Origin of the sequence: Streptomyces sp. NPDC058872, from assembly GCF_042743065.1 — a bacterium.
In the GTDB taxonomy this organism is placed as follows: domain Bacteria; phylum Actinomycetota; class Actinomycetes; order Streptomycetales; family Streptomycetaceae; genus Streptomyces.
Genome location: NZ_JBHYMK010000051.1, coordinates 1 through 57,671, shown reverse-complemented (window position 1 = coordinate 57,671; position 57,671 = coordinate 1). Strand labels below are relative to the sequence as shown.

Genomic DNA, 57,671 nt, shown 5'->3' with positions numbered 1-57,671 from the left:
CCACCGAGGCGACGTTCACCACGGCGCCCCGACGCCGGTGCTTCATCGAAGCGGAAGCCGCCGAGGTCAGCCGCAGCACCGCCTCGCAGTGCACCGTGAGCATCTTCAACTCGTCGGCCATGGAGACTTCGAGGAAGCGACCCTTGTTGCCGAAGCCCGCGTTGTTCACCAACATGTCCACCGGTTGCCTCGGGTTCGACAGCCGGGCCTCGACCGCGGCGATGCCCTTCTCCTCGGAGAGGTCGGCCGCGAGCACCTCGGCTTCGACGCCGTGCCGGTCGTGCAGTTCGGTGGCCTGTTCCCGCAGCCGGTCCGCGTCCCTGGCCACGAGCACGACGTCGTGGCCGTCCGCGGCCAGTCTCCGTGCGAAGGCGGCCCCGATGCCCGCAGTGGCGCCCGTAATCAGTGCAGTCGTCATACGGGCACGTTAATGCCCCCTCCGAGCACTACGCCCGGGCGTAGTGCTCCGCGTACTGGCGGGCCAGTGCCAGGAGGCCGGACTCCATCCACTCGGCAGCGACCAACGTGCCCGGCAGCAGGGCGCGTTCGGTGGTCGCGGCCCGGTGCAGCAGTGCCACGGTGATGTCGTGGTCCGGTCGGTGCACCACGGAGATCGGGTCGCCCGCCCGTACCTCACCGGGCACGATCACCCGCAGCAGCGCCCCGGGACCGGCCTCCGACTGCGTGAACCGCTTCACCCACCCCTCCTCCTCGATGAAGCCCGCGAACGTGCGGCACGGGATGCGACCGCCGGTCACTTCCAGGACCAGTTCCGCCCCGATCCGCCACCGCTCGCCGATCAGCGCCCCGTTCACGTCGAGGCCGCGGGTGGTCAGGTTCTCGCCGAAGGAGCCGTTGGCCAGTTCGCGGCCGAGCTCGCGCTCCCACAGGTCGATGTCCTCCCGGGCGAAGGCGTAGGCCGCCCGGTCGTCGCCCCCGTGGAAGCGCAGGTCACAGACGGCGTCCCCGGCGACCCCGCTCCCCCCGACGCCGGGCGCCCCCGGCGCCTCGATCCGCACGGGCCCCTCCACGGGACGCTTGTCGATGCCCGTCACCCCCGAAGCGGCCTCGGTGTACTCCACGGCCCGGGGACGGCCCACATTCACACTCAGCAAGGTCATGGGGGCACCCTACGGGCGGTGATCTCAAAGGCGTGCGTCAGATCGGGCGACTTCACCCAAGCTGCTCTTATGATGGAACGCATGATCGAGGCACGCCACCTCCGCGTCCTGCGCGCCGTCGCCGCCACCGGCTCCTTCTCGGCCGCCGCGCGCGAACTCGGCTGCACCCAGCCCGCCGTCAGCCAGCAGATGAAGGCGCTCGAAGCCTCCGCCGGCACCCCGCTGCTCATCCGTACCGGACGCGAGATGCGCCTCACCCAGGCGGGCGAGGTCCTGGTCCGCCACGCCTCCGGCATCCTCGCCGGGCTCACCGCGGCCGAAGAGGAGGTCGCCGCCATCGCGGGGCTGCGGGCCGGTCGCGTCCGCCTGGTCTCCTTCCCGAGCGGCAGCTCCACCTTGGTGCCCACCGCGCTGGCCGCCCTGCGGGCCGCGCACCCGGGCACCCGGGTCTCCCTCGTCGAGGCCGAACCGCCGCGCTCGATCGAGATGCTCCGCGAGGGCGACTGCGACATCGCCCTCGCGTTCCGGTACGGGGTCGGCCAGGCGGAGTGGGACGACCTGGTGGTCCGTCCGCTCCTCGCCGACCGGCTCGTCGGCCTGGTGCCCGAGGGGCACCGGCTCGCCGGATCCGGCCCGGTCCGCATCGAGGAGCTGGCGGACGAGTCCTGGATCGCGGGTTGCCCGCGCTGCCGCCGTCAGCTCGTGGACGTCTGTCGGGAGTCGGGTTTCACCCCCCGCATCGACTTCGCCACCGACGACTACCCGGCCGTGGTCGGCTTGGTCGGTGCCGGTCTGGGGGTGGCCGTACTGCCGGAGCTGGCCATCGAGTCCGTACGGCCCAAGGGGGCCCGGACCGTGGTCGTGGAACCGGCCGTGGAGCGGGAGATCGTGGCCCTGACGCTGCCCGACCTCGCGCAGGTCCCGGCCGTCGCCGCCACGCTCGACGAGCTGGTCCGCGCCGCGGCGCGCGGATAGGGCGACACTGCGCCTCACCGCACGCGCGCGGCGGCGTCAGTTCTTGCCCGATCCTCCGAAAAAACGTTCCTTCACATACGGTCCCCGACGGATGTCATGGACGTCATGGATGTCATGGACGCGGTGGACGCGGCCGTCGGCGGCGTCGCGATCAGGCGATTGCGCGCGCGTCCCATGAGTTCTTCGCGTTCGTCCTCGGTGAGGCCGCCCCATACGCCGTAGGGCTCGCGTACGGCGAGTGCGTGTGCTGCGCACTCCGCGCGCACCGGGCACCGCATGCAGACCTCTTTCGCCGAGTTCTCGCGCGCACTCCGTGCCGCGCCGCGCTCTCCCTCGGGGTGGAAGAACAGGGAGCTGTCGACCCCGCGGCAGGCCGCGAGCAGTTGCCAGTCCCACAGATCGGCGTTGGGTCCGGGAAGGCGGGAGAAATCTGCCATTGCGCTTGTCCCCTTGAAACCGTGTCGAACGGATAGGTGGGCGGGTGGATGGCTGATGGTCGGGGCTCCTCCGGTCCCCGACGGGTCCGGTCGGTACACCTACTGTCGAAGCAGATGTAAATATGACTCATTGCGAATCTAGTCACAGACACCGCGAAAAGGGAAGAAAACCAGCTAAATGGGGCATAGCTTTGGATGTCGAGACATGTGATCCGCAATCGAGCTGCGACACTCTCCTCCGCGTACGGCTCCTCACGTAGAGTGCCGAAGGCCGCCGTCCGGCCCGTAACTCTTTCGGGTGACCGTCGTTGAGAGTGCGGAGGCGGTTGAAGGAATAAGCGATCGGGCAGGTGTCCGAGAGCGTCAACCGCACAGGTGACGATACGTACAGCCCTGGAGGCTCAAGGTGACGCGCAACAGCTGCGAGAGCCGCGGAGGTCAGGCATGACATCCGTTCTCGTCTGCGACGACTCCCCGCTTGCCCGAGAGGCGCTCCGCCGCGCGGTCGCGACCGTGCCCGGCGTCGAGCGCGTGACCACCGCGGCCAACGGCGAGGAAGTCCTCCGCCGCTGGGGCGCGGACCGCTCGGACCTGATTTTGATGGACGTGCGCATGCCCGGTCTGGGCGGCGTGGAGACCGTCCGCCGGCTGCTCTCCGCGGACCCCGGCGCCCGCATCATCATGCTCACGGTCGCCGAGGACCTCGACGGCGTTGCGCTCGCGGTCGCCGCGGGCGCCCGTGGCTACCTGCACAAGGACGCCTCCCGTGCCGAACTGAGGGCCACGGTCACCCAGGCGCTCGCCGACCCGACCTGGCGACTCGCCCCGCGCCGACTCCGTTCGGCCGAGATGGGTGCCGCCCCCACCCTCACCGCACGCGAGATCCAGGTGCTCGAAGGCATGAGCCACGGCCGGTCCAACGCGGAGATCGGGCGTGAGCTCTTCCTCTCCGAGGACACGGTCAAGACGCACGCCCGACGCCTCTTCAAGAAGCTCGGTGCGTCCGACCGGGCGCATGCCGTCGCGCTCGGATTCCGCTGGGGTCTGGTCCGCTGAACCGCAGGTCACCCGCCGTCTCCCCGTCCTCGCCCGCGTCCGTCGCGGGGTGGACGGGGCGGGCTTGTATCACTTCCCCGCGGAATGCCGCATCCTTGAGGGTGTGGAGTTCCTCGGGGACGAGTCGATCGAGCGGGAGGGGAGGGCGCGGGAGATGAGTGCCGGCGCACTTGCTCATAACGCTTCGGTGCACAACTACGGACGCGGTGCCGCGGACGCAGAGGCGTCGGGGCACCATGGAGCGATGCGCGACGACGAGACCGCGGGTCCCCCCATGCCCGCCGGGCAGGGGGAGATCGGTGCGCTCGTACACCGCGCGGTCGAGGGTGACGCCCAGGCCACTCACGACCTGCTCGCGCGCGTGCATCCGCTCGCACTGCGGTACTGCCGCACCCGCCTCAACCGGCTGCCCGGCGACGCCCGGCACTTCGTCGAGGACCTCGCCCAGGAGGTCTGTGTCGCCGTGTTGATGGCGCTGCCGCGCTACAAGGACACCGGCAGGCCCTTCGAGGCCTTCGTCTTCGCCATCGCCGGCCACAAGGTGGCCGACCTCCAGAGGGCCGCCATGCGGCATCCCGGTTCCACCGCCGTGCCCTCCGACGAGATGCCCGAGCGGCCCGACGATTCCCTCGGCCCCGAGGAGCGCGCCCTGCTCAGCGATGACGCCGAGTGGGCCAAGAAGCTGCTCGCCAACCTCCCGGAGAACCAGCGCGAGCTGCTCGTGCTGCGGGTCGCGGTCGGACTGACGGCCGAGGAGACCGGCCAGATGCTCGGCATGTCCCCGGGGGCCGTCAGGGTCGCCCAGCACCGGGCCCTCAGCAGGCTTCGCGCACTGGCCGAGCAGTAGACGTCGTCGGGGACCCAGGTCCCTTTCGTCCACGTGCGAACGTCCAAAGCTTCTCGCTGATCTTGGTCGTGGAATGAGACACCGCTCGGGCCCGTTAGCATGGACATCCCGCACCGATCAAGGCCATTTGGGAAGGTGTCATGACTGCCAACGTCGACGGAGTGCCCGACAAATTCGCGACACTCGGGCTGACCTACGACGACGTGCTGCTGCTGCCGGGTGCATCCGAGGTGCTCCCCAACGCGGTCGACACCTCGTCCCGCATTTCCCGGAACGTCCGGGTCAACATCCCGCTGCTCTCGGCGGCGATGGACAAGGTGACCGAGTCCCGCATGGCGATCGCCATGGCCCGCCTGGGCGGCGTCGGCGTGCTCCACCGCAACCTCTCCGTCGAGGACCAGGTCAACCAGGTCGACCTGGTGAAGCGCTCCGAGTCCGGCATGGTCACCGACCCCATCACGGTGCACCCCGAGGCCACGCTCGCCGAGGCGGACGCCCTGTGCGCCAAGTTCCGCATCAGCGGCGTCCCGGTCACCAGCCCGGACGGCAAGCTGCTCGGCATCGTGACCAACCGCGACATGGCCTTCGAGAGCGACCGCAACCGCCAGGTGCGCGAGGTCATGACGCCGATGCCGCTGGTCACCGGCAAGGTCGGCATCTCCGGCGTCGACGCCATGGAGCTGCTGCGCCGCCACAAGATCGAGAAGCTCCCGCTGGTCGATGACGCGGGCGTCCTCAAGGGCCTCATCACGGTCAAGGACTTCGTCAAGGCGGAGAAGTACCCGAACGCCGCCAAGGACGCCGAGGGCCGTCTGCTGGTCGGTGCCGCGGTCGGCGCCAGCCCCGAGGCGCTGGAGCGGGCCCAGGCGCTCGCCGCCGCCGGAGCGGACTTCCTGATCGTCGACACCTCGCACGGCCACAACAGCAACGCGCTGAGCTGGATGGCGAAGATCAAGTCCAGCGTGAACGTCGACGTGATCGGCGGAAACGTCGCCACCCGCGACGGCGCGCAGGCGATGATCGACGCCGGCGTCGACGGCATCAAGGTGGGCGTGGGCCCCGGCTCCATCTGCACCACCCGAGTGGTCGCCGGCATCGGCGTCCCGCAGGTCACCGCCATCTACGAGGCGTCCCTCGCGGCCCGTGCCGCCGGCGTCCCGCTGATCGGCGACGGCGGCCTGCAGTACTCCGGCGACATCGGCAAGGCGCTCGCCGCCGGCGCCGACACCGTGATGCTCGGCAGCCTCCTCGCGGGCTGCGAGGAGTCGCCCGGCGAGCTGCTCTTCATCAACGGCAAGCAGTTCAAGTCGTACCGCGGCATGGGCTCGCTCGGCGCCATGCAGTCCCGCGGCCAGGGCAAGTCGTACTCGAAGGACCGCTACTTCCAGGCGGAGGTCGCCTCCGACGACAAGCTCGTGCCCGAGGGCATCGAGGGCCAGGTGCCCTATCGCGGTCCGCTGGCGAACGTGCTGCACCAGCTCGTCGGCGGCCTCCGCCAGACCATGGGCTACGTGGGCGCCGCCACCGTCCAGGAGATGGAGTCCAAGGGCCGCTTCGTCCGGATCACCTCGGCGGGCCTCAAGGAGAGCCACCCGCACGACATCCAGATGACGGTCGAGGCGCCGAACTACAGCAGGAAGTAACACCGCGTGACCCCCGGGGGCGGTTCCGGCATGTGGCCGGAGCCGCCCCTTCGGTCTGTGTCGGGGATACTGGTAGGCGCAGACGTAGAGGGAAAGGCCACACATCGTGACTGAGATCGAGATCGGGCGCGGCAAGCGCGGCCGCAGGGCGTACGCGTTCGACGACATCGCCGTCGTGCCGAGCCGGCGCACCCGGGACCCGAAGGAGGTCTCGATCGCCTGGCAGATCGACGCCTACCGCTTCGACCTGCCGTTCCTGGCGGCTCCGATGGACTCGGTCGTCTCGCCGCAGACCGCCATCCGCATCGGCGAGCTGGGCGGCCTGGGCGTGCTGAACCTCGAGGGCCTGTGGACCCGGTACGAGGACCCGCAGCCGCTCCTCGACGAGATCGCCGAGCTGGACGAGGCGACCGCGACCCGCCGTCTGCAGGAGATCTACGCCGCCCCGATCAAGGAAGAGCTGATCGGGCAGCGCATCAAGGAGGTGCGCGACTCCGGCGTCGTGACCGCCGCCGCGCTCTCCCCGCAGCGCACCGCACAGTTCTCCAAGGCCGTCGTCGACGCCGGCGTGGACATCTTCGTCATCCGCGGCACGACGGTCTCCGCCGAGCACGTCTCGGGTGCGGCCGAGCCGCTGAACCTCAAGCAGTTCATCTACGAGTTGGACGTCCCGGTCATCGTCGGCGGCTGCGCCACGTACACCGCGGCCCTCCACCTGATGCGCACCGGTGCGGCGGGCGTGCTCGTCGGCTTCGGCGGCGGCGCCGCGCACACCACCCGGAACGTCCTGGGCATCCAGGTGCCGATGGCGACCGCGGTCGCCGACGTGGCCGCGGCCCGCCGCGACTACATGGACGAGTCCGGCGGTCGCTACGTGCACGTGATCGCCGACGGCGGCGTGGGCTGGTCCGGTGACCTGCCGAAGGCGATCGCCTGCGGCGCCGACGCCGTGATGATCGGCTCCCCGCTGGCGCGGGCCACGGACGCACCCGGCAAGGGCCACCACTGGGGCATGGAGGCCGTCCACGAGGACGTGCCGCGCGGCAAGCTGGTCGACCTGGGCATCGTCGGCACCACCGAGGAGATCCTCGCGGGTCCGTCGCACACCCCGGACGGTTCGATGAACTTCTTCGGCGCCCTGCGCCGCGCGATGGCCACCACGGGCTACAGCGAGCTCAAGGAGTTCCAGCGGGTCGAGGTGACGGTCGCGGACGCGGAGCACAAGCGCTGATCTCCGCTCCACGGACGCCCGGAGGGGCCGCGCACTGGTGCGCGGCCCCTCCGCCGTGTGCGGGCGGGGCCCGGAGGGGGTTCCGTCCGGCGGTGGCGGCCGGGCGCCCGTGTGGCGGAGCAGGGCTCAGAGGCGGTGGGCGGCTCCGGCGGGGGTGGCTCCACGGGTGTCCAGGAGCAGTTGCGCCTTCACGGCGAGGCCCTGGAGGTCGTACGTGCGGTGGTGCTGGAGGAGCACCGTCAGGTCGGCGTGGGCGGCGGCCTCGTACAAGGAGTCGGCGCGGGGCACGGGCAACTCGCGGACGCGCCAGTCCGATGCGTGCGGGTCGTGGTAGCTGACGGCCGCGCCCAGGTCCATGAGGCGGCGGGCGATCTCGTCGGCGGGGGAACCCTGGCGGTCGGGGAGGTCGGGCTTGTAGGTGATGCCGAGGAGCAGGACCCGGGCGCCGCGGGCGGACTTGCCGTGCTCGTTGAGGAGGGTGGCGGCGCGCTGGACGACGTACTGCGGCATCCGCTCGTTGACCTGTCCGGCGAGTTCGACGAGGCGGAGCGGTCGGTGGGCGCCGACGGTGTCGACCGGGACGCCGTGGCCGCCGACGCCTGGCCCGGGGCGGAAGGCCTGGAAGCCGAAGGGCTTCGTCTCGGCACAGCGGATGACGTCCCACAGGTCGACCCCGAGTTCGTGGCAGAGGACCGCCATCTCGTTGACGAGCGCGATGTTGACGTGCCGGAAGTTGGTCTCCAGCAGCTTGACCGTCTCCGCCTCGCGGGGGCCGCGGGCGCGTACCACCTTTTCGGTCAGGCGCCCGTAGAAGGCGGCGGCGGATTCGGTGCAGGCCGGGGTGAGGCCGCCGATGACCTTGGGGGTGCCGGCGTAACCGTGGGTGCGGCTGCCGGGGTCGATGCGGCCGGGGGAGTAGGCGAGGTGGAAGTCGCGTCCGGCCCGGAGGCCGGATCCCGCTTCGAGGGTCTCGCGGAGGAGGCCTTCGGTGGTTCCCGGGGGGACCGGGGACTCCAGGATGACGGTGGTGTGGGGGCGCAGCCGGGCGGCGAGCGTGCGGGCGGCTTCGGTGACGGCGCCGAGGTCGAGGGTCCGGTCGGGTCCCAGGGAGGTCGGGGCGCAGAGGACGGCGGTGCGGACCCGGCCGAGTTCGGTGGGGTTGCTGGTCGCGCGGAAGCCGCCCGCGAGCATCCGGCGGATCTCGGGGGTGGTGAGCGAGCCGTCCACGGGGGAGCGGCCGGCGGCGAGTTCGGCGACGGGGCGGGGGTCGGCGTCGTAGCCGATGGTCTTGATGCCGGCGGCGCCGGCGGCCTGGGCCAGGGGGAGGCCGTGATGGCCGAGGCCGATGACGGCGAGATCAGCGGGCATGGGGGTTTGGCCGTCCTTCCCGGTAGCCGGAGGGAACGCGGTGCGCACGCCCGGTGGACAGAACGGATCGAGCGCAATGTCAGACTAGGCGTAAATATGACCGATATCTGGCATTGCAGGGGTGAAGGTCGCCGCATGTTATCCACAGGTGGGCGGCGAGGCGGTGGCTGAAGTCGCGGGAGCGGGACAGAATCGAGCTGTGGGCCGGACCACACGGGGCCGGTTCACCGCTCGTGCGCGGACGGACCGGGCGCGCACGCCGGGTGCGGCGCGCACGGGACCGACGGGGGACGACGGGAGGCAGCAGCGTGAGGACAGCGACACTGGGGCCCGCCGAGCGCGCCGAGGCGCTCGTGGCCATGAGCGAGCGAGAGCTGGACGTGCTGGTCGTCGGCGCCGGAGTGGTCGGTGCCGGCACCGCCCTGGACGCCGTCACCAGAGGACTTTCCACCGGCATCGTGGAGGCCCGTGACTGGGCCTCGGGCACCTCCAGCAGGTCCAGCAAGCTCGTCCACGGGGGTCTGCGCTACTTGGAGATGCTGGACTTCGCCCTCGTGCGCGAGGCGCTCAAGGAGCGCGGACTCCTCCTGGAGCGGCTCGCACCCCACCTGGTGAAGCCGGTCCCCTTCCTCTATCCGCTCCAGCACAAGGGTTGGGAGCGTTTCTACGCCGGATCCGGGGTCGCGCTGTACGACGCGATGTCCCTCTCGTCCGGCCACGGCCGTGGCCTCCCCGTCCACCGTCACCTCTCCCGGCGCAATGCCCTGCGGGTCGCCCCCTGTTTGAAGAAGGACGCCCTCGTCGGTGCCCTGCAGTACTACGACGCCCAGATGGACGACGCCCGCTTCGTCACCACCCTGGTGCGCACGGCCGCGGCCTACGGCGCCAGGGCCGCCAGCCGGGCCCGTGTCGTCGGCTTCCTCCGCGAGGGCGAGCGGGTGGTCGGTGCGCGCGTCCAGGACGTCGAGGCGGGTGCCGAGTACGAGATCCGGGCCAAGCAGATCGTCAACGCCACCGGGGTGTGGACCGACGACACCCAGGCCCTCATCGGCGAGCGCGGCCAGTTCCACGTCCGCGCCTCCAAGGGCATCCACCTCGTCGTGCCCAAGGACCGCATCCACTCGACCACCGGACTGATCCTGCGCACCGAGAAGTCCGTGCTGTTCGTCATCCCCTGGGGACGCCATTGGATCGTCGGCACCACCGACACCGACTGGGACCTCGACAAGGCCCACCCCGCCGCCTCCAGCGCCGACATCGACTACCTGTTGGAACACGTCAACACGGTCCTCGCCACCCCGCTCACCCGGGACGACGTCCAGGGCGTCTATGCGGGTCTGCGGCCCCTCCTCGCCGGCGAGTCGGACGCCACCAGCAAGCTCTCCCGCGAGCACACCGTGGCCCACCCGGTGCCCGGCCTCGTGGTCGTGGCGGGCGGCAAGTACACGACCTACCGCGTGATGGCGAAGGACGCCGTCGACGAGGCGGTGCACGGCCTCGACCAGCGCGTCGCGCCCTGCGTCACCGAGGACACGCCGCTCCTCGGCGCCGAGGGCTACCGCGCCCTGTGGAACGCACGGGCCAGGATCGCCGCCAGGACCGGTCTGCACGTGGTGCGGGTCGAGCACCTCCTCAACCGGTACGGCTCCCTGACGGAGGAACTGCTCGACCTCGTGGTGCGCGACCCGGCGCTCGGCGAACCGCTCGCCGCCGCGGACGACTACCTGCGCGCCGAGATCGTCTACGCCGCCTCGCACGAAGGCGCGCGCCACCTCGACGACGTGCTCACCCGGCGGACCAGGATCTCCATCGAGACCTTCGACCGGGGCACCCTCAGCGCCCGCGAGTGTGCGGAGTTGATGGCACCGGTCCTCGGCTGGGACGACCACCAGGTCGAGAAGGAGGTCGAGCACTACGAGAAGCGGGTGGAAGCGGAGCGCGAGTCGCAGCGGCAGCCCGATGACCTGACGGCGGACGCCGCCCGGCTCGGGGCGCCGGACATCGTGCCCATCTGAGCGGGCGTCCGGCAGGGCGCGGCGGAAGGGGCGGGACCCGAGGGAACCTCGGGGCCGTGCGGAGGCGTCGTATCCCGGAGTACGGACCCGGGGGCGTCACCCGGCCCGAGGTGAGAGACAATGGCCTCTCTTCCAGGGCGGGTTACCGCATCGCGCGGGAAGCGGCAGACGCGGCGAAGATCAGGGATCGCAGAGGGGACGCATGTCGGAGGCGGAGCAGTCGCGGGACGCGGCGAGGGAGCCCGGGCGGGACGTCGCCCCGGGGGCCGTGACCGACGGCAAGCGGGGAACGGTCCCGGCCGCGCGCGAGCCGGAGCGGGACACGAAGGACGTGCAGGTCAGCGGGGCTTCACCCGAGTCCGAAGGCGCGCCCGAGCCGGAGCGGGGCGTCGAGGACGCGGAGCCCGCCCGGTCCGTCGTGCGGCACGAGGGGGACCCCCGGGACATGAGTGGACCTCAGGACGCGCGGGACCCGCATGAGGTGAAGGCTGCTCAGGACGTCCCGGTCGATCCGGTCACGGCCTCGGAAGGGGCCGGGCCCGGGGCGCCGGAGGCCGCCGAGCGCGGGCGGCTGCGCGGAACCGAGCCGTCGACCGGGCGGGCCGGATTCGGCGCCGGCGAGGGCGCCGGAGAGAAGGGCCACCGGACGTCCGCCGCCGCGCGGGGTGACGGGGCGAGCACGGGAACGGCCGGCGGGGGACGCCTGCTCGCGGGCCGCTACCGGCTCGGCGCGGTCCTCGGCCGGGGTGGCATGGGCACCGTCTGGCGCGCCGTCGACGAGACCCTCGGCCGCACGGTCGCCGTCAAGGAGCTCCGCTTCCCCAACAGCATCGACGAGGACGAGAAGCGACGCCTCATCACCCGGACCCTCCGCGAGGCGAAGGCCATCGCCCGGATCCGCAACAACGGCGCCGTGACCGTGTACGACGTCGTCGACGAGGACGACCGCCCGTGGATCGTCATGGAGCTCATCGAGGGCAAGTCCCTCGCGGACGCCGTGCGCGAGGACGGCACGCTCACGCCCCGGCGTGCCGCAGAGGTCGGCCTCGCGATCCTCGACGTGCTGCGCTCGGCGCACCGCGAGGGCATCCTGCACCGCGACGTGAAGCCGTCCAACGTGCTGATCGCCGACGACGGTCGGGTGGTCCTCACCGACTTCGGCATCGCCCAGGTGGAGGGCGACCCGTCGATCACCTCCACCGGCATGTTGGTCGGTGCCCCCTCGTACATCTCGCCGGAGCGCGCCCGTGGCCACAAGCCCGGCCCGGCCGCCGACATGTGGTCACTGGGCGGCCTGATCTACGCGGCGGTCGAAGGCAGCCCGCCCTACGACAAGGGCTCCGCCATCGCCACCCTCACCGCGGTGATGACCGAGCCGGTCGACCCGCCCAAGAATGCGGGACCGGAGCTGGAGCAGGTCATCTACGGCCTGCTGGCCAAGGATCCTGCCCAACGGCTCGACGACGCCCGCGCCCGGGTACTGCTGCGCGCCGTGCTCGACGCGCCCGAGGCGGCGCCCGCGACCTCGCCCGAGGTCACCACCGTCGTACCGCTGCCGCCCTCCCCCCAGCGACCGGGGCCGTCGTCCGGAAAGGCGCCCGAGGCCGCCGCCGAGCGGATGCGGGGAGCGCTGCAGTCCGTGCGGAACGCCGCCGTCTCCGCGCAGGCGGAACCGCGGCCGGGGCTGGCGACCGAGCCGCTGCGGGGCGGCGGGAAGCCGACCCCGGCACGCGCCTCGCTGACCGATGTCGTACCGCGACGCACGCTCGTGATCGTCGCCGCGGTCGTCGTCCTCGCCCTGCTCGGGACGATCCTCGTGGTCTCCCTCAACGGCGGTGACGACAAGGGCGACCAGGGCAAGGGCGACACCAGCGCCTCGGCCGGGGCCAACGGTTCCGGCGGTTCCGGCGGGGCCCAGGACCCGTCCGCGGGCGGGCCCGGCCAGCAGGGCGGCACCCGTCCCGGTGACACCGGTGCCACCGGGACGACGGACACCGAGGGCGCGACCGGTTCCACGGACGGACGGAACGGCACCGAGCCCTCCGGGAAGCCCGGCGGCGACACGGCGGAGAAGCTGCCCGCCGGCTACGTCCCGGTCACCAGCAGCCGGTTCCACTTCTCGATGGCGATGCCCTCGGGCTTCACGGTCCGCTCCATCCCGGGGTACGACCTCGGCGGGATATTCAGCGAGAGCGGCGGCTTCCCGCGCGTCCAGGTCGACTACAACGACAGCCCCAAGGAGAATGCGGCGAGCGCCTGGGAGCTGGCCAAGTTGGGTGTTGCCGCCACCAGCAAGAACTACAAGCACCTCGGCATAAAGCCGGTCTCGTACAACGGCTACCCGACCGTCGCCGACTGGGAGTTCGAACGCACCCAGCAGGGCATGCGGATCCGGGTGCTCAACCGCGGCTTCAAGGTGAACGCCTCGCGCGGCTACTCCATCATGGTCAGCTGCAAGGCGGACGAGTGGGACGGCGCGGAGTGCCGGACGCTGCGCGAGACGGCGTTCGCCACGTTCAGCCCCGAGGACTGACCACCGGCACGTATCGTGAGAGCCGGTGGACCGGGTGCGGCCGAACGGAGTCGTTAACCGCACGGTGTTGGACCGGAATTGACGGACTCGTGTGCTCCTGCCCGATCCCGGAGGATCCGCGGGACCACGGGGAGAGCGTGCGCGCGTGGGGGAGGCGTCGTGGACGACTACGCGGGAAGGGTGCTCGCAGACCGCTACCGCCTGCCGCTGCCGCCAGCGGACGCCGATGCGTACGCCCCGGTGGAGACGCGTGCCTTCGACACGTACAGCGGGCAGGAGGTCCTGGTCCGCCAGGTCCCCCTGCCCGAGTTCGTCGATGCAGAAGTGCTCGACGACCGGGCCGGCCCGCCCGACCCCCACGGCGCCCCGGGGCGGACCTCCCGCCGACCGGCCGAGCCCCTCGTCCGCCGCGCGATCGAGGCCGCCCAGGCCGCCGCGCAGATTCCCGACCACCCCTTGCTCGACCAGGTCTTCGACGTCTTCGCGGAGGCCGGCTCGCTGTGGATCGTGAGCGAACGGGTGGCGGCCAGACCGCTCGCCGCCCTCCTCGCCGAGCGTCCCCTCAACCCGTACCGCGCGGCCGAGATAGGTGCCGACGTCCTCACCGCGCTGCGCGCGCTCCACGCCCACGGCTGGGTGCACCGGAACATCACCTCCCGGACCGTGCTCGTCTGCGACGACGGCCGGGTGCTCCTCACCGGCCTCGCGGTGGGCGCCGCCGAGGAGGCCCTGTGCGGCTACGCGCCGGTTCCGGAGGGGAGCGACGCTCTCGACAGCGGGGCCTACGGCGACGGGGCCTACGGCGACGGGGCGTACGGCGACGGGGCGGGCGCGCCGGAGCCGGTGGGACCCGCCGTCGAGCAGTACGCACCGGAGGCCGGGGACCACGGAGGACGGGTCGAGGAGTACGGGGGAGGGGGCGCGGAGTACGGGGGCGCGGAGTACGGCGTTGCCGGTGGAGAGGACGGCGCCGGGCCCCACGCGCACGGGGCCCACGTGCCCGCCGGGCTACTGCCCGCTCCGGCGCACGGCCCCCCGGCGCACCACACCCCGGCATACGGCACCCCGGCATACGGGGCCGAGGTCCTCGACGCGGAGGCCGGGGGAGGGGCCGGCGACGGGGGGCCCGAGGAAGCGCCCCCCGAGCCGTACGCGGCGGAGTCCGGAACCGGTGGGTCCCCGGGGCCCGTCCCGGACGCCTACGGTTCCGACCCCTATGGGCGGGCCGCGCCGGCCGTCACCGAGACGCAGCCGGCGGTCACCCCGCCGACCGCCGACGTGCGGGCCGCACGGGCCGGGGCCATCGCTGCCTACCGGGCCGGTGCACGGGCCGCCGCCCGGCTGGGCGAGACCGGGGCGCTCCCCGTCCAGCGCCCTGCGCCGCAGGCGTCCTCCGAACCGCCCCCACCGCCGACCGCGCAGGCACCCGGCGCGCCCGAGCCGCAGTGGTGGGCGCAGGTGGCGGACGAGGAGGACGAGGAGGACGACGAGGAGCCCCGCGGCGACGGCCCCACGACCGGTCCGCCCCCGCGGATGATGCTGGCCGGCAGTTGGAGCGACGGTCCGCACGCCGCACGGGACGGCTCGGGGCCGATCCCGGCCGGTGGGGGGTCGGGTTCCGGCAACGGCCCCGTGCTTCCCGGTTCCGGACGCCCCGCCCTGCCCGCCGGGTACACGGCGGCGACCCCCGGCGCCACGCCCCTCCCGGTCGCCGCCGGCACCGGGGGGGAAGCGCCGCTTCGCGTCCCGGCGCGGGCGCGGGCCGAGGAGTACCGCGGCCCGACCACCCGACTCGCTGCCGAACGGGCCCGCCAGACGAGGATCGCCGTCGTCGGTGCCGTCACCGAACGCTGGGCGCCCGAGCAGGCCGGGCCGGTGCACGAGAACTGGCGTCTGGCCCCGCCGATCGGCCCCGCCACCGATCTGTGGGCGCTCGGTGCGCTCCTCTACCGGGCCGTCCAGGGGCACGCCCCCTACCCCGAGGACAGCGCGGCCGAACTCGTGCAACTGGTCTGCGCCGAGCCGCCCGCCTTCGCCGAGGACAGCGGTCCGCTGCGTCCGGTCGTGGAGTCCCTGCTGCGCCAGGACCCGACCGAGCGGCCCGACTTCGAGGAGCTGCGCGGCTGGCTGCGCTCCCTCGTCCGCTCGGCACCGGAGCCGGAGGTCGGGCTCGGCGCCGTACCGCCGTCGGCGGTCGACGGGGCCCGGCTTCCGATCGTGCGTCGACGCGGCGAGCTGGTGCGGCGTTGGCGCAAGGGGGCGGGCGCGGGGCGCCACCGGCACAAGCGGCGCGAGGGACCGCGCGCCAAGGGCGGGTACCAGGAGCCGCAGGGGCAGGGGCAGGGGCGCGTCGCGGAGTACGCGTACGCCCCGGAGTACGCCCAGGACGGCGGACGCACGCACCCCCTGCCGGACCCTCACGAGGGTTCCCCCGATGACCACGGCGGGGCCTTCCCCGACGACTTCGGCGGGGGGTTCCGGGAAGGGCCCGGGGAACCCCTCCGAGAGGGATTCCGGGAGGACTTCGACGACGAGATCCCCCAACGCGCCGCTCGTGCGCCCCGCTCCTCCGCGCGCCCGGCGTCCGCCCGCGCCGGGGGCTCTCCGCGCGCCCTGGGCCGCACCCTCTTGACCCTGGTGTTCCTGCTGCTCGTCGGAGCCCTTGCGTACGCCGTCCTGTTCATGCCGGGCGAGGACGGGGAACCCACCGCTCCGGCCGCCTCCGCGACCGCTCCCGCCACGTCCTCCTCCACCGCGTCCCCGAGCCGTCCTTCCGCGAGCACCGAGCCGTCCGTCGAACCGACCGCGAAGCCGGTCACCACCCCGCCCGCGACGGACCCTTCGGCCCCCGAGCTGCCCTCCGGGTACGTCGTGCGCCAGGACCCGGAGGGGTTCAGGATCGGGGTCCCGAAGGACTGGCGGCGCAGTCCGATCAACGATGCCGGTCAAGTGCGCTACAGCGGAGGCGACTTCACCTTGATCGTGGTGCCCGGGCGGGACAGCGTCCAGAACAACGGATCGGACCCGCTGGAGTACCAGAACTCCAAGGAGCGCGAGTTGGAGCCGTGGCGGTCGTCCAGCTGGTCGCGGGCGGAGAAGGCGCGTCGGGTCGACATCGGTCGGACGCCGACGGCCGAGGGGCACTACACCTGGCTGGACAGCACGGGGCGCGAGGTCTTCGTGCGCAATCTGGTCCTGATCGACGGCGGTCGCTACTACGTGGTCCAGGTCATTGGACCGGAGAGCGAGCGCGACAAGGTCTCGGACGTCTACGAGCAGGCCACGAAGGCGTTCCGCCCGGGACGGTGAAGCGGTCGGAGCGGAGCGGGACGGTGGCCGGAAGCGGGTCGGGGGCGAAGCGGACGGTGGGGAGGGCCGGTTCGGCGGCGCCGTCGACCGTCGCCACCCGCCCGGTCGGACCACGAAGGGCCGGGCCGGACCGGGAGGGGACCGGACCGGGAGGGGGCCGGGCCGGACGGTGAACGGGGTGCTGACCCGGTGGTGAACGGGGGGCCGGACCGTCCGATATACGGAAGGTCCGCGTTCCCATCGGTCCACGGTCACAGTGCTGTTCCTATGGCCGCCCCGAGGTTCCGTCGCCCGTCCCCCCCTCCGTAACCTGGCATCTGAAGGAAACGGGCGGGGGCAAGTGGAGCATTCTCAGAACACAGAGGCGGGACTGTTGCTCGCCGGTCGATACCGGTTGGGCGAGTCCATCGGGCGCGGCGGTATGGGCAAGGTGTGGCGTGCCCACGACGAAGTGTTGCACCGCGTGGTGGCGGTCAAGGAGTTGACGGCGGGCCGGTTCGTGGCCGAAGCCGATCGGCTGGTGCTGCACGCCCGGACGCAGAAGGAGGCTCGGGCCGCCGCCCGGATCACCCATCCGGGCGTGGTGACCGTCCACGACGTCCTGGAACACGACAACCGGCCGTGGATCGTGATGCAGTACGTCGACGGGCCCTCGCTCGCCGAGGCGGCCAAGGAGGCCGGCACGATCGAGCCCCGCGAGGCGGCGAGGATCGGCTTGCACGTCGTCGGCGCACTGCGGGCCGCGCACGCGGCCGGGGTGCTGCACCGCGACGTCAAGCCGGGCAACGTGCTGCTCGCCCGTGACGGCCGCGTGCTCATCACCGACTTCGGGATCGCCGCGATCGAGGGGGACTCGACGATCACCCGGACCGGCGAGATCGTGGGCTCCATCGACTATTTGGCGCCCGAGCGGGTGCAGGGCGGCGACCCCGGACCCGCCTCCGACCTCTGGTCCCTCGGTGCCACCCTCTACGCGGCGGTGGAGGGCACGTCGCCGTTCCGCCGGACCTCTCCGATCAGCACCATGCAGGCCGTGGTGACCGAGGAGCCGCCGCCGCCGGAGAAGGCGGGGCCGCTGGCCCCCGTCATCGTCGCCCTGCTGCGCAAGGACCCGGCCCAGCGACCGCACGCCGACGAGGCCGAGCGGATGTTGCTCGACGCGATGGAAGGGCGGGCGCCGACGGCTGCCCATGCCTTCGTGCCGACCCAGCGCATCGTCCTGGAGGAGCCGGTCGTCGGGGCCGGTGACGCCGGCCCCGAGGACGACTCCGGCACGGGGACGGAGGGGCGGACGGCGGGTGATCCGCCCAGGGCCACCGCAGAGTGGCCCCGGGCGTCGCAGTTCCAGCGGTCCGGGGAGGACCACCCGCTGCACGGGTTGCGGGGATCCGCCCCTGCTCCGGTGCCCTCCGGACGGGGCCGCTGGCGGTCGGTCGCCCTCGCCGCGGTGATCGCCGGAGCCGTCGCCGGTGGCGCCGTCTTCGCCGCCATGAACGGCGGGAGCGGGGACCGGGTCCGCGGCGACGGCGAGCGGACGACGGCGACCGCCTCCGTGACCAAGGCCGCGGTCGACGTGGTCCCGGCCGGCTGGCACCGGGTCGAGGACCCGGAGGGCTTCGGCCTCGTGGTGCCGGACGGCTGGAAGCGGCAGAAGGAGGGGGACCAGATCGACTACACCCCGGACAACGGCCGCCACCGCATCCGGATCAGCATCGACCGGCAGCCCGACTTCGAGAACCCGTACATGCACGCGCTCGATCTGGAGGGCACCGTGGAGAAGCGGTTGCCGGAGTACCTGCGGGTCAAACTCGTCCAGAACACCTATCGCGACCAGGTCCGCTCCTGTCTCTGGGAGTTCAGCTGGACCGAGAAGAAGACGTTTCCCGGTCCCCGGCACGCCATCGACCAGATGTACTACGCCGATGACGGCACCGAGTACGCCCTGTACATGTCCTCGCCGGAATCGAGCTGGGAAACGACCCGGGAGCAGTTCGACGTCGTCCTCCAGCACTGGCGGGCGCCGGTGTTCTAGGGGGCGAAATAAATCTCCGTGCCGACCTCCCGCGGCCATGAGCCCCTGATCAGGGCTTATGTGCCAGTGATCGCTGGCGTGATGCGGAGGGCGGGTGAAAACACGTTACCGACGGGTACCCAAAGGGGGGAACGCGCCCTACCCTCGGGCTCATGACGGACTCGCAGGCCACCGCCGCCCCCACGGTTCCCGCCCCCGCCGCCGAGGCCGGCGCTCCCGCCCCGGCGGCCGGGGTCGCCGCCCCCTCCGGCGCGACCAACCCGGTCGCGGTCGCGCCCGCCGGCGTGCGGACCGCCGCCGACGTCGTGACGCCCGAACTGGTCGCCCGGCTCACCCGCGGCGTCGCCGGCTCCGGGCGCACCGCCAACCACACCCCCTTCACCGGGGAGAAGCTGGCCGACCTGCCGGAGTCCACCCCCGAGGACGTCGCCGAGGCCTTCGCCCGCGCCCGCACCGCCCAGGCGGCCTGGGCCGCCACTCCGGTGAGGGCCCGTGCCTCGGTCCTCCTGCGCTTCCACGACCTCGTCCTCCAGCGGCAGACGGAGGTCCTCGACCTGGTCCAGCTGGAGACAGGCAAGGCCCGCCTGCACGCCCACGAGGAGGTCCAGGCGGTCGCCGTCGCCGCCCGGCACTACGGCCGCAAGGCCTCCTCCTATCTGCGCCCCAAGCGCCACACCGGCGTCGTACCGACCCTCACCAAGGTCACCGAACTGCGTCAGCCGCGCGGGGTCATCGGCCAGATCGCCCCCTGGAACTACCCGCTCGAGCTCTCCGTCGGCGATGCGCTCCCCGCCTTCGTCTCGGGCAACGCCGTCGTGATGAAGCCCGACACGGAGACCGCGCTCACCGCGCTGTGGGCCCGTGACCTGCTCATCGAGGCGGGCCTTCCCGCCGAGGTCTTCCAGATCGTGCTCGGTGACGGACCGGTCGTCGGCCCCGAGGTCGTCAAGCACGCCGACTACGTCTCCTTCACCGGCTCCACCCGCACGGGTCGCGAGGTCGCCCAGGGCGCAGCCGCCCGACTCGTCGGCGTCTCCCTCGAACTCGGCGGCAAGAACGCGATGCTCGTCCTCCGGGACGCCGACATCGAGAAGGCCGCGGCCGGCGCCGTGCGCGCCTGCTTCTCCTCCGCCGGACAGCTCTGCATCTCCATCGAGCGGCTGTACGTCCACGAGTCCGTCGCCGACGCCTTCCTCGACCGCTTCGCCGCCCGCACCAAGGCCATGCGGCTCGGCACCTCCCTCGCGTACGGCGCGGACATGGGATCGCTGGTCGGCGAGCGACAGTTGGAGGCCGTCAGCCGCCACGTCGAGGAAGCCGTGGCGAAGGGCGCCCGACTCGTCGCGGGCGGTGTCGCCCGTCCCGACATCGGCCCGCTCTTCTACGAGCCGACCGTCCTCGACGGCGTCGAGGCGTCCATGGCCGTCTGCGCCGAGGAGACCTTCGGCCCGGTCGTCTCCGTCTACCGCTTCACGGACGAGGACGAGGCGATCGGACTCGCCAATGCCACCCCCTACGGCCTCAACTCCTCCGTGTGGACGAAGGACTCGCGCCGCGGCCACGCCGTCGCGGCCCGGCTGCGCACCGGTACCGTCAACATCAACGAGGGGTACGCGCCCGCGTACGGCAGCGTGCAGTCCCCGATGGGCGGCATGAAGGACTCCGGGCTCGGCCGCCGGCACGGTTCCGAGGGCATCCTCAAGTACACCGAGGCGCAGACCGTCGCCCAGCAACGGCTGGTGCCGCTCGCCCCCTCCTTCGGAATGGACGACGAGAAGCACGCGGCGTTCATGAGCACGTCCCTGAAGGTGATGAAGGCCCTGCGCCTGCGCTGACGCCGCTTCCCCGCCCGCCCCTTCGTACGAGGAGAGCCATGACCGCGGTACCCCCTGCCCAGAATCGGGACGAGGACGCTCCCCACGACGACGACTACGACTATGACGTCCTCGTCGTCGGCTCCGGCTTCGGCGGTTCGGTCACCGCCCTCCGCCTCACCGAGAAGGGGTACCGGGTCGGCGTCCTGGAAGCCGGACGCCGCTTCACCCGTGAGACCCTGCCGAAGAACTCCTGGGACGTGAAGAACTTCCTGTGGGCGCCCGCCCTCGGGCTCTACGGCCTCCAGCGCATCCATCTGCTCGGCAACGTCATGGTGCTCGCGGGCGCCGGGGTGGGCGGCGGGTCCCTGAACTACGCCAACACCCTCTACGTGCCCCCCGAGGCGTTCTTCGACGACCCGCAGTGGAAGGGCATCACGGACTGGCAGGACGAACTGCGGCCCTACTACGAGCAGGCGAAGCGCATGCTCGGCGTCCGCCTCAACCCGACGATGACCCCCTCCGACGTGCACCTGAAGTCCGCCGCGCAGACCATGGGCATCGGCGACACCTTCCACATGGCCCCGGTCGGAGTCTTCTTCGGGGACGGCCGCGACGCCGTCGGAGAGGACGGGGCCGGCGCGACCAGGGCGAAGCCCGGCGAAGAGGTCGCCGACCCGTACTTCGGCGGAGCGGGGCCTGCCCGTCGCGCCTGCACCGAGTGCGGCGAGTGCATGACCGGCTGCCGGCACGGTGCCAAGAACACCCTCAACGAGAACTACCTCCACCTCGCCGAGAAGGCGGGGGCCACCGTCCACCCCATGACCACGGTCGTCACCGTCACCGAGGACTCCCGGGGCGGCTTCGCGGTCAAGACCCTGCCCACCGACGCCCGGAGGAAGGGCCGGGGGCGGACCTTCACCGCCCGCCGGGTGGTCGTCGCAGCCGGAACGTACGGGACCCAGAGCCTGCTGCACCGGATGAAGGACACCGGTCTGCTGCCGCGGATCTCCGCCCGGCTCGGCGAACTCACCCGCACCAACTCCGAGGGCCTCGTCGGGGCCCAGACCACCAACCGCCGTTACCGCAAGCGCCACGGCAAGGAGAAGGCCGACTTCACCCGCGGCGTCGCCATCACCTCGTCCGTCCATCCCGACGAGAACACCCACATCGAACCCGTGCGGTACGGCAGGGGCTCCAACTCGATGGGGAGCCTCACCGTCCTCCAGGTGCCCTACGGGGCCCACCGGGTGCGCAACTGGTGCCTCAACCTGCTCAAGCACCCCGCGCTCGCCTTCCGCTCGCTGTCCAACTGGCACTGGTCCGAGCGGACCATCATCGGCCTGGTCATGCAGTCCCTCGACAACTCCCTGACGACCTACCGCAAGCCCGGCGGCATCGGAAAGGGCCTGCTCACCGCCCGTCAGGGGCACGGTGCGCCGAACCCGGTCCAGATCCCCGAGGCCACCCGGGCCGCCACCCTCCTCGCCGAAGAGATCAACGGCTTCGCCGGCTCCAACGTCGGCGAGCTGATGGGCACCCCGCTCACCGCACACTTCCTGGGCGGCTGTCCGATCGGCGCCGATGCGGCGAGCGGTGTGATCGATCCGTACCACCGGCTCTTCGGGCACCCCGGGATCTCCGTCGTCGACGGGGCCGCCGTCTCCGCGAACCTCGGCGTCAACCCGTCCCTGACGATCACGGCCCAGGCGGAGCGTGCCATGTCCTTCTGGCCGAACAAGGGGGAGGAGGACCGGCGCCCGGAGCAGGGCGAGGCGTACGTGCGGCTCGCGGCCGTCGAACCGAAGTCCCCCGCGGTTCCCGCCGGGGCCTTCGGCGCGCTGCGGCTGCCGTTCCTGGGGATGCCGGCGGTCCCCCCGAAGAAGGACTGACGTCCGATCCGCGCACGGGTCCCCGGCCGCGGGAAAGGGCGCTGCACCCCCCTCCGAGTGCAGCGCCCTTTCCGCTTTGGTGTTGCTGCATAGATGACCCCCGGACCTCGTGTTTGGTTGTAGGAGTTGCCCGGGATCTTCGTGTGATGCGCGTCACTTTCCGGGGTGGGTCGGTGCGGGCCGGTGCGGGCCGAGGGGAGGGCCGTGGACACCCGGGCATCGGGAAGGGCGCACCCGAAGGGTCCTTGCCCGCGGGAGCGGGAAAGGGCCCCGTGCGCACGATTCCGGTCGCGGCACGGGGCCCTTCGGGGTCGGCACCGGTGTCAGGGCAGCGGCGGTGCCGAGCGGAGCGGCGCCGGGGGGTGCGCCGCGAGGGGGAGGGAACGGGGGAGGGGGACGGGGAGTGTCAGAGGGATCGGCCGGTTGCGGTCGGCCCCGGGCGTCCCCGGGACCGACCGCCCTTTCTGGGTGACCGGGCTGCTGTCCCCTGCTGTCCGGTCACACGCGCTGGTGCGAGGTCCCACGGCGTACCGGAGGGGTACGCCACACGCCCCAGCGAAGCCACGCGTGGTTTTTTCGGGCCCGCCCCTGGCTGGCACGGACACCCGGACCAACGAAGCCCGGCGGCGGGCGGTCACGCGCCGTACGGGTGAGAGGAGGGCCGAACGCAGATCCGGGGAGCCACCCGGATGCGCCCCCGTACGGCTCCGCCGCCTCGGATGCGTTCCGTCCGCGGCTCCGCCGCCGTCAGATGCGCCCCCGGCACAGCTCCAGCATCGTCATCGCCAGCGCCGTGCCCGGCTTGCCCAGCGCCTCCCTGTAGTGGCCCAGGACCTCCATCTCGCGGGCCAGGTTCACCCGACGACCGCCCGAGGAGATGCGGGCCTCCTGGATGACGGCCGAAACGGCCATCCGCTCCTGGATGAGGCCGATGATCCGGTCGTCGAGCGCGTCGATGCGCTCACGGGCGCCGCCGATCAGCTCCGCCGCCTCATCGGTACGGGCGCCGGTCTGCTCCGTGGTGGTCTTCGCGGCCAGGGTCTTCGCGGTCATGCTGGGCTCCTCGTGGTGTCGGACGCCCGGGAGACGCGGCCCGGAGGGAAACAGAACGCCCCGGGCCTTGTCGGCCCGGGGCGCCTGGGAAGTCGCTTGTCAGTTGCTCAAGCAGCACGACCATGGCAGCCGGTGGGCCGGTTGCCATAGGTAAAGAGGAAGGTCGAGTGCTTGCGCATGGGCCCAGTATGGACCCCTCTGCGAGTCCGGCGGCAAACCGGGTTCGGATGGTGAGACGAAAAGCGACACCGGCGCGCCGGTAGAATCGACAAATAGCCCCCCCTTCGGGGGAACCTCTCCTACCGCCGGAAGGCCGCCGTAGTGTCATCAGCGACTCCCGCTGCCGCGCCCGACGTCTCCAACCCGGACGTAGTCCTCGTTGTCGACTTCGGCGCCCAGTACGCCCAGCTCATCGCCCGTCGCGTCCGTGAGGCGCGGGTCTACAGCGAGATCGTCCCGTCCACCATGCCGGTGGCCGAGATGCTGGCCAAGGACCCGAAGGCGATCATCCTCTCCGGCGGCCCGTCCTCCGTCTACGCGGAAGGCGCCCCGCGCCTCGACCGCGCGATCTTCGAGGCGGGCGTGCCCGTCTTCGGCATGTGCTACGGCTTCCAGCTGATGGCGACGACCCTCGGCGGCACCGTCGACAACACCGGCGCCCGCGAGTACGGCCGGACCCCGCTGCACGTCTCCAAGGCCGGCTCCACCCTCTTCGAGGGCACCCCGGTCGAGCAGTCCGTGTGGATGTCGCACGGCGACGCCTGCTCCGCCGCGCCCGAGGGCTTCACCGTCACCGCGTCGACGGACGTCGTGCCGGTCGCCGCCTTCGAGAACGACGAGAAGAAGCTCTACGGCGTCCAGTACCACCCCGAGGTCCTGCACTCCACGCACGGCCAGCAGATCCTGGAACACTTCCTCTACCGCGGCGCCGGCATCGAGCCGAACTGGACCACGGGCAACGTGATCGAGGAGCAGGTCGCGGCCATCCGCGCCCAGGTCGGCACCAAGCGCGCCATCTGCGGCCTGTCCGGCGGCGTCGACTCCGCCGTGGCCGCCGCACTCGTGCAGAAGGCCATCGGCTCGCAGCTCACCTGCGTCTACGTCGACCACGGTCTGATGCGCAAGAACGAGACCGAGCAGGTCGAGAAGGACTTCGTGGCCGCCACCGGCGTCCAGCTGAAGGTCGTCGACGCACAGGAGCGCTTCCTCACCGCCCTCGCCGGCGTCTCCGACCCGGAGACCAAGCGCAAGATCATCGGCCGTGAGTTCATCCGCGTCTTCGAGCAGGCGCAGGCCGAGATCGTCGCCGAGGGCGCCGCCGACGGCGAAGAAGTCGCCTTCCTCGTCCAGGGCACGCTCTACCCGGACATCGTCGAGTCCGGCGGCGGCACCGGCACGGCGAACATCAAGTCCCACCACAACGTGGGAGGCCTCCCCGAGGACCTGGAGTTCGAGCTCGTCGAGCCGCTGCGCCAGCTCTTCAAGGACGAGGTGCGGATGGTCGGTCAGGAGCTCGGTCTGCCCGAGGAGATCGTCCAGCGTCAGCCGTTCCCCGGCCCCGGCCTCGGCATCCGCATCGTCGGAGAGGTCACCAAGGAGCGCCTCGACCTCCTGCGCGAGGCCGACGCCATCGCCCGCGAGGAGCTCACCGAGGCCGGCCTCGACCGCGAGATCTGGCAGTGCCCGGTCGTCCTGCTCGCCGACGTCCGTTCCGTGGGCGTCCAGGGCGACGGCCGCACCTACGGCCACCCGATCGTGCTGCGTCCCGTCTCCTCCGAGGACGCCATGACGGCCGACTGGTCGCGCTTGCCCTACGAGGTGCTCGCCAAGATCTCGACCCGCATCACCAACGAGGTCGCCGACGTCAACCGTGTCGTCCTCGACGTCACGAGCAAGCCGCCGGGCACCATCGAGTGGGAGTAGTCCCTCCCGTACGCGCACGAGGCCGTCGCCCGCACCCGCGGGCGGCGGCCTCGCCGCTTCCCGGCCCCGCGGCTCCGCCCGACGCCCGTTCGGGCAGCGTCCGCGGACGTGCGCCGAACGCCCGATCCGGCGGGGCGCCCGGAAGGCCGCAGCTTCTCCGACCGGATGTCCGTCCGGACCCTGGTGACTTGCCCGGCCGGGCATTACCTTCCGGCGCATGAGCGTGATACCGGAACCCGTCCCCGTCGAACGGCTCCACTTCGCCCTGCCGCCCGTCCATGCGACGCTCGCGGAAGAACGCACTCACCGCAAACAGCGCCTCGCGGGCGCACTCCGGATCTTCGGGCGGCTCGGGTACGAGGAGGGCGTCTCGGGCCACATCACCGCGCGCGACCCCGAGTTCCCCGACTGCTTCTGGGTGAACCCCTTCGGGGCGCCCTTCGAGGAGCTCACCGCCAGCGACCTCATCCTGGTGAACGGCGACGGCCAGGTCGTCCTCGGGAACCACCACGTCAACCAGGCGGCCTTCACCGTCCACGCCCAGGTCCACCGGGCCCGGCCCGATGTCGTCGCCGTCGCACACACCCACTCCGTGCACGGACGGGCCCTCGCGGCCCTCGGTGAACTCCTCGACCCGATCACCCAGGAGGCCTGTGCCTTCTACCAGGACCACGCCCTCTACGACGCCTACACCGGCGTCACCGTGGACATCGAGGAAGGCCGTCGAATCGCCGTCGCCCTCGGCACCTTCAAGGCGATCGTCCTCCGCAACCACGGATTGCTCGCCGTCGGCACCTCCGTCGACGCCGCCGCCTGGTGGTTCATCGCCCTGGAACGCTGCGCCCAGGTGCAACTGGCGGCGAGGGCCGCCGGCAAGCCGGTGCTCATCGACCACCGCGAAGCGGTCGCCACCCGGGAACAGCTCGGCAGCGACCTGGTCGCCTGGATCAACTACCAGCCGCTCTGGCGCAGGATCAGCCGAGCGGAGCCCGAACTCCTGTCGTAACACCATCGCTTCACCCTTCTGTACGTCAATGAGATGGCCCGGCAATCACCCTTGAGTGGGATGCGCGGGGCAGGTTCGGGCGCTGCCCGTGCGGCACAATTCCGTGAAATAAACGGCTGGTTGACCCTATGGGGGCGCACCGGAACGCATTGCGGCGAGCCGTGAAGTGAGCTCGGGAGTGAGCACCGTGGCGGTTCAAGAGGCGAGACAGTACGGCGAGCACGGAACGACCTGTGCCGGCTGTGCCCACTGCGGGCAGACCGGGCACCGGCGCGCCGTCGCCGCGTTCCTCGCGCGACGGGACGAGCTCGCCACCGGACACGGCGTTCCCGCAGCGGTCGCCCATTCGCCGGTCGCCGCCCGGCAGTGGGTTTCCGACGAGCTCGGCCAGTCCGCCCGTGCGGTGGGCCTCCGCGGTCGGGAGGCCGGGCTCGCCTGGCTCGACCGGGTGCGCCGTGGGGGGCTCGGCGCCGTCTGGGGCGCCGTCCTCGCGCTCCTCCTCGGCCAGGCACTCACCGCTGTCGACGGCGGCTGGACCGGAGCGCGCACCGCCGGGCTCTGCGCCGCGCTGTTCCTCGCCATCGTGCTCAGCGCCGCCGCCCAGGTCCACCGGACCCGCGGTGGGCTCCTCGCCCCACTGGTCGGTGAGGACAACCGGCTCTCCACCACCCGCACCGCCGCTGCCGGCTGGCTCCTGTTCCTCGGATACGTCCTCCTCTTCCTGGCCGTCCGCTCGCCGAGCACCAGCAGCGCCTTCGGTCTTGCACGGGGAGCGGGTCTGCTGACCGTCCTCGCCCTCGTCGCCTCCGTCTCCGTCACCGCCCGTCTCGTCGTGGTCCGCGGGATCGCCGCCGGCCGTCTCCAGAAGGTCCGCGCCGATCGTCCGCGCGCCGCGGATCTGATCTGCGACGACAGCGGTCGGGCCGCACTCGTCGACGTCCAGTACCTCGTGGTCTCCGGCGCCGTCCTCGCCCTCGCCGCCGTCGGTCTGGTCCGCGCCCCCGCACTGCTTCCCGAGGTGCCCTGGTCCCTGGTGCTGCTCGTCGGCGTTTCGGCCGTCTGGCACGTCGCCGCGAAGTGCACCGAGGGCGTCCGTCCCACGATCCACTCCGTGGTCCGGTCCCGGGAGGCCGGTGACCTCGATGCCCCGGTCCGAACCGGCGACGACATCGAGATCCGTGGCTGCGGGTTCGTCCCGCCCGGTGCCGGAGCCCCCGATCCGCTCACCCGTTTGGTCGTCCGCATCGGCCCCGTCCACGCCCACGTCCCCCTGGTCCCGGTCCCCGGGGGCTTCGCCAACCCGACCGACGCGGCTCTGACCGTCCCCCTCCCGGCGGACGTGGAACCGGGCCGGGTGGAGGTCTCGGTGATCACCGCTGCCGGCGTGGAGACCAACCGGGTCGTGATCGAGGTCGTGGACTGAGCGGTCGGCTCCTCCTTCGTGTTTCCGGCGCCGAGTGCGAGGAGAATCGTCTGGCGAACAGTCGTACGGGGTGTGGAGAGGTGAGCGGTGATGACCGGACAGGCGAACCGGCCGGACGACACGGGCCCCGGTGACGGTGCCCCCGATGCCACGGGCGGCTCCCCCGGCCCCGGTGCCTCCGACGGACCGAGCAAGACCGGCGGGACCGGTGGCAGCCACGGCACCGACCGCACGGGGGAGACCGGTGACACCCACGGCTCCGACCGCCCCCACGGCCCGCACGGCTCCGGTTCGCCCGGGAGGGAAGCGCCCCTCGGGCAGTGGAAGGCGGTTGCCTCCCGGTACGCCCTCCTTCCCCTCCGGCTCTTCCTGGGGATCACCTTCATCTACGCCGGGCTCGACAAGCTCACCGATCCCGCCTTCTTCGCCGACACCGGTAGCGGCTCCATCGGCGAGATGATGCGCGGCGTTCGTGACGGCTCCGCCGTCCCCGCCCTCGTGGACCTCGCCCTCAAGAACCCCGCCGGTTTCGGATACGCCATCGCCTTCGGAGAGCTCGCCGTCGGGCTCGGAACCCTCTTCGGCCTCTTCGCCCGACCGGCAGCGCTGGGTGGGGCCTTGATCTCACTGAGCCTCTGGCTGACCGTGAGCTGGCAGGTCCACCCGTACTACCTCGGCAACGACCTGGTCTATGTGATGGCTTGGCTTCCGCTGCTGCTGGCCGGGGCCTCCGTGCTCTCGCTGGATCTGCTCCTCGCCGAGCGGCGCCGTACGCGATAGGCCACCCAGGTCGTCAGGGCGGCAGTGCCCAGACCACCGCAGAGGACGGGGACCACCACCCGCCACGGGGGCGTCCAGGCTCCGGCGGCATCGCCCGCGTACGCGGCGGCCAGGACGAGGGCGGTCAGGCCGACGACGAGCCGGCCGGGACGGAACTCATGGAGCAGCACGGGTGACCTCCACCTGTCCAAGTCCGACCTCCAGGGAGAGGTCCAGGGTGCCAGCGGGGACGGTCCCGGCCGGCGGGGTGAGCGTGCGCGTCACGTCACGATCCGGGGCGATGTCGATGTCGTCGGCGGCCTCGCCCGGCAGTTGTAGATCACCCAGGCCCACCTGGGCGTGCAGTGTCACCACCGCGTCCTTCGGGACGATCACCTTGAGCTGCCCGGCGCCGACCTCGGCACGCGTGGTCACTCTCGTCCCCGCCGGTACCGGGAGCCCGGACAGGTCGAGCGTCCCGACCCCACTGCCCAGTTCGTAGTACGGCTGCACGGCGGTGACCGAAGCGGGCCGCCACGTCTCGCGCACCCACTCCGTGCTGATCCGGTCGGGGAGGGCAGAGGCGCCCACGAGCAGGCCCGCCGTCACCATCGTCAGGAAGATCGTGCCGAATCCGGTCCTCCCGAGGAAGCTGCTGACGACCAGTCCCAGGCCGAACACCGCGAGCGAAGCCGTGAGGCCGATCTGCAGGCTGGTGCCCAGCGGCTCGGTGTCCCAGCTCAGAACCGTGCCGAGCCCCCCTGCCAGCACGGCGAGCAGGAAGACCAGGCCGCCGATGGAGAGCGGGCTGCGGCGTATGGAGGGCGCCGGGCGCCCCGGGGCGGTCTCGGCCGGACCCCATTGACTGCCCGGCGTCGGCACCTCGCCGTTCACCCTGCCGTCCGCGTCCATGACCCCGTGCGGTCCCCAGAGGTAGCCCACCGCCACCTTGCCCGTCGATCCGTCCTTGACGATCGGGTCCTTCCACCAGGAGGGGAACTCGGCGAGGGGCGGGGCCTTGGTCTCGGGCGGTGCTTCGGTGACCGTGAGCACGGCGGTGGTGTCCGCTTTGCCCTCGGCTTCGCCTCCGGTCTGCCGCCGCCGTGACCAGACCGCCGCTCCGCACACCGCGAGCGACAAGGTCAGGGTGAAGCCGAGGACCTGCCCGCTGTGGAACGTCGACAGGAAGATCCCACAACCGATCAGCGCCATCAGCAGGGCGGCCAGTGAGGCGCCGGAGACCCGGCCCGTCAGCAACCTGCGCCCTTCGTTCTCCTCTTCGCCCGCGAGCGGGATCAGTAGCCACGCGAAGCCGTAGAACACCAACCCGAGGCCGCCCGTCACCGAGAGCACGCCGATCACCACCCGGAAGATCACCGGGTCGAGGTCGAAGTGCCGCCCGAGGCCACCGCAGACGCCGCCCACGACGCTGCTGCCGCGCGAGCGCCTGAGCGGCAGGCCGGGATCGGCCTCCGCCGGTGGCGGGGCCTCGTGCTGCGAAGGCATCGAACTCGTCATGGGTCCATGGTGACGGCCCGTGATGACTTGCGGCACCGGGGTCGACCCTGGCCCGACCCTGATATTCCCGGGGCCCCCGGCCCCGAGTCCGTACCAGGGGCGATCTCAGGGCTGCCCCTGATGTCCCGAGGGAGCCGCGCGTGTGACGATCGGTGCATGTCCGCAACCGCTCGTGTCGCCGAGACCGATGAACCGCCCGTGCGCAGGCTCTACCGGAGCGCCGACGGTCGATGGCTCGGCGGTGTCGCGCGCGGCCTCGCGGGCCATCTCGGCCTCCCGGTGGTCTGGGTGCGCGCGCTCTTCGTGGTGCTGTCGCTCTCGGACGCCCTCGGCATCGTGCTCTACGCGGTCTTCTGGATCGTCGTCCCGCTCGGAGTCGGCGGCCGGTCCGCCCCCCGCTCCCTCTTCGAGTCGACCCCGGACGGCCGACGCAGACTGCGCAAGCCCGATCGGGGCCAGGTCGTCGCGCTGATCGCGCTCGTCATCGGCATCGTGGCCCTCATCGGAAACATCAGCGTCGACAACGAGACCGGTCGGTACATATGGCCGCTGCTCCTCATCGCCGTCGGCGTCGTCCTCGTCTGGCGCCAGGCGGACAACGCGCGCCGGGCCAGCTGGACCGATCCCGGCCGGCGCAAGCACGCGCTCCAGCTCGTCCGCGGTCTCGTCGGCGTCGGTCTCGTCGGCACCGGGCTCGCGGTCTTCGTGGTGGTGCGCGGTTCCGTCGCCCAGCTCGGTACGGCGGTCACCGCTTCCGTCGCGGTGCTCACCGGCATGGCGCTCCTCGCCGGTCCCTGGCTGGTCCGGATGTCCCAGGACCTCAACGACGAGCGGACCATGCGCATCCGTGCTCAGGAGCGCGCCGAGGTGGCGGCCCACGTGCACGATTCCGTGCTGCACACCCTCACCTTGATCCAGCGCAACGCCGACGACGCCGGAGAGGTCCGCCGGCTCGCCCGCGCACAGGAGCGCGAGCTGCGCAATTGGCTCTACAAGCCCGAGGGAACCGGCCGGGACGAGGAGCCCGAGACCCTCGCGGAAGCGGTGAAGAGGGCCGCGGCCGAGGTCGAGGACAAGCACGGGGTCCCGCTGGAGGTGGTCGTCGTCGGTGATTGCCCCCTCGACGAGAAACTGGTCGCACAGATGCAGGCCGCGCGCGAGGCGATGGTCAACGCCGCCAAGTACGGTGGCGAGGGCGGGTCCGTGCAGGTGTACGCCGAGGTGGACGGGCGCACCGTCTTCGTCTCGGTGCGGGACCGAGGGCCGGGCTTCGACCTGGATGCGGTGCCCGAGGATCGGATGGGCGTACGAGAATCGATCATCGGCCGTATGCAGCGCAACGGCGGTACGGCCCGCCTGCGGGCACCGCAGGGCGGGGGCACCGAAGTGGAGCTCGAGATGGAGAGGGCGGACGGATGAGCGACGAGAGCGGAACGACGACCGGAACCGGGGCGGAGACGGCGGGCACGGAGCGTCGGGTGCGGGTGGTGCTCGTCGACGACCACCGCATGTTCCGCACGGGGGTCCAGGCCGAGATCGGTCGGACCGAAGTCACCGGCGTAGAGGTGGTGGGCGAGGCCGCCGACGTCGACCAGGCGGTCACGGTCATCACCGCGACCCGCCCCGAGGTCGTCCTCCTCGACGTGCACCTGCCGGGCGGCGGTGGAGTCGAGGTGCTGAGGCGGTGCGCGAGCCTGATGGGGACGCCCGAAGATCCGGTCCGCTTCCTGGCCCTGTCGGTCTCGGACGCGGCCGAGGACGTCATCGGGGTGATCCGGGGCGGTGCCCGCGGCTACGTCACCAAGACGATCACGGGTACCGATCTGGTGGACTCGATCTTCAGGGTTCAGGAGGGCGATGCGGTCTTCTCGCCGCGCCTGGCCGGCTTCGTCCTGGACGCCTTCGCCTCGACGGACGCTCCTCCGGTGGACGAGGACCTGGACCGGCTCACCCAGCGCGAGCGCGAGGTGCTGCGGTTGATCGCCCGGGGCTATGCGTACAAGGAGATCGCCAAGCAGCTCTACATCTCGGTCAAGACGGTCGAGTCGCACGTTTCGGCGGTCCTGCGGAAGCTCCAGCTCTCCAACCGGCACGAGCTGACCCGTTGGGCCACCGCACGCCGCCTGGTCTGAGCCCCACCGGCCGGATCCGCACCGTCGTCCCACCGGAACCCGGGGTGCCCGGGGGCGTCGGGGAGCTTCCGGCCCGTCGGGCCGCAACCGGGGACGTCCCGGTTCCCGGATCAGCTCAGCCGACCCGGGTCGCGCCGGCGAAGGGCATCTCGTCGATGGGGGCGATGCGGATCGGAGACCCCGGGCGCGGGGCGTGGATCATCTGGCCGCCACCGATGTAGAGCCCGACGTGGCTGATGCCGGAATAGAAGAAGACCAGGTCACCAGGGGCGAGCTGGGATCGGGACACCCGCTGGCCGGCATTGATCTGGGTGTACGTCGTGCGGGGGAGGGAGATGCCGGCCGCGCGCCAGGCCGCCTGGGTGAGCCCCGAGCAGTCGTACGCGGAGGGGCCCGTCGCCCCCCAGACGTACGGCTTGCCGAGCTGGGCGCGCGCGAAGGCGATCGCCTCGGCGGCCCGTCCGTCCGCAGCGACCACCGGTGTGCGCTCGCCGCCCGAGGAGCGGTCGGCCCGGACCGGGGCGGAGCCGCCGGCCGCGCCCGTGCCGCCGGCCCCGTCGGCCCGCGCCGAAGTGCCGGAGCCGCCGCGGGCTGCGGTCGCCGCTTCGTAACGGGCCCGTTCCTCGGCGGTGAGCCGGGCGAGCAGGACCCTGGCCTCCGTCAGTTTGCCGGTCACGACCGCCTTCTGGCGCTCCAGTTCGGCCTCGTGGCCGCGCAGGGCGGTGAGCTCGTCCGTGGACTCGCTGCGGAGCTGACGGATCGCGGCGAGTTCGCGCCGCAGGGACGTGAGGGCGACGGCCTGCCGGTCCCCGGCCTTCTCGGCGAACGCGGCCCGCTCCAGGTACTGGTCGGGGTCTGAGGTGAGGGCTAGCCGCACGGCCGGGTCGAGCCCTCCGGAGCGGTACTGGGCGGCGGCCACGGCCCCCAGCTCGTTCCGGGCGGTGTTGAGCCGTTCGGTCCTGCGGGCGGCCTCATCGCGGAGTCGGTCGAGCTCGGCGCGGGCCTCGTCGGCCTTCTCCTTCGCTCCGTTGTAGTGCTCGGTCGCGACCTCGGCCTCCTGGTAGAGCCGGTCGACCTCTGCCTTGACCTGGGCGGTGGTGGGTTGGGGGGCCGCGTGTCCGGACCCCTCGAAGAGGGTTGCCGTCGCAGCGGAAGCGAGGGCGAGGGTGGCGGCGGTGCGGACCGCCTGACCGCCGAGGGGGGAGTGCTTGGACTTCCGGTGCGCTGCCACGAGGGCGGGTCACATCCTCTTCCCTGAGGGGGACGGTGCCCGCCGGGCCGACGGCGGCCCGCACAGGGGAGACGGGCCGCCGCCGGATCTTCTCGGCGGGGGCGACCGGCGACCGCCGGACCGTCGGCGGTGGTGGTGGGGAGCCGGCCACCTGGTGGAGGACGCTAAACCTGGGGTCACGGCCGGACGGGGAGTTGATCGCTATTGACGGCAGTTGACGTGTTGTGGGTCGACCCCTTTCGTTCTCCGGGGCAAGTCGAAGACCGAACCCTTTCGCCACCGGAGGTGGAGGCGGCGGGCCCGGAGGCGCCCCGGTGCCCCGCCGGTCGAGGTACCGGGGCGGTGGACCCGCCCGGAAGGCGGGTCGAAGCCCCCGTTAGGCTCCGCCCCATGGACGTACTCATCAATGTCTTCGTCGCCCTGCACATCATCGGCATCGCCTCCCTCCTCGGCGGCTTCCTCACCCAGATGAAGGCGATGGGCACGGGTACGGCCCGCTTCAGCCCCGCAATGCTGCACGGCGCGCTGACCATGCTGATCACGGGCGTCGCGCTCGTCGGACTCAACCAGGCCGATGACCACGCCGTGAACAACCTCAAGGTCGGCATCAAGCTGGCGATCCTCGTCGTGATCCTGGGGCTGGTCTACGTCAAGCGGGACGAGGAGAAGGTCGACAAGGGCCTCTTCGCCGCGGTCGGCGGCCTGACCACGGCGAACATCTTCATCGCGACCCTCTGGGTGTGAGTCCTTCCACAGAGTCCGTTCCCGAGACGGGCCCGGATGTCGGCGGGGCGTCCTAGACTCGTGAGGCGATGAGCAGCCTCTTTGACGACAGCTTCCTGGCCGGCCTCCAGAACCACTCCTCGGAGGAGCCCCCGCCCGACCCCGAGGACCACGAGCACGGCTCCCCGGTCGCGGAGGACGTCCCGCACGACCTCTTCGGGGAGCACTTCGACGGCCCTCCGCCGGTCAGGGACACCCACTACCGCGATGGCCACCCCCGGCCCGCCGTGGATCCCGCCGCGCTCCTGGAGGGGCTGAACGAGCAGCAGCGGGCCGCCGTCGTCCACACCGGCACCCCGTTGCTCATCGTCGCGGGCGCCGGCTCCGGCAAGACCAGGGTGCTCACCCACCGCATCGCCCACCTCCTCGGCACCCGGCACGTCCACCCGGGTCAGATACTGGCGATCACCTTCACGAACAAGGCCGCCGGCGAGATGAAGGAGCGCGTCGAACAGCTCGTCGGCCCGCGCGCCAACGCCATGTGGGTCTCCACCTTCCACAGCGCGTGCGTCCGCATCTTGCGCCGCGAGTCGAAGAGGCTCGGCTTCACCTCCTCGTTCTCGATCTACGACGCCGCCGACTCCAAGCGGTTGATGTCGCTGGTCTGCCGCGACCTGGACCTCGATCCGAAGAAGTTCCCGCCGAAGGCGTTCAGCGCCAAGATCTCGAACCTGAAGAACGAGCTGATCGACGAGGAGTCCTTCGCCGACCAGGCCGCCGACGGCTTCGAGAAGACGCTGGCCGAGGCGTACCGGATGTACCAGGCGAGGCTGCGCGAGGCCAACGCGCTGGACTTCGACGACATCATCATGACGACGGTCCACCTGCTCCAGGCGTTCCCGGACGTCGCCGAGCACTACCGCCGCCGCTTCCGCCACGTCCTCGTCGACGAGTACCAGGACACCAACCACGCCCAGTACACCCTGGTGCGCGAACTCGTCGGCACCGGCTACGAGGACCTCGGCCCGGCGGAGCTGTGCGTCGTCGGTGACGCCGACCAGTCGATCTACGCCTTCCGCGGTGCGACCATCCGCAACATCCTCCAGTTCGAGGAGGACTACCCGGACGCCACGACGATCCTCCTGGAGCAGAACTACCGCTCGACCCAGACGATCCTCTCCGCCGCCAACGCCGTCATCGAGCGCAACGAGTCCCGCCGCCCCAAGAACCTGTGGACGAACGCGGGCGCGGGAGCACGGATCACCGGCTACGTCGCCGACACCGAGCACGACGAGGCACAGTTCGTCGCCGACGAGATCGACCGGCTGACGGACGCGGGCGAGGCCAAGGCCGGGGACGTCGCGGTCTTCTACCGGACCAATGCCCAGTCCCGCGTCTTCGAAGAGATCTTCATCCGGGTCGGACTGCCCTACAAGGTCGTCGGCGGAGTGCGCTTCTACGAGCGCAAGGAGGTCCGGGACGTCCTCGCGTACCTGCGCGTCCTCGCCAACCCCGAGGACAACGTTCCGCTGCGCCGCATCCTGAACGTCCCCAAGCGGGGCATCGGCGAGCGCGCCGAGGCGATGATCGACGCCCTCTCCCTGCGCGAGAAGATCACCTTCCCGCAGGCCCTCAAGCGGGTCGACGAGGCGTACGGCATGGCCGCGCGTTCGGCGAACGCCGTGAAGCGGTTCAACGCGCTCATGGACGAACTGCGCACCGTCGTCGAGTCCGGTGCCGGCCCCGCGGTCGTTCTGGAGGCCGTCCTGGAGCGGACGGGTTATCTCGCCGAGCTGCAGGCCTCGACCGATCCGCAGGACGAGACCCGGATCGAGAACCTCCAGGAACTCGCCGCCGTCGCGCTGGAATTCGAGCAGGAGCGTGGCGAAGAGCCGGCGACCCTGGCCGAGTTCCTCGAACAGGTGGCCCTCGTCGCCGACTCCGACCAGATCCCCGACGAGGACGAGGAGGGCGCGGGCGTCATCACCCTGATGACCCTGCACACCGCCAAGGGCCTCGAATTCCCGGTGGTGTTCCTCACCGGCATGGAGGACGGCGTCTTCCCCCACATGCGTGCCCTCGGCCAGACGAAGGAACTGGAGGAGGAGCGGCGCCTCGCGTACGTCGGCATCACGCGCGCCCGCGAGCGGCTCTACCTCACCCGCTCGTCGATGCGCAGCGCCTGGGGCCAACCCTCGTACAACCCGGCCTCGCGTTTCCTGGAGGAGATCCCGCCCGCGTATCTGGAGTGGAAGCGGACCGGTCCGATGGCGAAGCCCGCCGGGCCGACCTCGGGCATCGCCTCGGCACTCTCCTCCTCCCGTGCCCGCTCCGGTCCCTCCGGCTTCGCCACCCGACGGGCCGGCGAGAAGCCGGTCGTCTCCCTTCAGGTCGGGGACCGCGTCACGCACGACCAGTTCGGACTCGGCACGGTCACTGCGGTCACCGGCGCGGGCACGGACGCCCAGGCGACGATCGACTTCGGCGACGCGAAGCCGAAGCGGCTGCTGCTGAGGTACGCGCCGGTCGAGAAGCTGTAGCGGCCGACGGGCAGGGGTAAGGGAAAGGGCCACGGCGGTTCGCCGTGGCCCTTCCGCGCATCCGGAGGGAGAGGGGGCTCAGCTGGTCGGGTCGAGACCGTGGCTGCGCAGCCAGGCCAGCGGGTCGATCGCGGAGCCGCCGTTCGGCCGGACCTCGAAGTGGAGGTGCGGACCGGTGGAGTTTCCGGAGTTCCCCGAGTACGCGATGACGTCCCCGGCCTTGACGTGGCCCGTGCGGATCTTGGTGCTGCTGAGGTGGCAGTACCAGGTCTCGGTGCCGTCGGGGGCCGTCACGATCGCCATGTTGCCGTAGGCGCTGTTCCACTGGGTGCGGACGGTGCCGTCGGTCGCGGCCATCACGGGCGTGCCGTACTGCACGGGGAAGTCGATTCCGGTGTGCAGGGACATCCAGTTGACGCCCGACTGGCCGAAGCGCGCGCTGAGTTGGTGGAGCTTCACCGGCAGCAGGAACTTGGGGCGCAGCGCTTCCTTGCGGGCCGCCTCTTCTTCGCGCTTCTTCTTCTCGGCTTCCTGGCGCGCCCGCAGGTCGATGCGTTCCTGGGTGCGGCTGGCGCGATCGCCGAAGTCGCGGGCGTCGGCGCTGAGCGCGGCGAGTTGGGTGTCGAAGCTGTTGTTGGCGGCGATCGGTTTGACCGAGGCCGGGTCGGCGGCGGCGAGCGCGGTGGTGTTGTCCTTCTGCCCACCGGTCGTGTCGTTGCCGGTGAGTCCGCTGACGGAGGCGGCTGCGATGCCGGCGACCCCCATGACGCAGGCGGAGGGGACGGCGACGGTCAGCAGTGCGGACCGCTTGGCGGGGGTGCGACGACGGCCTCGGCTGCCGCCGGAGGAGCGGCGCGCGGGGCGACCGGCGTGCGGCGCTTCCGCGCGGAGTTCGACGACGGGGTGGTCGTCCTCGTCGAGGTCCGTGTCCGGCCCCGGCCCGTCGTACGCGCCGTGCTCGTCCTCGCCGTTCTCGAGCACCTCCAGTACACCGGTCTCGGCCGGGTCGTCGTTCTCGTCGACCGGGTGTGCGCCGCTGGCGCCGTCCGCTTCGTCGGACGGGCCCTCGGGAACGTAGTCGAAGCCGAACTCGGCGGTGTGCTCGGCCTGCGGGGCGTACTGCTGGGGGACGACCGGCTCGGACTCCGGGGTCGCCTGGTTCCACTCGGTCGCGTCGAAGGCGCCGGTCTCGCTCGCGAAGGCGGGGGCGGCCCACTGCCCGGTCGCGTCGTAGGACGCGTGGCCGTAGGTGCCCTGGGCGGCGTAGGCCCCGGCGTGGACGTTCTCGTACTGGCCGGTGTGCTGGGCCTCGGTCCAGGCGGTCGCGTCCCACTGGCCGGTCGCGTCGTACTGCGTCGCGGCGGCGGCTCCGTGGGAATCGGCGGTCCCGTAGGTACCTGTGGTGTCGTACGTACCTGTGGTGTCGTACGTGCCGGTGGTCCCGTACGCGCCGGTGGTGTCGTAGGCCGAGGCGGCGTTCCACTGGCCCGTGGTGTCCCAGTGACCGGTGGTGTCCCACTGGCCACTGGTGTCGTGCTGCCCGCCGGTGCCGTACTGGCCGGTGGTGTCGTACTGCCCCGTCGCCGTGTGGGCGTCGGGGGCCGCGTACTGGTTGAGGTCCCACTGACCGCTGTGGTCGCCCTGGCCGTCGGCATAGGAGCCGAACAGCGGGTCGAGGGCGAAGTCGCCGGTGGTGTGCGCACCGTCTGCGGCGTACCCGGCGTGGGGGTGCTGGTCGTTCACCAACGTCTCTCTCGCCTCGACAGCAGGACCAGTCCGGGGCGGGCCCGACGAGGGGTGTCCCGGGGGGTAAGCAGTGGCGCGACTGTACCCGGCGGTATGCGGGGCGGACAATCTTCGGAGGGGTTTGCAGCCGCAGGAAACGGGCAATCAGCCGTGTTTCGCCAGGTCGGGTAGAGACCTTTGGCCTTGTGTTCGATGAATGTTCGAAGAATGGTGTCGCGTGTCCGGCCGTGCCGGCGTGTCCGCAGGGACCGTCTCCGGGGGCCGCCCCTGAGGTGCCTCGCCCGATCGAGGCAGGCGTGTCGCCGGTCGGCCCGCGGTGGTCCCGGAGGGCTTCGCCGCCAGGCGCGCGCGATGTTCCCGCGCGGGTCCGAACCCCCGAGCCACGTCCCGGCGCCCAGGCCGCGTCCGAGTGTTCAGAACACGTCCGGGCGCTCAGGCCACGGAGGCGGCGCCCGTCCCCTCCTCGGACGTCGCCGTGCCGACCGGGCCGCCGGCGTCGAGGGCCTCGCGCACTCCGGCGGCCACCGTCGGGTGCACCGGCAGCGCGAGGTGGCCGATGCCGCTCACCCGTACGTTGTGCACGAGCAGGTCGGGATGGTCGAGACGGGCGGTCTCCACCGGAACCATCACCTGGTCGAGATCGCTCCAGAAGCTCACCAGCCGGGTGCGGCAGCCGCCAGCGGGGCCGGCGAGCTCCCGCAGGACCTCCGACCCCGGGCGCATTTGCCGGACCAGCGGATGGGCGTCCGCGAGCGGGGCCACCGTGGTGCCCGCGTGCGGCGTGCCGAGCGTGACCAGGGTGCGCACCCGACTGTCGCCGCCCAGGCGCTGCACGTAGTAGCGGGCGATCAGTCCCCCCAGGCTGTGCCCGACGACATCGACCTCGGCGTGCCCGGTGCGGGCGCTGATCTCGTCCACCCGGCGGCCGAGCAGCTCTGCGGCGGCCCGCAGGTCGCAGGTGAGCGGAGAGTAGTTGAGCGACTCGATGTGGTCACGGCCGTGTCGGGCGAGGGAGCGTCGCAGCAGGACGAAGACCGATCTGTTGTCGACGAAGCCGTGCAGGAGGACGACCGGGCGTCTGCCCCCGCCGACCGAGGTCGGGGCGGGGGAGAGGCGCTCGGCGACGATCCCGGAGGGGTAGAGGACGAGATGGCCGGTGAGGATCGCGACTTCCAGCGCGGTGGCCTTCATCAGGGCGGTGACTTTGCCGAGCTCCATGGCCGGCCTCCCGAACGGCACGCGGGGCCGAACGGTACGCCGGTCCACCGCGGCCCGGTGCCGCACGGACGGCGGCACCGAGCCGCGGCGACCTCGTCGCGGCTCCCTTCGCGACCGGCCCCGCTTGCGGCTGGTGGGCCCAGGAGGAGGGCCCGAAAGCGGGGACGACGCAGAGCGAACATGTCCCACCGTGTGATTTCCCCCTCGCGGGCCGTCGCGAAACGGCCGGTTGCGGGATGCTGGGGACAACGTTCGTTCACCTCCCCGGCAAAGAGGCGCGGGGTCGCATGTGGAGGCAGTCATGGGTGTGAGCGGTCCGATCCGCGTGGTGGTCGCCAAGCCTGGTCTCGACGGTCACGATCGCGGTGCCAAGGTGATCGCGCGGGCACTCCGCGACGCCGGCATGGAGGTCATCTACACCGGCCTCCACCAGACGCCCGAGCAGATCGTCGACACCGCGATCCAGGAGGACGCCGATGCGATCGGCCTCTCGATCCTCTCCGGAGCGCACAACACGTTGTTCGTGAAGGTCCTGGAGCTCCTCAAGGACCGTGACGCCGAGGACATCAAGGTCTTCGGCGGCGGCATCATCCCCGAGGCGGACATCGCGCCGCTCAAGGAGAAGGGCGTGGCGGAGATCTTCACGCCGGGTGCGACGACCGCGGCGATCGTCGACTGGGTGAACGCGAACGTCCGCGCCGCCGCCTAGCGCTCCGGACCGGAACGGACGCCGACGGGCCCCTCCGGCCGCGGTGCCGGTCCGCTCTCCCCGGCCGGTTCCGTCGCTTCGAGCTCGGCCTGCATCGTCGCGCGCAGCCGGAGGGTGGAGACCAAGCGCTGGAAGGCCTCCGCCCAGTAGTCCCCGGCGCCGGGAGCACGGTTCTCCGCCTCGTCGGACCGTGCCGTCAGGAACTCCAGTTGCTGCGCCGCCTCGGGGGCGAGACAGCGTTCCGCCAGCCCCATCACCCCGCTGAAGCTCCACGGATAGCTCCCCGCCTCCCGTGCGATGTCGAGGGCGTCGATCACCGCCGAACCGAGCGGCTCCGCCCACGGCACGGCACAGACGCCGAGCAGCTGGAAGGCCTCCGACAAACCGTGGGCCGCGACGAACGAGGCGACCCAACGGGCCCGTTCCTCCACCGGGAGCGTCGAGAGCAGTTGGGCGCGCTCGCCCAGGGAGGAGGTGCCGGGCCCGGTCGCCGGGGGCGTCGCCGGTGAACCGAGCAGTGCGCGCGACCAGTGGGGGTCCCGCTGCCGTACGGCGGCCCGGCACCAGGCCGCGTGCAGTTCGCCCTCCCAATCGTCGGCGACCGGCAGCGCCACGATCTCCTCCGGGGTGCGCCCCCCGAACCTGGGCGACCAGGACGGCAACGGTGCCGCCTCGACGAGTTGGCCCAGCCACCAGGAACGCTCGCCCCGCCCCGCCGGGGGCGTCGCCACCATGCCGTCCCGCTGCATCGCGGCGTCACACTCGTGCGGCGCCTCGACGACGATCGTCGGTGTGGGGGCCGTCCGGTCCAGGCCGACACAGGACGCGGCCCGGCCTGCGATCCGTGCCGCGAAGGCCGAGGACGGCAGTGCGGAGAGCAGTTCGGCGGCGACGGCCCGGACGTTGCGGCTGCGGTCGGCGAGGGCCGCCTCCAGGAACTCCTCGTCGGCGACGGAGAGTCCGGTGCGCAGCGAATCCACGAACATCAGCCGGTCCTCCGCCCGCTCGGCGGACCAGGTGGACGCGAGGAGGGCGAGGCCGGCCGCCGGGTCCTCGGTCCGCACGGCGCACACCAGGGCGACCCGCTCGGCGAACAGGCCCTCGTCCCACAGGGCGCGGACCCCCTCCGAGTCCTTCAGGGAGGGAAGCCTGCCGCCCGCACCGCGGAGGGCGAACCTCCACTCGGGGTTGAGCCGGGCCAGCCACAGGCCGCGCGGCCCGGCCAACCGAAGGGCCTGGGGCCGGAGATCGGTGCGGGCCCGGGCCGCGTCGAGCAACGCGGGCAGGGCGGCCGACGGCGCCTTGTACCCGTGCACATTGGCGAGGGTCAGCCACGAGGGGAGCAGCTCGGCGAGGTCGGGGGCGGCCCCGCGCCGTCCGGCGGGCGAGGGTGCGACCCGGCCGGCCAGGAGTTGGTCGAGACGGGTCCGAGCCGCCGGGGGCAGCGACGTGCGCGGATCCTCCGGCGCGGGGTCCGGCGGGGACACGGCGGCTCCGGGACGCAGCCCCGCCCTGCGCCGTACGGTGTGCAGCGCGGCGGCGTCGAGCAGCGCGCCCGGCAGGTCCCGGGCGATCGCCCCGTCCACGAGTCCGGCGGGGGGCCGCCGGTCCGTCCCGAGCAGCGCCGAGGTGAGGAGTTCCTCCCAGAGCCGGGCGGATTCGTCCGCGTCCCCGCTGCCGAGGGCGGTGGGGCCGTCGGCCCCCGTCGGTCGTCGGACGGCGCCGCCGTCGACGCCGTCCGAAGCTCCGGCGTCGAGGGACGTGCCGGCCCGGTGGGGCTCCTGCCCGTCGTGGACGCCCGCGGAGGAGGTGACACGGCGCGTGCCGTCGCCCGGTGCCGGACCCGCCGTCGAGACGGCCGTGGGAGGAGCGGAGGCGGAGGTGACGGCTGCGGAAGGGACGGGAGCGGTGGTGTCCATCGGGCTCCTCCGTGGGATCGGCGGGCGGTGACCGGGCCTCATACGAGGGGGACCGTCTCGCCCGGGGCTTCCGGAGACCAGGCGGCGAGCGGGGCGAACCCCCGGTGCCCGCACTCTCCGAAGACGGTCACCGGGCCACCGCCGGACAGGGCGAGCAAGCGCCAGAGGCCCGGGCGGGACTGGGCGACGGACGTCAGGGGCAAGGCCTCGCGACCGTCGGCGTCGGCGAGTTGCCAGCCGTACGCGGCGCGCGCCGGTACGACCCCGCCCAGCGTCACCGGCCAGGAGTCCAGCCACGGGTCCTCGCCCAGCGCCCGGCCGTACGCGTCGAGCGCCGCGCCGACCGGTCCGGCCTGCGGCGGGGCCGCGGGCCCGGGGACCGGGACGAACCGCTCGCCCGGCTCCGCCCGCAACTGGCCGGAGCCCGTGTGCGGGGTCAGTTCGCCGTCGAGCAGCGTGCCCACGGGGAAGGAGAGCCGGGGAGCCCGGCCCGCCGCCCCGAAGGAGAGCAGGAGCGCGGTGCGTTCGCTGGTCGTGCCGTGCAGCCAGATCCGCCGGGTGGTCAGTCGGGCGTCGGACGTGTCGTACTGGGCGAGGACCGACCAGTGGTCGTGCACCGGGACGCCGTCGGCCGGGGCGCTGAGGCCCACCCGGGTCCGTACGGTCGCGGCGAACGGGCCGGGTAGTCGGTCGGCGGCCAGCCAGGCCCGGTTGAGGAGGTGGGTCAGCGCGCACTCCTCCAGGAGCCGCACCGGCCAACCGGGCCCCGAGCCCGGTATCGCGCCCAGTTCCCGGACCCGGGCGGCCAGCCCCGGTGCCTGGGCGTCGACCATGCGGGCCGCCGTCTCCTCCCACGGGGCGTGCCCCGCCTGCTCGGTCGACGCCAGGCCACCGCGCAGCAGGTCGGCGAGCCGCTGCTCCAACTCCCGTGCGCCCGAGGTGATCAGGGTGGCCCGACGCTCGGCCCTCCGGCGCGCCGCCCCGGGGTCCGCAATCGCCCTTCTCGGGACGGGCCCGGTCCGGTGCCCGGCGCCCGCAGTCCGGCCGCGCCGCTCCGCGAGCCACCGGACGGCCCAGTCGGGCGCGGCGGAGCCCTCGCGCGCCACGCCCTCCGCCGCCCGGAGCAGCAGCAGGCCCAGCGCGTGTTCGCACGGGAACTCCCGGCTCGGACACGTACAGGAGTGTGCCGGCCCCGTGGTGTCGACCACCGTCCGGTACGGCGTGCTTCCGCTGCCCCCGCACAGCCCCCAGACGGCGCCGTCGCCGCACCCCGTCCCCGACCAGGAACCGGTCGTGCCGAGCTTGCTCCCCGCTCTGCGCGAGACGTCGTCAGGAGCCAGTGCCAGCACCTGTTCGGCCGTCCAACGCACCCCCGTGGCATTCATGTCACCGACGGTAGGGGGTGCCACTGACACTGCCGCCGGCACGCGGGTTCCGGTGGTCCGAGCGCGGGACGATCCTTTGCGTCGGGAGCGTCGGGAGCGTCGGGAGCGTCGGGAGCGTCGGAAGCGCTGGGTGCCGAATGCCCTCGCCCGCTCTCCCACCCTGCCCGACCAGCGGGGACGTCCGGTTGTCAGTGCCGTGGTGCACGGTGGATCGCACAGCAGGTCGAACGATCTGGAGGGGGACCCATGCCCGTGCCCGAAACCATCGCGCAGTCCGGTTCCGGTGTCGAGACGGACACCGGACCGGAACGGCCGGCGACCGCCGCCGAGGTCATCAGGCCGCACGCGGAGCACGCCTTCGCCCGTGAACTCGCGGCCCTCGCCGCCGTGGACGACCGACCGCGTCCCGCCCGCTGGCGGCTCTCCCCCCGGGCCGTCGCCACCTACCTCCTCGGCGGCACGCTCCCCGACGGGACCGTGGTCACGCCCAAGTACATCGGGCCGCGCCGCATCGTCGAAGTCGCCGTCAGCACGCTCGCCACCGATCGGGCCCTGCTCCTGCTCGGCGTCCCCGGCACGGCCAAGACCTGGGTCTCCGAACACCTCGCCGCCGCCGTCAGCGGCGATTCCACGCTCCTGGTCCAAGGCACCGCCGGCACGCCCGAAGAAGCCATCCGGTACGGCTGGAACTACGCCCAACTCCTCGCCCAGGGGCCCAGCGCGGACGCCCTGGTCCCCAGCCCCGTCATGCGCGCGATGTCACAGGGCCAGACCGCCCGGGTCGAGGAGCTCACCCGCATCCCCGCCGACGTGCAGGACACGCTCATCACGATCCTGTCCGAGAAGACCCTTCCCGTCCCCGAGTTGGGCCGGGAGGTGCAGGCCGTCCCCGGCTTCAACCTCATCGCCACCGCCAACGACCGCGACCGGGGCGTCAACGAACTCTCCAGCGCACTCCGCCGCCGCTTCAACACGGTCGTGCTCCCGCTGCCCGCGACGCCCGAGGCCGAGGTCGACATCGTCACCCGCCGCGTCGAGCAGCTCGGGCGCTCCCTGGCCCTGCCCGCCCTGTCCGACGGGGCGGACGAGATCCACCGCGTCGTCACCGTGTTCCGCGAGCTGCGGGACGGGGTCACCGCCGACGGCCGGACGAGGGTCAAGTCCCCCTCGGGGACGCTCTCCACGGCCGAAGCGATCTCCGTGGTCACGGGCGGGCTGGCCCTCGCCGCCCACTTCGGCGACGGCACCCTGCGTCCCGGCGACATCGCGGCCGGCATCCTCGGCGCGGTCATCCGCGACCCCGCTGCCGACCGGGTCGTCTGGCAGGAGTACCTGGAGACGGTCATCAGGGAGAGGGACGGCTGGAAGGACTTCTACCGTGCGTGCCGCGAGGCGAGCGCATGACGACGGCGTCCACGGCACCGACCCGCGGCATGACGCCCCGCCCCGCCGCCGACCGTGCCGCCGATCGCGCACCGGCCATCCGGTCCGGCTCCACCGGCGGTGCGCCGGGCGGCGCACCCGCCGCACCGCCGGCATCCGGTGCCCGCCCCGCGGGTCCGCCGGACCTCCCCGGTCGGACCGGGCACGGAAGGGGGCGCGGCGGGCCCCTCTTGCTGGGGGTCCGGCACCACGGTCCCGGGTCCGCGCGGGGCGTGCGCGCCGCGCTGGAAGCGGAGGCGCCTGCCGCGGTGCTCATCGAGGGGCCGGCCGAGGCGGACGCGCTCGTGGCGCTCGCCGGGGAACCGGACATGCGCCCACCGGTCGCACTGCTCGCCCACGCCGTGGACGACCCGGGACGGGCCGCGTTCTGGCCGATGGCCGAGTTCTCGCCCGAGTGGGTCGCGCTGCGTTGGGCGCTCGACCGCGGCGCCGTCGTCCGCTTCGTCGACCTGCCCGCCGCACACACCCTTGTCGCGGCCGATCCCGCCCGGAGCCGGGCGGAAGGCGGGGAGGCCGTCGGCAGCCTGCGGATCGACCCCGTTGCCGAACTGGCCTCGGCCGCCGGATACGAGGACGCCGAGCGTTGGTGGGAGGACGTCATCGAACTGCGCGGTGACGGCGATCCCACCGCCGCCTTCGAAGCCCTCGCCGAGGCCATGGGAGCCCTGCGCGAGGCGTACGGGCACGGCGGCCACCCCCGGGATCCGGTCCGCGAGGCGTACATGCGGCTCCAGTTGCGCGCCGCCCGGAAGGAGTTCGGTGACTCCGTCGCCGTCGTCTGCGGCGCCTGGCACGTGCCCGCGCTCACCCGCAGGACCACCGTCGCCGCAGACAAGGCGCTCCTCAAGGGGCTGCCCAAGGCGAAGGTCGAGCTGACCTGGGTGCCCTGGACCCACCGCAGGCTCGCCCGGCACTCCGGCTACGGCGCCGGGATCGACGCGCCCGGCTGGTACGGGCACCTCTTCGCCGCCCCCGACCGGCCCGTGGAGCGCTGGATGACCAAGGCCGCCGGACTCCTCAGGGCCGAGGACCGCCCCGTCTCCTCCGCCGACGTGATCGAGGCGGTGCGGCTCGCCGGGGCCCTCGCCGCCCTGCGGGACCGTCCGCTCCCCGGCCTCGAAGAGACGACGGACGCCATCCGCGCCGTGCTCTGCGAGGGTTCCGACGTCCTGCTCGACCTGGTCCGTGACCGCCTCGTCGTCGGGGAGGTCCTCGGCGAGGTGCCGGCCGCCGCCCCTGCGGTGCCCCTCCAGCGCGACCTGGCCCGCCGGCAGCGAACCCTGCGCCTCAAGCCCGAGCCGCAGGAGCGCGAGCTGGGGCTCGACCTCCGAAAGGACGGCGACGCCGAGCGCAGCAGGCTGCTGCACCGACTCCGACTGCTCGACGTCCATTGGGGCGAACCGGTCGCCGGACGTGCGGGAACGGGCACCTTCCGGGAGAACTGGCGGCTGCGCTGGGACCCGGAACTGTACGTCCGCCTCGCCGAGGCCGGGGTCTGGGGCACCACCGTCGAGGCCGCCGCCACCGCGAAGGTCGAGTTCCGTGCCCGGGCCGCGACCCTCCTCGGCGAGGTCACCGCACTCGCGGAGGACTGCCTCCTCGCCGGGCTCGCCGAAGCGCTCCCGACCGTCATGCGGGCGCTCGCCGACCGCGCCGCGCTCGACGCCGACGTCGCCCACCTCGCCCACGCCCTCCCGGCCCTGGCGCGGTCCCTGCGCTACGGCGACGTCCGGGGCACCGACACGGCGGCCCTCGCCGAGGTGGCCGTCGGGCTTGCCGAGCGGATCTGCATCGGACTGCCGCCCTCCTGCACCGGACTCGACGCCGATGCCGCCGAGCAGATGAGGGACCGGCTCGATGCCGTCCACACGGCGATCGCCCTCCTCCCGGCCCGTCCCGCCCGACGCGACGGGCCGGACGCACCGGCCCGTCCCGCCCCGCCCGCGGGGCCGGAGTCCCCGGACCGGCCGGTCGAGCCCCACGCGCCCGGCCGGTCCGGGACGGGCGACGGCCCGATGCCTCCTGGTGCTGCCGACCCCACCGGGCCGGAGGACACCCCCGACGGTTCCGCTCGGCCCGACGGCTCCGACCGGCCCGGCGTGGCCGGTGGCCCCGGCCGTCCCCGTGGCCCCCTCGTCCCCGGCGACCCCGTCCGCCCTGCCGGTGGGCTCGTCGCGCGGTGGGGCGCGACCCTGCTGCGGCTCGCCCGGGGCGAGCGGATACCGGGGGTCCTCCGGGGACGCGCCGCACGACTGCTGCTCGACGGGGGGCGGATCGACGGTGCGGAGCTCGGTCCGCTCATGGACCGGGTCCTGTCCCCGGGCACCCCGCCGGCCGACGCCGCCGCCTGGCTCGACGGCTTCCTCGGCGGGAGCTCCGGGGGTGGACTGCTGCTCGTGCACGACCCGCGACTCTTCGGTCTGGTCGACGCCTGGCTGACCGGGGTGCCGGACGGGGCGTTCCCCGCTGTCCTGCCGCTGCTGCGGCGCACCTTCTCCGGGTACGAGCCGGGGGTGCGCCGCACCCTCGGGGAGTTGGCCGCCCGGGGGCCCCGCCCCGCCGCTCCCGGCCCTGCCGCCCCCGCCGCTCCCGGCTTCGCCCCCGTCCTCGATCGCGACCGGGCGGACGCCGTGCTGCCGCTCCTGCACCTGATCCTCGGAACGGAGTCCTTCGCATGACCACTGCCGAAGACGAGCGGATGCGGCGCTGGCGGCTGGTCCTGGGCGGCGGGGACGCCGACGGCACCGGCCGGACGCCCACCGGAACCGACTCCGCCATGGACCGGGCCCTCACCGCGCTCTACGACCACAAGGGGCGGGGCGGCGACCGCTCGGCCGGGCTCGGCGCCTCGGCACCCTCCGTGGCCCGCTGGCTCGGGGACGTCCGCAGGTACTTCCCCGGCTCCGTCGTCCAGGTGATGCAGCGCGATGCGATCGACCGGCTCGGGCTCGACGCCCTCCTCCTGGAGCCGGAGATGCTGGAGGCGGTCGAGGCGGACGTGCACCTGGTCGGCACCCTGCTCGCCCTGAACAAGGCGATGCCCGAGACGACCAGGGAGACCGCGCGGACCGTCGTGCGCAAGGTCGTCGACGATCTGGAGCGACGCCTCGCCGGCCGTACCCGCACCGCACTGACCGGGGCGCTCGACCGTTCGGCCCGGATCGGCCGGCCCCGCCACCGGGACATCGACTGGGACCGGACGATCCGCGCCAACCTCAAGAACTACCTGCCCGAGCACCGCACGGTCGTCCCCGAGCGCCTCGTCGGCCACGGGCGCGCTTCCCGGGGGATCAGGAAGGAGGTGGTGCTCTGCATCGACCAGTCGGGCTCCATGGCCGCCTCCGTCGTGTACGCCTCCGTCTTCGGAGCGGTCCTCGCCTCCATGCGGTCGCTCGCCACCCGATTGGTCGTCTTCGACACCGCCGTCGTCGACCTCACCGACCACCTCGACGATCCGGTCGACGTGCTGTTCGGCACCCGGCTCGGCGGCGGCACCGACATCAACCGTGCCCTCGCCCACTGCCAGTCGAGGATCACCCGCCCCGCCGACACGGTCCTCGTCCTCGTCAGCGACCTGTACGAGGGGGGCATCCGGGACGAGATGGCGCAGCGGGTCGCGGCCCTGAAGGCCTCCGGGGTGCAGCTCGTGGTGCTCCTCGCGCTCTCCGACGAGGGCGCCCCCGCGTACGACCGGGAGCATGCGGCGACGCTCGCCGCGCTCGGCGTTCCCGCCTTCGCCTGCACCCCCGACCACTTCCCGGAGGTCATGGCGGCGGCCCTGGAGAAGCGCCCGCTGCCGGTGCCCGAGGCCTGACCCCCGCCCGACCGGCGGTACGGGGCGGTGCGGAATCCGTCGCTGCGGGACCACCCGCACGGGTGCCGGTGGTTCGACTGAGGTCCATATCACATCCGCCGCCGTGGGACCCTCAGGATCGGGCCGGGCGCGTCGTGAGGGGGCGGGAGGCCAGTCCCCGCCTGCTGGAAGGGGGTCCGGGTCGTGCTCTGCCGCCCCTACGGACCGCCCGTCCGCCCCTACGTTCTGTGACCCGTATCACCGCTCGGTTGTGACCTGCGATTTAGGGACCCACGGCCCGCGGGGATAACCTGCGAGACGGACATGCCGCGTCCACGGACTCCGTGCACGCCTCCCTTGTGACAGCGCAGTCACGTTGCCCTCCGCGGCACGCCCACGCAGACAACGAACCGCGATCATCAGAAAAGGGACGGACGCGCGTGGACCTGTTCGAGTACCAGGCGAGGGACCTCTTCGCCAAGCACGGTGTACCGGTGCTGGCCGGTGAAGTCATCGACACGCCTGAGGCGGCGCGCGAGGCCACCGAGCGTCTTGGCGGCAAGTCGGTCGTCAAGGCGCAGGTGAAGGTCGGTGGCCGAGGCAAGGCCGGCGGCGTCAAGCTGGCCGCCACCCCGGACGAGGCCGTCGCCCGTGCGACGGACATCCTCGGGATGGACATCAAGGGCCACACGGTCCACAAGGTGATGATCGCGGAGACCGCTCCGGAGATCCTCGAGGAGTACTACGTCTCGTACCTCCTCGACCGCACCAACCGCACCTTCCTGGCCATGGCCTCCGTCGCCGGTGGCATGGACATCGAGGAGGTCGCCGCGACGACCCCCGAGAAGCTCGCGAAGGTCCCGGTCGACGCCAACCACGGCGTGGACATCGAGAAGGCCCGTGAGATCGTCGCCCAGGCCCAGTTCCCGGCCGAGGTCGCCGAGAAGGTCGCCGAGGTCCTGGTGACCCTGTGGAAGACCTTCGTCGCCGAGGACGCGCTCCTCGTCGAGGTCAACCCGCTGGCCAAGGTCGCCTCCGGCGACGTCCTGGCCCTGGACGGCAAGGTGTCCCTGGACGCCAACGCCGACTTCCGCCAGCCCGAGCACGAGGCGCTCGAGGACAAGGCGGCGGCCAACCCGCTCGAGGCCGCGGCCAAGGCCAAGGGCCTCAACTACGTCAAGCTCGACGGCGAGGTCGGCATCATCGGCAACGGCGCCGGCCTGGTCATGTCGACCCTGGACGTCGTCGCGTACGCCGGTGAGAACCACGGCGGCGTGAAGCCGGCCAACTTCCTCGACATCGGCGGCGGCGCCTCCGCGGAGGTCATGGCGAACGGCCTGGAGATCATCCTGGGCGACCCGGACGTCAAGTCCGTCTTCGTCAACGTCTTCGGTGGCATCACCGCCTGTGACGAGGTCGCCAACGGCATCGTCCAGGCCCTGGAGCTCCTCGCCTCCAAGGGCGAAGAGGTCAACAAGCCGCTGGTCGTGCGCCTCGACGGCAACAACGCGGAGCTGGGTCGCAAGATCCTGTCGGACGCCAACCACCCGCTCGTGCAGCGCGTGGACACCATGGACGGCGCGGCCGACAAGGCCGCCGAGCTCGCGGCTGCGAAGTAAGGGACAGGGGAAACCACAGCCATGGCTATCTTCCTCAACAAGGACAGCAAGGTCATCGTCCAGGGCATGACCGGTGCCACGGGCATGAAGCACACCAAGCTCATGCTGGGTGACGGCACCAACATCGTCGGTGGCGTGAACCCGCGCAAGGCCGGCACCAAGGTCGACTTCGACGGCACCGAGATCCCGGTCTTCGGCACCGTCGCCGAGGCGATGAAGGAGACCGGCGCCAACGTCTCCGTCCTCTTCGTGCCGCCGGCCTTCGCCAAGGCCGCCGTCGTCGAGGCGATCGACGCCGAGATCCCGCTCGCGGTCGTCATCACCGAGGGCATCGCCGTCCACGACTCCGCCGCGTTCTACGCGTACGCGGTGGAGAAGGGCAACAAGACCCGCCTCATCGGCCCGAACTGCCCCGGTCTCATCACCCCGGGCCAGTCCAACGCCGGCATCATCCCGGGCGACATCACCAAGCCGGGTCGCATCGGCCTGGTCTCGAAGTCCGGCACGCTGACGTACCAGATGATGTACGAGCTCCGTGACATCGGCTTCTCCTCCGCCGTCGGCATCGGTGGCGACCCGGTCATCGGCACCACGCACATCGACGCCCTGGCGGCCTTCGAGGCGGACCCCGACACCGACCTGATCGTCATGATCGGCGAGATCGGCGGCGACGCCGAGGAGCGTGCGGCCGACTTCATCAAGGCCAACGTCACCAAGCCGGTCGTCGGCTACGTCGCGGGCTTCACCGCGCCCGAGGGCAAGACCATGGGCCACGCCGGCGCCATCGTCTCCGGTTCCTCCGGCACGGCCCAGGCGAAGAAGGAGGCCCTGGAGGCCGCGGGCGTCAAGGTCGGCAAGACCCCGACCGAGACGGCCAAGCTGGCGCGCGCCATCCTGGCGGGCTGAACGGGCTGACCCGCACAGCAGCCCGACGGGCCGTGCACGAGGGGCCCCGCCCCCACCCGGGAGACCGGGTGGGGGCGGGGCCCCTCCGCGTGCCGCGGCTCGCGGCCGGAGGCTATTCGGCGACCGGCACCAGGCGCTCCGGGCCGGGGTTGGGCCGGGAGCGCAGCGCGTCGCGGAGTTCCAGGTCCTCGGGGCTCAGTTTCTGCGGGCCGCCCCGCACCGGCACGCCGTTGACGGTCTCGCCGGGGGCGTTCACCGGGATGTAGCGGGTCGGTGCGGTCGCCGCCGTGAAGCCGGTGACCCCGATGAGGGCCGCCGTCACCCAGAGCACCGCACGCGTCCAGGTGCGGGTCCGGTGTTCGCTGCCGGTCCGGACCGCGCGGGCCGGCGGGAGGGTGGTCGTCGGGGCCTCGGCGACCAGCGTGCCGAGCCGTCGGTGCAGCTCCTCCGGCTCGGAGAGTTCGGGAAGCCGCCGGGCCAGGACCGTCCTGGCGTGCAGCAGTCGGTTGGCCGCGGCCGGGGTGCTGGCCTCCGTTTCGGCGGCCGTCTCCGGCAGGTCGAGCCCGAGGCCGTCGTAGAGCAGGACGGTGCGGCGGTACGGCGGGGGCAGTTCGAGGAGCGCGCCGAGCAGCGCCCGGCGGTTCGCCTCGGTCGGCGGGGCGTCCGGGTGCTTGTGGGCGCGGCGGAACCGGTGCCAGGGCGAGAGGGCGTACTCGTACGCCGCCGCCCGCACCCAGCCCACCGGGTCCGCGTCCACGGCCACCTCGGGCCAGTGCTGCCAGGCGTGGTGGAAGGCGTGCTCGACGGACTCGCGGGAGAGCCGGCGGCGTCCGGTGAGCAGGTACGTCTGGTGGACGAGGCCCGGCGCGGCGTGTGCGTACAGCGCGTCGAAGGCCTCCTCGGGGGTGAGGGCGGGGGCGGGGTCCACCGACGGGGCGGGGGTCACCGGCGGTGCGTCGGGCGCCGGGTTCGCGTCGGGCGCCGGTTTCAGGCGCTCCGACGGCTTCGAGACGCCCGGGCGGGCGGCAGGGGCGGGGGAGGAGGCCCGCATCGGCTCGGTGGTGCGCTCGGTGGTGCGCTCGGTGGCGCACCCGGCCGTGGAGGGGTGCTCCGTGCGGGTGGCCGGGGCGTCGAGGGGGGAGTCCGCCGAGGGTCGGTCCCGCTCGCGGGGCGAGTCCCGTTCCGGGGGCCGCCGTCCTGGTGGCCGTGGCTGCGTCCGGGGCTCCGCTGCCGGGGGATCGGCGGGGAGCGGGTCCTCCGGCAGCGGGGCCCCGGACGCGCCGAGCAGCTTCGCGTACGCATCGAGCTTCCGGCCCCGGGGCTCCGAGCGCCCGGTCTCCCACGACTTGACCGTGGCCTTCGTGACGCCCATGGCCTCGGCGACCTGTTCCTCGCTCAGTGCGAGGGCCTCGCGCAACCTGCGCCGCTCCTTCGGTGTCGGCAGGGCGGCGGAGGACGCGGAATCCGTGGTGCTCCGGCTCATCGGCATCGACCTCCCGCAGAGCGACTATGGGCGGAAAAGTACATAAACGTATCTTGGGCGACACAGCGGAGGTTTGCCCGTTACGCGCCATGAGCGCGTGTCGTTGGCAGCATGACCCCGTGACCCACGTGACCGAGCACCCCATGACCCAGGGCGGCCGTTCCAGGGCCCTCGCCACCGCCTGCGTCCGGGGCGCGGTCGCCGCCGGACTGGGGCTCGGTGCCCTCGCGGTCCTGGTGATCGCGGCCTGGATCAGCTCCCCGTACCCCGACAGCGGGCCCGTCGGAGCCCTGCACGTCGCCGCCGGGACCTGGCTGCTCGCCCACGGGGTGGACCTGGTCCGCACGGACACCCTGTCCGGCCTGCCCGCCCCGCTCGGCGTCATCCCCCTGCTGCTCGTGGCCCTGCCCGTCCTGCTCGTCCACCGGGTCGCCCGCGACACCCTCGATCCGGGCGGCAGCGGGGGACGACCGCGCCCCTCCCCGGGCGGCACCGTCGTCGCGGTGTCCGGGGGGTACCTGTTGGTCGCGGCTGCCGTCGTGGCCTACAGCGAGAGCGGCCCGCTGCCCGCGGACCCGGTCGCCGCCGCGTTCTGGCTCCCCGGCATCGTCACGGCCGCGGCGGGGGCGGGCGTGTGGACGGCGCTCGGCCGCCCGCTGCCCCGGCAGCGGCAGGCCCCCGCCGTTCTGCGGGCGGCAGGGCTCGGCCTGATCACCCTGTTCGGCGGCGGGGCCGTGGTCGCGGCGACCTCGCTGATCCTCCACGAGGGGCGGGCGGAGGCCTCCTTCGCGGCGCTCGCCGCGGAATGGTCCGGTCGGGTGACGGTCCTGCTCCTCATCCTGGTGCTGCTGCCGAACGCGGCCGTCTGGGGCGCCGCGTACGGTCTCGGACCCGGCCTCGCCCTCGGCACCGGGGCGCTGGCGACCCCCCTGGGCCTCGGCGGCGACCCCGCCGTGCCGCCCTTCCCGCTGTTGGCCGCACTGCCCGCCGAGGGGCGCGGCGGTTGGATCCACGGGGCGACCCTCGTGGTCCCGCTGGCCGCCGCCGTCGTCCAGGGGTGGCGCATCGGCGGTCCGGCGCGGGCCTGGAGCGCCCGGGAAACGGCCCTGGCGGCCCTCGCCGCGGCCGGGGGGTGCGGAGCGGTCGTCGCCGTCCTGGCGGGGGCCGCGGGCGGCCCGCTCGGCACCGGCCGTCTGGCCGAGTTCGGTCCGGTGTGGTGGCAGGCGGGCGCGGCGGCGGTGCTGTGGGGAGCCTGCGCGGGGGTTCCGGTGGCGTGGGGGATGCGCGCCTGGGCCTGCCGCACCCCGCGCGCCGAGCGGCCCCGGACCGTGCCGGCGGACGCGTCGCCCGCGGACCCGGCCGTCGCCCCGGGCGGGGCCGCCGGCCCGACCGCGCCTCCCGTCGGCCCGCCCGGCCCCGGGGAGGTCGCGGTGCCGAAGGCCCCGGTGCTTCCCGGAGCCGCCCCGGGGCGGGGGCCGGACGTCGACCCCTACGCCGACCCCTTCGGCGACGACCCCGGCTACGAGCCGTACGACTACCTCCCGGCGGCCTGGGAAGCCTCCCCGCCGCCGTCCTCCGTCGATCCCGGGTGACTGTCCCGGGTGACTACTCCCGCACCCCGAAGACCACGCGGAGCTGCTTCGGCAGCAGGTCGTTGCAGGCCAGCTGGCTCGCATGGGTCAGGGCGTCGTCACGGCACTCGTAGAAGTCCCGGTAGGCGAGCTGCATGCTGAAGCTCACCGCGACGACCACCAGCGCGGTGCTCGCCCCGACGAGCCCGCCGATCGCCGCCCTCCGCATCGACCGCTCCGGGCCGGCCGTCGCGGACGCCCCCTGCTCGGAGGGTCGGGGAGCGTCCGCCGGGGACCGGAACGGAGAGGGGGCCTGCGGTGCCGACTGTGACGTCGGCGACACCTCGCCGGGCGCCTTCGGCTTGGCGCGCAGCGAACTGACGGCCCAGTAGAGGCCGAGCGCGCCGAGCAGCAGGGCCAGTTCCTGGGGGCCGAAGAACGCGAAGAAGAAGCCCCACACGCCCGCGAGGACCGCGTACCGGGCCCGCCGCTGGGCCGGGTCGGTCGGATCCCAGCGCGGGCCCTGCCCGGGCCCGCGCTCCGGGCCGCCCTGGTCGCCGCCCTGCCGTTCCGGTCCGCGACCGAAGCCGTCCTGGGAGGGGCCCGGCTGGCGGGGGCTCCAGCGGCCGTCCGACGGCTCCGGCGAGTCAGGGTTCCCGGACGGATCGCCGTCCGAGCCCTCCGGTCGCCGCGGCTGCCACGGCTGATCCGGCCGGCCCTCGGGCGGCGGCGCGAACGGGTTGTTGTCGTCGGTGGACTGGCGTTCCGGCATCTGCTGAACGTCTTCCCTCTGTCGTTTCGACCACGTCCGCACCCGTGGTCTCCGCTGCTGTCTCGTCCGCTGCTCGTCTGCGTGTGCGTCCGGCGCGGACCCTGACGCTACCGCCCTGCCCCGCCCCCGTCCCGTGGGGGCCGTCCCATGTGCCGGTATCGTTGCTGACGGTCGAGCCATTCGTAGGGTTCCCCGTATCGAGGGGCACGATTCGTTCGTATGACCACACAAACACCACGGAAAGAGTGAGCCAGTGGCTGCCGCCCGCCTCGTCGTCCTGGTCTCCGGTTCCGGCACGAACCTCCAGGCCCTGCTCGACGCGATCGCCGCCGACCCCGAGGGGTACGGAGCCGAGGTCGTCGCCGTCGGCGCGGATCGGGAGGGCATCGTGGGCCTGGAGCGCGCGGAGCGGGCCGGCCTCCCCACCTTCGTCTGCAGGGTGAAGGACCACGCCACCCGCGAGGAGTGGGACCGCGCGCTGACCGAGGCCACCGCCGCGCACGAGCCGGACCTCGTGGTCTCGGCCGGCTTCATGAAGATCGTCGGCAAGGAGTTCCTCGCCCGTTTCGGTGGTCGGGTCGTCAACACCCACCCCGCCCTGCTGCCCAGCTTTCCCGGTGCCCACGGGGTGCGCGACGCCCTCGCCTACGGGGCGAAGGTCACCGGGTGCACCGTCCACTTCGTCGACGACGGCGTCGACACCGGCCCGATCATCGCCCAGGGCGTGGTCGAGGTGCGGGACGAGGACGATGAAGCCGCTCTGCACGAGCGCATCAAGGAAGTCGAGCGCTCGCTGCTCGTCGACGTCGTGGGGCGTCTCGCCCGGCACGGCTACCGCATTGAGGGACGAAAGGTTCATGTCGGTGAACACGGACACCGTTAAGCCCATCCGCCGCGCGCTGGTCAGCGTCTACGACAAGACGGGGCTCGAGGAGCTGGCCCGCGGTCTGCACGAGGCCGGTGTCGAGCTCGTCTCCACCGGCTCCACGGCCGGCAAGATCGCCGCCGCCGGGGTGCCCGTCACCAAGGTCGAGGAGCTGACCGGCTTCCCCGAGTGCCTGGACGGGCGGGTCAAGACCCTGCACCCGCGCGTGCACGCCGGCATCCTCGCCGACCTGCGCCTGGAGTCGCACCGCGCGCAGCTCGCCGAGCTCGGCGTGGAGCCGTTCGACCTGGTCGTCGTGAACCTCTACCCGTTCCGCGAGACGGTCGCCTCCGGCGCCACCCCGGACGAGTGCGTCGAGCAGATCGACATCGGCGGCCCGTCGATGGTCCGCGCCGCGGCCAAGAACCACCCGTCGGTCGCGATCGTCACCAGCCCCGAGCGGTACGCCGACGTCCTCGCCGCCGTCAAGGCGGGCGGCTTCGACCTGACCGCCCGCAAGCGGCTCGCCGCCGAGGCCTTCCAGCACACCGCCGCGTACGACGTGGCCGTGGCCTCCTGGTTCGCCGACGACTACGCGGCGGCCGACGACAGCGGCTTCCCCGACTTCCTGGGTGCCACGTACGGGCGCAAGAACGTGCTCCGCTACGGCGAGAACCCGCACCAGGGCGCCGCGCTCTACGTCGACGGCACGGGCGGCCTCGCCGAGGCCGAGCAGCTGCACGGCAAGGAGATGTCGTACAACAACTTCACGGACACCGATGCCGCGCGTCGGGCCGCGTACGACCACGCAGAGCCCTGCGTCGCGATCATCAAGCACGCCAACCCGTGCGGCATCGCGATCGGCGCCGACGTCGCCGAGGCGCACCGCAGGGCGCACGCCTGTGACCCGCTGTCCGCCTTCGGCGGGGTCATCGCCGTCAACCGCCCGGTCTCCGTCGCCATGGCCGAGCAGGTGGCCGAGATCTTCACCGAGGTCATCGTCGCCCCCGGCTACGAGGACGGTGCGGTCGAGGTCCTCGCCAAGAAGAAGAACATCCGCGTCCTGAAGGCCGAGGGCGCCCCGGCCAGCCCGGTCGAGGTCAAGCCCATCGACGGCGGTGCCCTCCTCCAGGTCACCGACCGCCTCCAGGCCGAGGGCGACGACCCGGCCCACTGGACCCTCGCGACCGGCGAGGCACTCTCCGCCGAGGAGCTCGCCGAGCTCGCCTTCGCCTGGAAGGCCTGCCGCGCGGTCAAGTCCAACGCGATCCTGCTCGCCAAGGACGGCGCCTCCGTCGGCGTCGGCATGGGACAGGTCAACCGCGTCGACTCGGCGAAGCTGGCCGTCGAGCGGGCGGGGGAGGAGCGGGCCCGCGGCTCGTACGCCGCCTCCGACGCCTTCTTCCCCTTCCCCGACGGCCTGGAGATCCTGACCGCGGCCGGCGTGAAGGCGGTCGTGCAGCCGGGCGGCTCGGTCCGCGACGAGCTGGTCGTCGAGGCCGCGAAGAACGCGGGCGTGACGATGTACTTCACGGGCACGCGCCACTTCTTCCACTGAGACACCGCTGCCACGGGGCGCGAGCCCCCGGCGCGTCGGTGACGCGGCCGGGGCGACACCCCTGACGGCTACGCATCGGGCGGGCGGCCCGCCGGTATCCACC

At 72.7% G+C, this 57,671-nt stretch carries 40 protein-coding genes and 1 pseudogene (1 of these 41 running past the window's edge); 28 read left to right on the top strand and 13 right to left on the bottom strand.

Going from position 1 to position 57,671, the window contains the following annotated elements; translation table 11 throughout:
- Together ACFW22_RS27235 and ACFW22_RS27230 are read right to left on the bottom strand one after the other, a co-directional pair.
- A protein-coding gene (locus ACFW22_RS27235; RefSeq protein ID WP_386409360.1) for an SDR family NAD(P)-dependent oxidoreductase crosses the window boundary here: on the bottom strand, positions 1 to 418 show its 5' portion. The gene continues 356 nt to the left of window position 1, outside the view; only the first 418 of its 774 coding nucleotides appear in the window; it begins with the start codon at positions 416 to 418; the stop codon falls past the left edge of the window.
- 28 nt (positions 419 to 446) lie between these two features.
- Positions 447 to 1,121, bottom strand: coding sequence for an MOSC domain-containing protein (locus ACFW22_RS27230; protein ID WP_386409358.1), 675 nt, complete (start codon positions 1,119 to 1,121; stop codon positions 447 to 449).
- An 81-nt stretch (positions 1,122 to 1,202) separates the two neighbouring features.
- On the opposite strand from ACFW22_RS27230, the gene ACFW22_RS27225 reads away from it, so the two are divergent.
- Positions 1,203 to 2,096: a LysR family transcriptional regulator gene (locus tag ACFW22_RS27225; protein ID WP_386409356.1), complete on the top strand. Its 894-nt coding sequence runs from the start codon at positions 1,203 to 1,205 to the stop codon at positions 2,094 to 2,096.
- A gap of 71 nt (positions 2,097 to 2,167) precedes the next feature.
- Here ACFW22_RS27225 and ACFW22_RS27220 read toward each other — a convergent pair whose 3' ends face one another.
- Positions 2,168 to 2,533 carry a WhiB family transcriptional regulator gene (locus ACFW22_RS27220; RefSeq protein WP_386409354.1) on the bottom strand — a complete coding sequence of 122 codons (366 nt, stop codon included), beginning with the start codon at positions 2,531 to 2,533 and terminating at the stop codon, positions 2,168 to 2,170.
- Between the two features lie 444 nt (positions 2,534 to 2,977).
- Between ACFW22_RS27220 and ACFW22_RS27215 the strand changes: the two genes are divergently transcribed.
- The 4 genes from ACFW22_RS27215 (at position 2,978) to ACFW22_RS27200 (ending at position 7,310) form a co-directional block, all read left to right on the top strand.
- Positions 2,978 to 3,589, top strand: a complete 612-nt coding sequence (locus ACFW22_RS27215; protein WP_003948568.1) for a response regulator transcription factor — start codon at positions 2,978 to 2,980, stop codon at positions 3,587 to 3,589.
- A gap of 244 nt (positions 3,590 to 3,833) precedes the next feature.
- A complete protein-coding gene (locus ACFW22_RS27210) occupies positions 3,834 to 4,436 on the top strand; it encodes a sigma-70 family RNA polymerase sigma factor (protein WP_386409352.1) in 603 nt (200 codons plus the stop codon).
- Between the two features lie 140 nt (positions 4,437 to 4,576).
- The gene (gene guaB, locus ACFW22_RS27205; RefSeq protein ID WP_386409350.1) at positions 4,577 to 6,079 is read left to right on the top strand and encodes an IMP dehydrogenase; all 1,503 of its coding nucleotides are present in this window, start codon (positions 4,577 to 4,579) and stop codon (positions 6,077 to 6,079) included.
- Positions 6,080 to 6,185: 106 nt separating this feature from the next.
- A complete protein-coding gene (locus ACFW22_RS27200; RefSeq protein WP_386409348.1) occupies positions 6,186 to 7,310 on the top strand; it encodes a GuaB3 family IMP dehydrogenase-related protein in 1,125 nt (374 codons plus the stop codon).
- A 126-nt stretch (positions 7,311 to 7,436) separates the two neighbouring features.
- Here the strand turns inward: ACFW22_RS27200 and ACFW22_RS27195 are convergent, their stop codons facing one another.
- Positions 7,437 to 8,678, bottom strand: coding sequence for a nucleotide sugar dehydrogenase (locus ACFW22_RS27195; protein WP_386409346.1), 1,242 nt, complete (start codon positions 8,676 to 8,678; stop codon positions 7,437 to 7,439).
- A gap of 308 nt (positions 8,679 to 8,986) precedes the next feature.
- Between ACFW22_RS27195 and ACFW22_RS27190 the strand changes: the two genes are divergently transcribed.
- From ACFW22_RS27190 to ACFW22_RS27165, 6 genes are all read left to right on the top strand, one after another.
- On the top strand, positions 8,987 to 10,693 hold the full coding sequence (locus ACFW22_RS27190) for a glycerol-3-phosphate dehydrogenase/oxidase (protein WP_386409344.1): 1,707 nt from the start codon (positions 8,987 to 8,989) through the stop codon (positions 10,691 to 10,693).
- A gap of 202 nt (positions 10,694 to 10,895) precedes the next feature.
- Positions 10,896 to 13,226, top strand: coding sequence for a serine/threonine-protein kinase (locus tag ACFW22_RS27185; protein ID WP_386409342.1), 2,331 nt, complete (start codon positions 10,896 to 10,898; stop codon positions 13,224 to 13,226).
- A gap of 159 nt (positions 13,227 to 13,385) precedes the next feature.
- Positions 13,386 to 16,535 carry a protein kinase gene (locus tag ACFW22_RS27180; RefSeq protein ID WP_386409340.1) on the top strand — a complete coding sequence of 1,050 codons (3,150 nt, stop codon included), beginning with the start codon at positions 13,386 to 13,388 and terminating at the stop codon, positions 16,533 to 16,535.
- 340 nt (positions 16,536 to 16,875) lie between these two features.
- Positions 16,876 to 18,567 (top strand): serine/threonine-protein kinase, encoded by a 1,692-nt coding sequence (locus ACFW22_RS27175; RefSeq protein ID WP_386409338.1) that lies wholly within the window; start codon positions 16,876 to 16,878, stop codon positions 18,565 to 18,567.
- Positions 18,568 to 18,719: 152 nt separating this feature from the next.
- Positions 18,720 to 20,402: a succinic semialdehyde dehydrogenase gene (locus ACFW22_RS27170; protein WP_386409337.1), complete on the top strand. Its 1,683-nt coding sequence runs from the start codon at positions 18,720 to 18,722 to the stop codon at positions 20,400 to 20,402.
- A 38-nt stretch (positions 20,403 to 20,440) separates the two neighbouring features.
- Positions 20,441 to 22,273: a GMC oxidoreductase gene (locus ACFW22_RS27165; RefSeq protein ID WP_386409336.1), complete on the top strand. Its 1,833-nt coding sequence runs from the start codon at positions 20,441 to 20,443 to the stop codon at positions 22,271 to 22,273.
- Between the two features lie 747 nt (positions 22,274 to 23,020).
- Here the strand turns inward: ACFW22_RS27165 and ACFW22_RS27160 are convergent.
- Entirely contained in the window at positions 23,021 to 23,326 is a 306-nt protein-coding gene (locus ACFW22_RS27160; RefSeq protein WP_386409335.1) for a chorismate mutase, read from the bottom strand.
- A 321-nt stretch (positions 23,327 to 23,647) separates the two neighbouring features.
- On the opposite strand from ACFW22_RS27160, the gene guaA reads away from it, so the two are divergent.
- From guaA to ACFW22_RS27140, 4 genes and pseudogenes are all read left to right on the top strand, one after another.
- On the top strand, positions 23,648 to 25,249 hold the full coding sequence (gene guaA, locus ACFW22_RS27155; protein WP_386409333.1) for a glutamine-hydrolyzing GMP synthase: 1,602 nt from the start codon (positions 23,648 to 23,650) through the stop codon (positions 25,247 to 25,249).
- A gap of 217 nt (positions 25,250 to 25,466) precedes the next feature.
- Positions 25,467 to 26,255, top strand: a complete 789-nt coding sequence (locus ACFW22_RS27150) for a class II aldolase/adducin family protein (protein ID WP_386409331.1) — start codon at positions 25,467 to 25,469, stop codon at positions 26,253 to 26,255.
- Between the two features lie 187 nt (positions 26,256 to 26,442).
- The gene (locus ACFW22_RS27145; RefSeq protein WP_386409329.1) at positions 26,443 to 27,678 is read left to right on the top strand and encodes a hypothetical protein; all 1,236 of its coding nucleotides are present in this window, start codon (positions 26,443 to 26,445) and stop codon (positions 27,676 to 27,678) included.
- A gap of 330 nt (positions 27,679 to 28,008) precedes the next feature.
- Positions 28,009 to 28,458 (top strand): annotated as a pseudogene (locus tag ACFW22_RS27140) (DoxX family protein); the annotation flags it as partial.
- Between the two features lie 156 nt (positions 28,459 to 28,614).
- Here ACFW22_RS27140 and ACFW22_RS27135 read toward each other — a convergent pair.
- Positions 28,615 to 29,955 carry a PspC domain-containing protein gene (locus ACFW22_RS27135; RefSeq protein ID WP_386409327.1) on the bottom strand — a complete coding sequence of 447 codons (1,341 nt, stop codon included), beginning with the start codon at positions 29,953 to 29,955 and terminating at the stop codon, positions 28,615 to 28,617.
- Positions 29,956 to 30,111: 156 nt separating this feature from the next.
- On the opposite strand from ACFW22_RS27135, the gene ACFW22_RS27130 reads away from it, so the two are divergent.
- Entirely contained in the window at positions 30,112 to 31,374 is a 1,263-nt protein-coding gene (locus ACFW22_RS27130; protein WP_386409325.1) for a PspC domain-containing protein, read from the top strand.
- Positions 31,371 to 32,087 (top strand): LuxR C-terminal-related transcriptional regulator, encoded by a 717-nt coding sequence (locus tag ACFW22_RS27125; RefSeq protein ID WP_386409324.1) that lies wholly within the window; start codon positions 31,371 to 31,373, stop codon positions 32,085 to 32,087. The genes ACFW22_RS27130 and ACFW22_RS27125 overlap by 4 nt, the downstream gene beginning before the upstream one ends.
- 115 nt (positions 32,088 to 32,202) lie before the next feature.
- Here ACFW22_RS27125 and ACFW22_RS27120 read toward each other — a convergent pair whose 3' ends face one another.
- Positions 32,203 to 33,318 (bottom strand): NlpC/P60 family protein, encoded by a 1,116-nt coding sequence (locus ACFW22_RS27120; RefSeq protein WP_386409322.1) that lies wholly within the window; start codon positions 33,316 to 33,318, stop codon positions 32,203 to 32,205.
- A gap of 390 nt (positions 33,319 to 33,708) precedes the next feature.
- Between ACFW22_RS27120 and ACFW22_RS27115 the strand changes: the two genes are divergently transcribed.
- Together ACFW22_RS27115 and pcrA are read left to right on the top strand one after the other, a co-directional pair.
- A complete protein-coding gene (locus ACFW22_RS27115) occupies positions 33,709 to 34,062 on the top strand; it encodes a hypothetical protein (RefSeq protein ID WP_384884480.1) in 354 nt (117 codons plus the stop codon).
- A 68-nt stretch (positions 34,063 to 34,130) separates the two neighbouring features.
- On the top strand, positions 34,131 to 36,581 hold the full coding sequence (pcrA, locus tag ACFW22_RS27110; RefSeq protein WP_386409320.1) for a DNA helicase PcrA: 2,451 nt from the start codon (positions 34,131 to 34,133) through the stop codon (positions 36,579 to 36,581).
- A 78-nt stretch (positions 36,582 to 36,659) separates the two neighbouring features.
- Here the strand turns inward: pcrA and ACFW22_RS27105 are convergent, their stop codons facing one another.
- The gene (locus ACFW22_RS27105) at positions 36,660 to 38,324 is read right to left on the bottom strand and encodes a M23 family metallopeptidase (RefSeq protein ID WP_386409318.1); all 1,665 of its coding nucleotides are present in this window, start codon (positions 38,322 to 38,324) and stop codon (positions 36,660 to 36,662) included.
- Between the two features lie 435 nt (positions 38,325 to 38,759).
- On the bottom strand, positions 38,760 to 39,545 hold the full coding sequence (locus ACFW22_RS27100; protein WP_386409316.1) for a lipase family alpha/beta hydrolase: 786 nt from the start codon (positions 39,543 to 39,545) through the stop codon (positions 38,760 to 38,762).
- 301 nt (positions 39,546 to 39,846) lie between these two features.
- Between ACFW22_RS27100 and ACFW22_RS27095 the strand changes: the two genes are divergently transcribed.
- Entirely contained in the window at positions 39,847 to 40,254 is a 408-nt protein-coding gene (locus ACFW22_RS27095; RefSeq protein WP_386409314.1) for a cobalamin B12-binding domain-containing protein, read from the top strand.
- On the opposite strand, the gene ACFW22_RS27090 is transcribed toward ACFW22_RS27095, so the two are convergent.
- Both ACFW22_RS27090 and ACFW22_RS27085 read right to left on the bottom strand, forming a co-directional pair.
- Positions 40,251 to 42,173, bottom strand: a complete 1,923-nt coding sequence (locus ACFW22_RS27090; RefSeq protein ID WP_386409312.1) for a DUF5691 domain-containing protein — start codon at positions 42,171 to 42,173, stop codon at positions 40,251 to 40,253. The genes ACFW22_RS27095 and ACFW22_RS27090 overlap by 4 nt on opposite strands.
- A gap of 38 nt (positions 42,174 to 42,211) precedes the next feature.
- Entirely contained in the window at positions 42,212 to 43,558 is a 1,347-nt protein-coding gene (locus ACFW22_RS27085) for an SWIM zinc finger family protein (protein WP_386409310.1), read from the bottom strand.
- A gap of 246 nt (positions 43,559 to 43,804) precedes the next feature.
- Between ACFW22_RS27085 and ACFW22_RS27080 the strand changes: the two genes are divergently transcribed.
- The 5 genes from ACFW22_RS27080 (at position 43,805) to sucD (ending at position 51,319) form a co-directional block, all read left to right on the top strand.
- The gene (locus ACFW22_RS27080) at positions 43,805 to 44,962 is read left to right on the top strand and encodes an AAA family ATPase (RefSeq protein ID WP_386409308.1); all 1,158 of its coding nucleotides are present in this window, start codon (positions 43,805 to 43,807) and stop codon (positions 44,960 to 44,962) included.
- Entirely contained in the window at positions 44,959 to 47,679 is a 2,721-nt protein-coding gene (locus ACFW22_RS27075; protein WP_386409306.1) for a DUF5682 family protein, read from the top strand. The genes ACFW22_RS27080 and ACFW22_RS27075 overlap by 4 nt, the downstream gene beginning before the upstream one ends.
- The gene (locus ACFW22_RS27070; protein ID WP_386409304.1) at positions 47,676 to 48,815 is read left to right on the top strand and encodes a VWA domain-containing protein; all 1,140 of its coding nucleotides are present in this window, start codon (positions 47,676 to 47,678) and stop codon (positions 48,813 to 48,815) included. Before ACFW22_RS27075 ends, ACFW22_RS27070 begins: the two co-directional genes overlap by 4 nt.
- 419 nt (positions 48,816 to 49,234) lie before the next feature.
- A complete protein-coding gene (gene sucC / locus ACFW22_RS27065) occupies positions 49,235 to 50,413 on the top strand; it encodes an ADP-forming succinate--CoA ligase subunit beta (RefSeq protein WP_384885475.1) in 1,179 nt (392 codons plus the stop codon).
- Between the two features lie 21 nt (positions 50,414 to 50,434).
- Complete coding sequence (gene sucD / locus ACFW22_RS27060) at positions 50,435 to 51,319, top strand: succinate--CoA ligase subunit alpha (protein WP_365754731.1); 885 nt, start codon at positions 50,435 to 50,437, stop codon at positions 51,317 to 51,319.
- Positions 51,320 to 51,431: 112 nt separating this feature from the next.
- Here sucD and ACFW22_RS27055 read toward each other — a convergent pair whose 3' ends face one another.
- Entirely contained in the window at positions 51,432 to 52,802 is a 1,371-nt protein-coding gene (locus ACFW22_RS27055) for a sigma factor-like helix-turn-helix DNA-binding protein (protein WP_386409301.1), read from the bottom strand.
- A 119-nt stretch (positions 52,803 to 52,921) separates the two neighbouring features.
- Between ACFW22_RS27055 and ACFW22_RS27050 the strand changes: the two genes are divergently transcribed.
- Entirely contained in the window at positions 52,922 to 54,394 is a 1,473-nt protein-coding gene (locus ACFW22_RS27050) for a DUF6350 family protein (protein ID WP_386409299.1), read from the top strand.
- 13 nt (positions 54,395 to 54,407) lie between these two features.
- Here ACFW22_RS27050 and ACFW22_RS27045 read toward each other — a convergent pair whose 3' ends face one another.
- Positions 54,408 to 55,145: a hypothetical protein gene (locus tag ACFW22_RS27045; RefSeq protein ID WP_386409297.1), complete on the bottom strand. Its 738-nt coding sequence runs from the start codon at positions 55,143 to 55,145 to the stop codon at positions 54,408 to 54,410.
- Between the two features lie 253 nt (positions 55,146 to 55,398).
- Here ACFW22_RS27045 and purN point away from each other — a divergent pair, with 253 nt between their 5' ends.
- Both purN and purH read left to right on the top strand, forming a co-directional pair.
- Entirely contained in the window at positions 55,399 to 56,028 is a 630-nt protein-coding gene (gene purN / locus ACFW22_RS27040; RefSeq protein WP_386409295.1) for a phosphoribosylglycinamide formyltransferase, read from the top strand.
- Entirely contained in the window at positions 56,003 to 57,568 is a 1,566-nt protein-coding gene (purH, locus tag ACFW22_RS27035) for a bifunctional phosphoribosylaminoimidazolecarboxamide formyltransferase/IMP cyclohydrolase (RefSeq protein WP_386409293.1), read from the top strand. The genes purN and purH overlap by 26 nt, the downstream gene beginning before the upstream one ends.
- The last annotated feature ends 103 nt before the right edge of the window (positions 57,569 to 57,671 follow it).

Bases quoted from the DNA above. Each gene is read 5' to 3' on its own strand.
- ACFW22_RS27165 (WP_386409336.1), top strand. From the start codon at position 20,441: ATGACCGCGGTACCCCCTGCCCAGAATCGGGACGAGGACGCTCCCCAC.
- ACFW22_RS27090 (WP_386409312.1), bottom strand. From the start codon at position 42,173: ATGGACACCACCGCTCCCGTCCCTTCCGCAGCCGTCACCTCCGCCTCC.
- ACFW22_RS27135 (WP_386409327.1), bottom strand. From the start codon at position 29,955: ATGACGAGTTCGATGCCTTCGCAGCACGAGGCCCCGCCACCGGCGGAG.
- ACFW22_RS27070 (WP_386409304.1), top strand. From the start codon at position 47,676: ATGACCACTGCCGAAGACGAGCGGATGCGGCGCTGGCGGCTGGTCCTG.
- ACFW22_RS27100 (WP_386409316.1), bottom strand. From the start codon at position 39,545: ATGGAGCTCGGCAAAGTCACCGCCCTGATGAAGGCCACCGCGCTGGAA.
- ACFW22_RS27230 (WP_386409358.1), bottom strand. From the start codon at position 1,121: ATGACCTTGCTGAGTGTGAATGTGGGCCGTCCCCGGGCCGTGGAGTAC.
- ACFW22_RS27045 (WP_386409297.1), bottom strand. From the start codon at position 55,145: ATGCCGGAACGCCAGTCCACCGACGACAACAACCCGTTCGCGCCGCCG.
- ACFW22_RS27150 (WP_386409331.1), top strand. From the start codon at position 25,467: ATGAGCGTGATACCGGAACCCGTCCCCGTCGAACGGCTCCACTTCGCC.
- ACFW22_RS27210 (WP_386409352.1), top strand. From the start codon at position 3,834: ATGCGCGACGACGAGACCGCGGGTCCCCCCATGCCCGCCGGGCAGGGG.
- ACFW22_RS27225 (WP_386409356.1), top strand. From the start codon at position 1,203: ATGATCGAGGCACGCCACCTCCGCGTCCTGCGCGCCGTCGCCGCCACC.
- ACFW22_RS27215 (WP_003948568.1), top strand. From the start codon at position 2,978: ATGACATCCGTTCTCGTCTGCGACGACTCCCCGCTTGCCCGAGAGGCG.
- ACFW22_RS27125 (WP_386409324.1), top strand. From the start codon at position 31,371: ATGAGCGACGAGAGCGGAACGACGACCGGAACCGGGGCGGAGACGGCG.
- ACFW22_RS27195 (WP_386409346.1), bottom strand. From the start codon at position 8,678: ATGCCCGCTGATCTCGCCGTCATCGGCCTCGGCCATCACGGCCTCCCC.
- sucD (WP_365754731.1), top strand. From the start codon at position 50,435: ATGGCTATCTTCCTCAACAAGGACAGCAAGGTCATCGTCCAGGGCATG.
- ACFW22_RS27170 (WP_386409337.1), top strand. From the start codon at position 18,720: ATGACGGACTCGCAGGCCACCGCCGCCCCCACGGTTCCCGCCCCCGCC.
- ACFW22_RS27185 (WP_386409342.1), top strand. From the start codon at position 10,896: ATGTCGGAGGCGGAGCAGTCGCGGGACGCGGCGAGGGAGCCCGGGCGG.
- ACFW22_RS27080 (WP_386409308.1), top strand. From the start codon at position 43,805: ATGCCCGTGCCCGAAACCATCGCGCAGTCCGGTTCCGGTGTCGAGACG.
- pcrA (WP_386409320.1), top strand. From the start codon at position 34,131: ATGAGCAGCCTCTTTGACGACAGCTTCCTGGCCGGCCTCCAGAACCAC.
- guaB (WP_386409350.1), top strand. From the start codon at position 4,577: ATGACTGCCAACGTCGACGGAGTGCCCGACAAATTCGCGACACTCGGG.
- ACFW22_RS27130 (WP_386409325.1), top strand. From the start codon at position 30,112: ATGTCCGCAACCGCTCGTGTCGCCGAGACCGATGAACCGCCCGTGCGC.
- ACFW22_RS27160 (WP_386409335.1), bottom strand. From the start codon at position 23,326: ATGACCGCGAAGACCCTGGCCGCGAAGACCACCACGGAGCAGACCGGC.
- ACFW22_RS27085 (WP_386409310.1), bottom strand. From the start codon at position 43,558: ATGAATGCCACGGGGGTGCGTTGGACGGCCGAACAGGTGCTGGCACTG.
- ACFW22_RS27115 (WP_384884480.1), top strand. From the start codon at position 33,709: ATGGACGTACTCATCAATGTCTTCGTCGCCCTGCACATCATCGGCATC.
- ACFW22_RS27095 (WP_386409314.1), top strand. From the start codon at position 39,847: ATGGGTGTGAGCGGTCCGATCCGCGTGGTGGTCGCCAAGCCTGGTCTC.
- ACFW22_RS27075 (WP_386409306.1), top strand. From the start codon at position 44,959: ATGACGACGGCGTCCACGGCACCGACCCGCGGCATGACGCCCCGCCCC.
- purH (WP_386409293.1), top strand. From the start codon at position 56,003: ATGTCGGTGAACACGGACACCGTTAAGCCCATCCGCCGCGCGCTGGTC.
- ACFW22_RS27055 (WP_386409301.1), bottom strand. From the start codon at position 52,802: ATGAGCCGGAGCACCACGGATTCCGCGTCCTCCGCCGCCCTGCCGACA.
- ACFW22_RS27220 (WP_386409354.1), bottom strand. From the start codon at position 2,533: ATGGCAGATTTCTCCCGCCTTCCCGGACCCAACGCCGATCTGTGGGAC.